Source organism: Enhydrobacter sp., assembly GCA_025808875.1.
Taxonomy (GTDB): domain Bacteria; phylum Pseudomonadota; class Alphaproteobacteria; order Reyranellales; family Reyranellaceae; genus Reyranella.
In genome coordinates this window covers 4,501,411-4,556,814 of the sequence record CP075528.1, presented here as the reverse complement: position 1 = coordinate 4,556,814, position 55,404 = coordinate 4,501,411, and the positions used below count along the sequence as shown (strand labels likewise).

Genomic DNA, 55,404 nt, shown 5'->3' with positions numbered 1-55,404 from the left:
TCGTGCGTCTGATAGATGCGGACGTTCGGATTGCGCACGTCGAGGCCGAGATCCTGCACGTGTCCCAGCACGTGGCCTTGGCCGTTCTGCGATCGGGCGCTGCCGAGATGACAGCCGAGCCCGAAGAAGGCGGTCGCCGCCTCGCGGATCGACCAGCGCTCGACCGGCAGGCCGCGGATCAACAGGAAGCCGCGGCCATTCAGCACGTCGTTCTCGACCCGCGCCTTCAGCCTCTCCCCGAAGGTCGGCAACGGAAAGTCGCGGGGCCCGATGGCGGCGATGTCTGCCTCGCGCGCCGCCAGTGCTTTCGTCGCATCCTCGATCTCTGCGATGTCGGCCGCGCCGAGCGCCATCACCCAGTCGCTGCGCCCCGCCATGTCCGGCCCGTACCACGCGGCGGCATTGGTCTGTGCCGGCGGCAGTTCATCGACCATGGCGCTCAGGTCTCCCACGGGAAGCGGGGCGCGAAAAGGGTCTCGTCCGCAAGCGACAGGCGGACGCTCTCCGTCGCGTTGACCAGGGCGGCGCGAATGCCCGGCTCGAGCGCGCTGTGTCCGGCATCGGGCACTACGACATATCGCGCTTCGGGCCAGGCGCGTGACAGCGCCTCGGCGGTGATCGGCGGGCAGACGACGTCGTAGCGCCCTTGAACGATGGTGCAGGGCAGCGCGCGGATGCGGTCGAGATCCGGCCACGGCCATCCCTCGTGAACGAACGTCCCGTTCGCGAAATAGTGGGCTTCGATGCGCGACAGTGCCAGCGCGAAGCCGCCGTGGTCGGATTCGAACGGCGCGCGGGCGGTCGGATAGAGCGTCGAGCAGGCGGCTTCGTAGCGGCTCCACGCGCGAGCCGCCGGGCGATGGATGTCGGGATCGCGATCGGTCAGCCGGCGATAGTAGTTGCCGAGCAGGTCGCCGCGCTCTTGTTCGGGCAGGTGTTCGGCGAAATCGCGCCATGCCTCGGGAAAGATCGTGCGCATGCCGTGAAGGAACCAGTCGATCTCAGGCCGGGCACCGAGGAAGATGCCGCGCAGCACGAAGCCCGTCGTGCGCTCTGGATGTTTCAGTCCGTAGGCGAGGGCGAGCGTGCTGCCCCACGATCCGCCGAACAGCATCCAACGCGGGATGCCGAGATGGACGCGGAGCTTTTCCATGTCGCCGACCAGATGATCGGTGGTGTTGTCGTGCAGATCGCCGAGCGGCATGGAACGGCCGCAGCCGCGCTGATCGAACACGACGATGCGATAGAACTGCGGGTCGAAGAACCGGCGATGGACGGGGGCCGAGCCTGCGCCGGGGCCGCCGTGCAGGAAGACCACGGGCACGCCTTCGGGATTGCCGCTCTGCTCCCAGTAGATCGTGTGGCGCCCGTCCACGGCGAGCATGCCGCTGGAATAGGGCGAGATCTCCGGGAACAGGTCCGAACGAAGGGGGGTCTCTGAACGCGGCATGCGGCTATCCGCCTGCATCACTGCCATAGCGGCGGCCTTCGTGCCAGAGCCGTCGCGATTGCGGTGGCACCTCGGCAATGGCTAAGGTCTTCCGGCGTCGAGGAGGATCAGTGTTCATTCGCCGCACCCTGGCGCTGCTCGCGCTGCTTACCGTCGCGGCCTGTACGATGGGCGCGCCGCCGCCGCAAACGGCGTCGACGGGGCACAGCCCGCCCCTGCCGCGCGAGATCGAGCGCGACGTCGGCGGCGCCTACCCCTCGCCCGCGCTTCAATCGCTGGTCGAACGGGTCGGCCAGAAGCTGGCGACGGGTTCGGGCCTCGGCGACAGGTTCCGCTTCTACGTGCTTGACCAGCCGCTGGCCAACGCGCACGCCCTGTCGTCGGGCTACATTTTCGTCACCCGCGGCCTGCTGGCGCTGCTCGACGACGAGGATGAGCTCGCCGCCGCGATGGGCCACGAGATGGGGCATGTCATGCAGCGCCACGCCGCGCAGCGCGAACAGGCCCGACGCAAGGTGATCGACGCCGCTGTCGATGCGGCGCTGGTCAGCGGCTCGGTAACGGTGGGCCGCTCGGTGGCGCGATCGGGCCTGCTCGCCCTTCGGCGCTACTCGCGCGAGCAGGAGCTCGAGGCCGACCGGCTTGGCGTCAGCTACCTGGTCAGAGCCGGCTATCGCAGCGACGCCATGACGACGTTGATCGAGAAGCTGCAACGCCAATCCGCGCTCGAGGAGCGGATCTGGGGCCAGCAGGATCCGTCGGACCCGGCCGATCAACGCAGCGCGCTGTCGACGCATCCCGGCCCCGAGGAGCGGCTGGCGGCGCTGCCGCGCGCCGTGTCGGCGCGCCGGCCGGGAGGCGCCGGCGATCGCGCCGGCTATCTCGAGCAGCTCGATGGAATGTCGGTCGACGATGCACCGCAGGAGGGCTTCGTGCGCGGCCCCGCTTTTCGGCACCCGATCCTGCGCCTGGCCTTCGATGCGCCGCCGGATTTCCGCCTGCTGAATGATCGCGATGGCATCCTCGGCGTTGGCCGGGACCGGTCGCTCCTCTATTTTTCCTGCGGCGCGGATCGCATCGAAGGACCGCTCGCGACCTGGATGCGCGATCAGATGAAGCCGACGCCGACGGACATTCAGGCCGTCACGATCGGCGGGGCCGAGGCGGCGATCGGCGCGCGGGCGCGAGGTGCCGACGCCGGGTTGGGACAGGTCCGCTATGTCGTGGTCCGCCACGGCGATGGCGTCTGCTACTTCAACTTGCTGGCGGATGGGCCGGACCGTGACAGGCGGATCGAACTCCTGGTGTCCTCGGCTCGCACCTTGCGGCCGCTGTCGGAGTCCGAGGCCGCGGCGCTGCGTCCTTATCGCCTGCGGATCGTGTCGGGCGGCCCCGCGCCGGCGCAGCTCGCCGCGCGCCTGCCGTATCCCGAACTGAAGATGGAGCGTCTGTTGACCCTGAACGGCGTGGCCAGTCCCGCCGAGCTGGCGCGCCTGCCTCAGGTCAAGATCGTCGAACCCTGAAACGCCGCTCGACGAAGCCCCGCAAAGAAAAAGGGCGGCATGACGTCATCGTCCGGCCGCCCCTCGATCTCGAACTGGTACAGAGCGCCTACGCGACCTTTTGCAGGACGCTGTTCAGCTTCTGGGTCGCCACGTCCTTGTCGATACGCTCGACCGCCGCCAGCTCGCGTGCCAGCCGGTCCAGAGCCGCTTCGTAGATTTGCCGTTCGCTGTAGGATTGATCGGGCTGACCCGCGTTGCGATGCAGGTCGCGCACGACCTCGGCGATCGACACGGGGTCGCCCGAGTTGATCTTGGCTTCGTATTCCTGGGCGCGGCGGTTCCACATCGCGCGGCTGATGCGGCTGCGGCCCTTGAGGGTGACCAGCGCGTTCTCCATGATCTTGCGGGAGCTGAGCTTGCGCAGGCCGGATATCTTGGCCTTGGCCACCGGCACGCGCAGCATCATCCGCTCCTGCTCGAACGAGATCACGAACAGGTCGAGCTTGTGGCCGGCGATCTCCTTGGCCTCGATGTCGATCACGCGCCCCACGCCGTGGGTCGGATAGACCACGAAATCGCCCTTCTCGAACGCAAATTCCTTCGCCTTGGCCGCGATCTTCTTCGGCTTGGCCATGTCCAGTCCCTTCACTCTGTGCCCCGCATTCAACGATACCGCGACGCGCCGCTCATGCTCCCCTGCACGATTGGCTCGGTGCCATATCGGTAAGTTTCTTTCGGATACCGACGTGGTGGCCGAGCCAGCGGCGAACCGAACCCGGATCGCTTCCAGCAGGAACTTCATAGCAGAAATTTACGAAAGAGTCGCGTCTGTTGTTGCATTTCGGCAACGGTCGCCCCATGCAACAATTGCATAGCTCGTTGCAAAGATGCGGAAAGAGACTTGGAAGGGATCGAATCTAACGCGCCGCGGGTTTGTCGCTGAAGTACTTGTTGAACTTGTCGGGCTCGTCCTTGTGCTCTTCGGCGTCGGCCGGGGCTTCGCCCTTGCGGGTGATGTTGGGCCATTGCGCCGAATAGGTCCTGTTGACCTCAAGCCACTGCTCCAGCCCCTTTTCAGTGTCCGGCAGAATCGCCTTGGGAGGACATTCGGGCTCGCAGACGCCGCAATCGATGCATTCGTCCGGATTGATGACGAGCATGTTCTCACCCTCGTAGAAGCAGTCCACGGGGCAGACTTCGACACAATCCATGTACTTGCACTTGATGCAAGCCTCGGTCACGACATACGTCATCAACGGCTCCAGGAACGAGCGGGCGCGTGCTTAACGTGCGGCGCGCATCGGCGCAAGGCTGCGCAATCACGCACCGTCGATTTCGTCATACAACGTTTGCGCTTCGGGAGCCGGCCCGCGACGCTCGCCGAGGGCGCGGATGCGCACGACGCGCACACGCGAGCCCAGCGCGAAGGTGAGGACCATGCCGGGCGCCACGGTAGCGTGCGGTTTGTCGGTCACGCGGCCGTCGAGCCGGAAACGGGATCTTTCGACGTGTCGCGCGGCCAGACCGCGGGTCTTGAAGAAGCGAGCATGCCAGAGCCACTTGTCGAGCCGCATCGCGCCGGCGCCGCGGGTCGCTACTTCTTTCCGCCGAGCTTGAGCTCGAGCAGCTTGGCAAACGGCGAATCGGCTGCTGCATCGCCTTTCTTCTCGGTCGTGGCGTAGAGGCGCAGCGCGGGGCCGCCCGCGTCGCGTCTCGGCAGACGCGAACCCCGCGGCCTGTCGCCATGCGGCCGATCCTCTCGCGCGCCTTCCGGCCGCGGACGGTCGCCTCGGTTCTCGCCACGCGGCCCGCTTCGTTGTTCGCCCTTGTGATCGGGACGCGGTGAATCGGCGAAGAATTGTCGTTCGTTGGGTCTCGCCGGGCGTTCGAGACGACGGCGCTCACGCTGCTCGCGCTGTTCCTGACGTTGACGCTCGCGCTGCTCCTCGCGCTCGCGCACGAAACGTGGCTTCACCGAAAAGGCATGCAGTGGGCCGCTCTCTTCGGTGGGCGGGTGAACGCGATAGCCAAGCCCGCGCAGGACGTCGGCCATCTCCGGCTCCGAACAGCCGACCAGCGACATCATCTGCGGCGTCGCCCGGAACCAGCCCGGCGGCAGAGGCCTGGGTTCGCTCCTCTTCGGCGCTTCCGTCTTCGGTGCCTCCGTCGGGGCTTGCTCGCTCTCCGGCGCGGCGGACGCCGTCTCTTCGGCCGACATGTCTTCGGCTGCGTCGGTCGTCGGGGCTGCCTCGATGTCGCCGGTGCTTTCCCGGGTCACGGTTGGTTCGTCGGCGGTCGGGGATTCCGACAACGCCGCCACCGTCTCGGCAGCGGGCTCGCTCTCGCCGAAGGCGGCCGCGACAATCGCCCATTCGCTGATCTCGTCGGTCGACGACGTTGCCCGCGCTTCACCCGTCGACTCGCGCGCGCGCTCGTCCGTCGATTCGCCGACAGGCTTCTTGGCCTGCTGGTCACGGCGGCGCGCGGCCTCGCGGCTGTCGCGCACGGCGTGCCGGGCCATCGCCGCCAGACGCTCCACCATGTCGGCGCGAATCGCGTGGCTGCCGAGCGGCAGGTAGCCGATCGCCGCGTAGAATTCGCGCTCGGCGTTCGGTGGCAGATCCATCGACGTCCGGCCCTCGATGGGCAGCGGGGGAATGGTCTCGCGATTCCTGGCCACCATCCAGAGGCCGGCCCGCAGCCTGATCGGCACCGGCTTCAGCATGCTCGGGAAGTAAAGCGAAAAGACGCCGACGCGCACGCCGAGTCGCGCCAGGGCCTTGCGGTCCTCCTCGCCGAGCTCGCCGAGCTGGTGTTCGATCGGGCGTCTCGGCAAGACTCCCAGCCCTTCGCAGAGCTGGAAGACGATGCCGCGGGCGCCAGCCGGCAATTCGGCCGTCGCCCGCGCGTCCATCAACTCGCTCAATCCCAATCGGATGCGCGTTTCGACCCAGGTCGCGGCGCGCTTGCGCACTTCCTCGCGCGACGGTCCGTCCAGCAGGTCGGACGGCAGGGCTTCGACCTTGGGAGCGAGGATGTCGCCGCTCGGCAGCAGCCGCGCGACGGGACCGCCGCCCCAGCAGACTCGGAGCTGCGAATCGAAGACGATCTCGCCATCGGCCGAGTTGACGAACGCCTGCAGGCGTGTCGGCAGATCCTGGCGCAACGCCTTCAGCGCGGCGCTGAGAACGGCCTTCTGGTCGGCGTGGTTCTCGGTCGTGTCGGGCACGAATCGAAAGCCCTCGATGCGTCCGAGGTGTTCGCCTTCGACCGTGACCTCGCCCGCGGTGGCGACCGACGTCGTCATTTCACCCTCATCGCGCAATCTTCTTACAAGCAGGGCCGCGCGTCTATCGACAAACCTTTGCGTGAGCCGTTGGTGCAACACGTCCGACAGTTTGTCCTCGATGGCGCGCGCGCGTTCCTGCCAGTGCATGGCGCGCTGGATCCAGTCGGCGCGATGCGAAATGTAGGTCCACGTCCGAACGTGCGCGATGCGTGCCATCAGCGTATCGATATCGCCATCGTAGCGATCGAGTCGCTTGACGTGACCCTCGATCCAGTCCTCCGGCAGGCGTTCGCCGCCCTGGGTCAGATGGGTGAAGAGCTGCCCCAGCAGTTGCGTGTGCTCTTCCGTCATCGTCTTGCGGAAATCGGGAACCTGGCAGACGTCCCACAGCAACCGCACGCGCGCCGGCGCGTGCAGCCGCGGCAGGAACTCGGATTGCTGCGACAGGGTCTGCAGGGCGAGCTGGTCGTCCTGCTCCCGCACGCGCTGCAGCGCGGCATGCGGCGGCGTGCGATTGAGCGACGCGACCAGCGCCGGCACCGAGCGGAAGTCGAGCTCGCCGTTGCGCCATTGAACCTCGCGCAGCGGATCGAAGCGATGGTTCTCGATCGCCTCCACCACCTCCGGATCGAGGCCGCCGACGTCCGTCGTCGTGCCGAAGGTGCCGTCGTTCATGTGGCGCCCGGCACGGCCGGCAATCTGCGCGAGCTCGACGGCGCGCAGCGGGCGCAGGGTGCGGCCGTCGTACTTGCGCAACGACGCGAACCACACGTGGTTCACGTCCATGTTGAGGCCCATGCCGATCGCGTCGGTCGCCACGAGATAGTCGACCTCGCCCGACTGGAACATGTCGACCTGGGCGTTGCGCGTGCGCGGGCTGAGCGCGCCCATCACGATCGCCGTGCCGCCGCGCTGGCGGCGGATCAGCTCGGCGATGGCATAGACCTCGTTGGCCGAGAAGCCGACCACCGCCGAGCGGGGCGGCAGGCGCGTCGCCTTCTTCGGTCCGACATAGGCGAGCTTGGAGAAGCGCGGCCGGGCGACGATGTCGATGTCGGGCAGCAGGCGGTTGAGCACCGGGCGCACGGTGTCGGCGCCGAGCAGCATGGTCTCGTTGGTGCCGCGCGCGTGAAGAAGCCGATCGGTGAAGAAGTGGCCGCGCTCGGGGTCGGCCGCCATCTGCACCTCGTCGACGGCGAGGAACGACACCGGGCGGTCGACCGGCATCGATTCGACGGTGCAGACGAAGTAGCGCGCGCCCGGCGGCGCGATCCGTTCCTCGCCGGTGATCAGCGCGACTTGCGAGGCACCCTTGAGCGCGACGACGCGATCGTAGTTCTCGCGCGCCAGCAGGCGCAGCGGGAACCCGATCATGCCGGATTCGTGCCCGAGCATGCGTTCGATCGCGAGATAGGTCTTGCCCGTGTTGGTCGGACCGAGGACGGCGGTCAGGCGGCCGGAGGCGCCGGAAAGCGACATTGGCGCACCTAAGCGCGCGGTCGTGGCCGAAGCAAGCCGCTAGCCTGTGATCATCGGTTCCAGCTTGTTGCAGCCCAGCATCGGCCCACACCCGCGCTCCTGCACCAGGACGGCCATTCCCTGGCCGGGCTGGAAGCGGTCGGGCGGCACGGTCCAGCTCGCCTCCGCGCCGTTCCAGCGCCCGATGTCCTCGATGAGGCGCACGACGTTGAAATTCTCCAGCATGCGACCGCTGTTCTCGCCGCGCGGCACCGGGGTGCTGTGGCGCCGATCGTAGACGGCGAGGGTGACGTCGGCGGCCGCCTCGAGCTTGTAGGAGGCGAGCGCGATGGTGAGCGAACCGTCGCGGCCGCGGCTCAGATCCGGCGTCGCGCGATGCGCGAGGCGGCGACGCGCCTTGGCGAGCAGGGCGTCGATGGGGCCGCGTTCGACGCCGGCGTTGTGGCCGATGCCGTCGACCACCATTTCCGGTGTGTACACATAGCGCTGCTTCAGGGCCCGCGCATATTCACGCTGCCGCGTCGTCGACTCGGGCGAGGCGAACGGGTCCTTCCAGCCGATATAGTCCCAGTAGGTCACGTGGAACGACAAGGCCACGATGTCGCTGCGCCGCGCCAGCTTGCCCAGCAGGGCATCGGCCGGCGGACAGGAGCTGCAACCTTGCGAGGTGAACAGTTCGACCGCCAGCGGACCCTCGGCGGGGGAACGCGCGGCGGCTGGCCGCGCGGCCGCGAAGGCGGCGGCGGCGAGCAACACGGATCGCCTGCGCGAGATCGACCGCTCGGACATGAGCCGAAAGTGACTGCCCGCCCGCCCGCCCGCCAATCAAGAAACGGTTAGCGCGAGGTAACGCGCCGATCTCGCGTTCGCTGGACAGGATCAATGCAACATTATAACAATGTTGCGTTCCGTCCCATGCATGACCCTGTCTCGCCCGGCACGCTGTTGCTCGCCATGAGTGCTTCCGCCCGCGTCGCGGCGGCGCTCGCCGTGTCGGCGCTGCTGTGGCTCGGGGTGTGGTGGGCGCTGTGAACTCCGCGCTGCGCCTGGTCGATCTCACCGTGAGCTACGACCGCCATCCGGCGGTGCATCACCTCACCGTCGACATTCCCGAGGCCGAGATGACGGCGATCGTCGGACCCAACGGCGCCGGCAAGAGCACGCTGCTGAAGGCCCTGCTCGGATTGGCGCCGCGGATCGAGGGCCGCATCGAATGTACGGCCCGCCGCATCGCCTACCTGCCGCAGCAGGCGGAGGTCGATCGCTCCTTCCCGATCTCGGTGTTCGACACCGTGCTGCTCGGCCGCTGGTCGCGCTTCGGCGGTTTCGGCGCGGCCGGCCGGGCCGACATCCACGACGCCCGGCACGCCATCGAGGCGGTCGGGCTCGCGGGCTTCGAACGCCGGCCGATCGACACGCTTTCGGTCGGCCAGTTCCAGCGCGTGCTGTTCGCGCGCCTGCTCCTGCAGGACGCCGACCTCGTGCTGCTCGACGAGCCGTTCGCCGCCATCGATTCCAAGACCGTCGCCGACCTGATGGCCGTGATCCAGCGCTGGCGCGAGGAGAAGCGCACGGTGATCTGCGTGCTGCACGACCTCGACCAGGTGCGGCGCGACTTCCCGCATGCGCTGCTGCTGGCGCGCGAACTCGTGGCCGCCGGTCCGACGGCGCGCGTGCTGTCGGCGGAGAACCTGCTGCGCGCCCGCGCCATGGCCGAGGCCTGGGACGAGCACGCCGACGCCTGCGAAGTGCCGGCCCGGCTGAGCGCCTGAGCGGGCAGGGCGGGCCGTGCTGCACGAGCTGCTGATCGCGCCGTTCGCCGATTTCGGCTTCATGCGCCGCGCGCTGGTCGCCTGCCTTGCCCTGTCGACCGGCGGCGCCATGATCGGCGTGTTCCTGATCCTGCGGCGCATGAGCCTGATGGGCGATGCGCTGGCCCATGCCCTGCTGCCGGGCGCCGCGCTCGGCTTCCTGCTGGGCGGGTTGTCGCTGCCGGCGATGAGCCTGGGCGGCTTTCTCGCCGGCATCACCACCGCGCTCGTCTCGGGCATCGTCGCGCGCTTCAGCTCGATGCGCGAGGATGCGAGCTTTGCCGCCGCCTATCTCACGGCGATGGCGGTCGGCGTGCTGATCGTCTCGCTCCGGGGCTCGGTGGTCGATCTCATGAACATCCTGTTCGGCGCCATCCTGGCGGTCGACGACACGGCGCTGGTCCTCATCGTGTCGACCACCACGCTGACGCTCGCCGGACTGGCCGCGATCTACCGGCCGCTGGTCGTCGAATGCTTCAATCCCGGCTTCCTCGCCTCGATGGGCGTGCGCGGCGCGCTCTACCACTATCTCTTCCTCGCGCTCGCCGTCCTCAACATGGTGGCGGCCTTCCAGGCGCTCGGCACCCTGATGGCGCTCGGCCTGATGCTGCTGCCGGCCGTGGCGGCGTCCTTCTGGGCGCGCGAGGTCTGGTCGATGACCCTGATCGCCGCCCCCATGGCCTTCCTGTCGGGCCTGATCGGGCTGCTGCTGTCGTTCCATGCCGGCCTGCCCTCGGGACCGACCATCGTGCTGATCGCCAGCCTGTTCTTCCTGGGCTCGCTGCTGTTGGGCACGCGGGCGTCGGTGCGTGCGCGGCTGTCGCATCCGGTACACCTTCGCGGGTAAACTCCCGGGATGTCCGACATTGCCTCGCCCACGCCGTCACCCGTCCCGGGCGTCGCGCTCAAGACCGTCACCGCCAACGGCATCCATATGCGCTATGCCGAGATCGGCAGCGGGCCGCTGGTGTTGTTCTGCCACGGCTGGCCTGAGAGCTGGTATTCGTGGCGCCATCAGCTCACGGCGGTGGCCAAGGCGGGTTTTCGCTGCGTGGCGCCCGACATGCGCGGCTATGGCGGCACCGAGGCGCCCGAGCCGATCGACCGGTACACGCTGCACCATCTGGTGGGCGACATGGCCGAGCTGGTGAAGTCCCTCGGCGACAAGAACGCGGGCGAGACGCGCGCCGTCATCGTCGGGCACGATTGGGGGGCACCGGTCGCCTGGCATGCCGCGCTGTGGCGCCCCGACCTCTTCCATGCGGTTTGCGGCATGAGCGTGCCCTACGCGCCGCCCGGCCATGTCGACATCCTGACCGCGCTCGAGAAGCTCGGCATCAACGACTTCTACCTGCAGTATTTCCAGAAACCCGGTGTCGCCGAGGCCGAGCTGCAGGCCGACATCCGCGCCGCGCTGCGCCGGCTCTATTTCACCGCCGGCGGCGACCTCGACGAGAAGGGCAAGGGCTTCGCCCGGCTCACCACGGGCACCTTGCTCGGCAATACCGTCGACCCATCGAAGCTGCCGGCCTGGCTCGCCGAAGCCGACCTCGACTACTACGTCCGGGAGTTCAGTCGCACCGGCTTTCGCGGCGGGCTCAACTGGTATCGCAACCTCAGGCGCAACTGGGAGCTGGGCGGCCCATGGCGCGGCCAGCCGATCCGCCAGCCCTCGCTGTTCATCGCCGGCAGCAAGGACGGCGTGCTGCGCTTTCCGGCGGCGCAATCGCAGCTCGACGCATTTCCCAGGAATCTCCCGGGGTTGCGCGGCAGCCACATCCTGGAGGGCGCCGGGCACTGGGTGCAGCAGGAACGTCCCGAAGATGTGAACCGCCTGCTGGTCGATTTCCTGAAGGGTCTGTGATCTACTGCGGCCAATCCAAGGAGGTTCGGATGATCCGACTTCTCAGCCTCGTCGTCGTCGCTCTCCTGTCACTGTCGGCACCCGCCCTGTCGCAGAGCTGCGACGACGCTCCGCCGCCACCGGCCCGGCCGACCACCTGACACGGTACGGCCGGATCACTTCTCCTCTTCGAACTTGAGCGCGGCGCCGTTCATGCAGTAGCGCGCGCCGGTCGGCTGCGGCCCGTCGGGAAAGACGTGGCCGAGATGGCCGCCGCACTTGGCGCAGTGCACCTCGGTGCGGGTCATGAAGAAGCTGCGGTCGGTCGAGGTGCCGACCGACTCGGGCAGCGGTTGCCAGAAGGACGGCCAGCCCGAGCCGCTCTCGTACTTGGTCGACGAATCGAACAATGGCGCGCCGCAGCCGGCGCAATGGAACCTGCCGGCGCGTTTCTCGAAGTTGAGCGGGCTGGTGCCGGCGCGCTCCGTGCCGTGCTTGCGCAGCACGTTGTACTGCTGCGGGTCGAGCTGGCGGCGCCACTCCTCGTCGCTCTTCTGCACGGGATAGGATTCGTTCTTGTCAGCCATCGTTCGCTCCTCAAACCAGGGTACGTAGCTCGCCGGTCGCCACCGACAGCATGGCGAGATCGAGCGTCCCCGCCGTCGCCAGTTCCTCGCGCAGCCGGTCGACGCGCGCAAGCGCGAGCCGGCGGCCGTCGCTCCAGCGCGCGAGCGCCGCATCCGGGTCGGCGATCTCGTCCGGTCGCGCCGCGCGCAGCGCGGAGCCGAGCAGGTCGGCGTGCAGCGCCGCGATGTCGTCGAGCGTCGACAGCGCGGCCTGCGACGCCCATTGCCCCTCGCGCGGCAGCCTGTGCGCGCCGTTGGCGAGCGTCGCCAGCGACAGCCGTTCGCCCAGCCGGAAGTAGAGGCGCGCCGCATCCTCGATGGCGCAGCCATTGGCGCGCGCGGCGAGCATGAGGTCGCCGGCCGCCGCCAGCGTGTCGAGCATGGCGGCTTCGTGCGCGATGCCGGTTGGCGCGCCGATCGCCTCGAGCGCGGCGGCACGCTCGCCGACGGCCTCGTTCTCGGCGCTGCCCATCGATTCTTCCGGCAGGTCGCGCAAGGCGGCGATGGCCGAGCCGAGCTCCGCCGTCGCGCCGACCGTGTCGAGCGGCTGCGGCAGCCGGCGCAGGATCCATTGCACGGTGCGCGTCAGGAAGCGCTGCGTCGCCGCCAGCATGCGGAGCTGGGCCTGCGCCTTGAGGGTCGAATCGAGGGCCTCGACGCGCTCCCAAAGCTCGCGCAGGCGCCAGGCATCGCGCGCAACGATGAAGGCGCGCGCGATCTCGGCCGCCGAGGCGCCGGTGCGCAGTCCGACGTCGCGCACGAACGTCGGGCCGCAGCGGTTGACGAGCGAGTTCACCACCTGCAGCGCGACGATCTCGCGGCGCAGCCGGTGGCCGCGCAGCGCCGGCTCGAACCTCTCCCGCATCGGCGCCGGGAAGTAGCGCAGCAGCTCGCCTTCGAGCAGCGGATCGTCCGGCAGATCCGAATCGAGAATCTCCTCGTTGAGGTCGATCTTGGCGTAGGCGAGCAGCACGCAGAGCTCGGGCCGGCTGAGCGCGAGGCGGCCCTCGCGCTTCATCGCCGCCGTGTCGGGCAGGAACTCGACGGCGCGATCGAGCCGGCCGCGCCGCTCCAGCATGCGCATCAGCCGCTCGTGACGGTCGTAGTCCTCGGCGGCGCCCGCCTCGGCGACGCTGATCGCCTGGCTCTGCTGGTAGTTGTGGCGCAGCACCAGGGCGGCGACCTCGTCGGTCATCGAGAACAGCAGCTCATCGCGCGCCGTCGCGGCGAGCAGGCCCCGCCGGATCGCCTCGCCGGTGGCGATCTTGATGTTGACCTCGTGGTCGGAGGTGTCGACACCGGCCGAATTGTCGAGGGCGTCGGTGTTGAGCCTGCGGCCGGCCAGCGCCGCCTCGACGCGGCCGCGCTGGGTGAGGGCGAGGTTGGCGCCCTCGCCGATCACGCGCGCGCGCAGGTCCGCGGCGTTGACCCGCAGCGGGTCGTTGGCGCGGTCGCCTGCGTCGGCGTGGCTCTCCGACGAGGCCTTCACGTAGGTGCCGATGCCGCCGAAATAGAGCAGGTCGGCCGGCGCCTTCAGGATGGCGTGGATCAGGTCGATCGGCGTCAGGGTCGAGGCCTCGACCCCCAGCACCTGGCGCGCCTCGGCGGACAGGACGATCGACTTGGCCGAACGCTTGTAGATTCCGCCGCCCGCCGACAGCTTCGCCGTATCGTAGTCCGACCATGCCGAGCGCGGCAGGTCGAACAAGCGCTTGCGTTCCTGCCAACTCGCCTCGGGGTCGGGCGAGGGATCGATGAAGATGTGGCGATGGTCGAAGGCGGCCAGCAATCGCGTCCGGCGCGACAGCAGCATGCCGTTGCCGAACACGTCACCCGACATGTCGCCGACGCCGACCGCGGTGAAGGGCGTCGTCTGGATGTCGATGCCGAGCTCGCGGAAGTGCCGCTTCACCGATTCCCAGGCGCCGCGCGCGGTGATGCCCATCTTCTTGTGGTCGTAGCCCGCCGAGCCGCCCGAGGCGAAGGCGTCGTCGAGCCAGAAGCCGTAGTCGCGCGCCAGCGCGTTGGCGATGTCGGAGAAGGTCGCGGTGCCCTTGTCCGCGGCGACCACGAGATAGGGGTCGTCGCCGTCGTGGCGCACCACATCGGCCGGCGGCACGACGGCGCCATCGACATAGTTGTCCGTCAGGTCGAGCAGGCCGCGGATCAGTGTCCGGTAGCAGGCGATGCCTTCGGCCTGGACCTCCTCGCGCGAGCCTCCCGCCGGCGGGCGCTTGACGTGGAAGCCGCCCTTCGAGCCGACCGGCACGATCACCGCGTTCTTCACCATCTGGGTCTTCATCAGGCCGAGGATCTCGGTGCGGAAATCCTCGCGCCGGTCGGACCAGCGGATGCCGCCGCGCGCCACGCGACCGCCGCGCAGGTGGATGCCCTCGGTGCGCGGGCTGTAGACGAAGATCTCGACCAGAGGCCGCGGCGCCGGCAGTTCGTCGATGGCGCGGCTGTCGATCTTGATCGCGATCCAGTCCCTGCCCCGCTGCCAGTAGTTGGTGCGCAAGGTGCAGCGCACGGCGTCGAGGAAGCGCCGCAGGATGCGGTCCTCGTCGAGCGTCGTGACCGCATCGAGCGCCTCCGCCATCGCCGCCTCGACCGCCGCGATGCGGCTCTTGCGTGCCGGCGAATCGTGATTGCCGAGCACGGGATCGAAGCGCGCTTCGAACAGCTCGACGATGCCGCGCGCGATGGCGGGATAGGCGATCAACGCGCCTTCCATGTAGCCCAGGCTGAAGGCGAGGCCGGCCTGCCGCAGGTACTTGGCGTAGCTGCGCACTGCCGCCACCTGCCGCCAGTCGAGGCCGGCGCGCAGCACCAGCCGGTTCAGCCCGTCGTTCTCCAGCTCCTGCGCCCACAGCCGGTCGAGCGCCGCGCCGAAGCGGCCGGCGACGGAATCGAGGTCGACCGGCGATCCGTCGGCGGTCTCGACGGTCAGCACCTGCAGCGCGATCGCGTCCGCCTCCCGGGCCTGGTCTGGCTCGGGGTCCGGCGCCTGCAGCAGGAAGGGCACCTCGCTCAAGACGCGCAGGCCGAGATTCTCGGCCCGCGGCAGGATGTCGGACAGCGCGATCGGCTGGCGCGGATGGAACAGGCGCAAGTCGAAGCGGTGTGCCGGCTGGCCGGCGGCCCGCGCCAGCCGGGTGGCGAAGTCCGCCCCTCCGAGCACGCGCTCGATCGACTCGATGTCGGCGATGGCCTGACCCGCATCGAAGGCGTCGCGGTAGGGCGACGGAAAGCGGTCGCGCCAGCGGCGCGCGGCGGCGCGACCCTCGGCCTCGCCCAGGCGCTGCTGCAGCAGGGCGCGCAACCGGTCGCTCCACGACGTCGCCGCCTCCGCCAGCGCCTGCTCGAGCCGGGCGAGGTCGGGCATCGCCGGCTCGCCGTCGCCGTCGAGCCGCAGCGTGTAGAGCGATTGCGCGAGCGCCGAATCGTTGCCGATGGTCGAGGCCGTCGCGGTCACCTTGCCGCGCCACGCCCGCTCGAGCAGCGCGCCGTAGCGCTCCGACAGGGCGGCGTCGAAGCGCTCGCGCGGCGTGAACACCAGGCAGCTGGCGAAGCGGCCGACGGCGTCGATGCGGGCGAACAGCGCGACCCGCCGGCGCTCCTGCAGCTCGAGGATGCCGAGCGCGTGGTCGTAGAGCGTCTCCTCCTCGATCTGAAAGAGTTCGTCGCGCGGATAGGAATCGAGGATCGCCATCAGCGCCTTGCCGTCGTGGCTCGAAACGTCGAGGCCGGAACGACGCAGGATGCCCTCCACCCGTCCGCGCAGCAGCGGCACGTCGCGCGCCGAGGCGTGGTAGGCGGTCGAGGTGAACAGGCCGGCGAAGCGGCGCTCGCCGGTGACGCGGCCGTCGGCGTCGTAGGTCTTGACGATCACGCAGTCCATCGGCCCGCTGCGATGGACCAGCGCTTGGCGGTCCGTCTTGACGATCATGATGTTGTGGCCGCCGCGGGCAAAGCGGGCCATCGCCTCGCCGCCGCCGAGGCCCGGCGCGAACAGGCGCACCTCGTCGGGCCGCAGGATGCCGAGCGCCGATCCGGGAACGAGGTCGTAGCGCAGGCCGCCCGGCTGTTCGGCGTCGTCGGCATAGCGGTAGCGGCGATGGCCGAGGAAGGTGAAGTGCTGCGCCTCGAGCCAGCGCAGGAAGTCGTCGTACTCGGCGAGGTTGGGCGAGCGGCCGGGAACCAGGTCGTCGATGGCGTCGAGGCAGGCCTGGCGCATCGGCCGCCAATCCTCGACCGCGACGCGCACCTCGGCGAGGATGCGCGTCAGCGCGGCGGCCAGATCGTCGAGCGCCAGCGGGTCGACCAGGCGGTCGATCTCGATGTGCATCATCGATTCGGGCCGCGCCCGTTCGCCCGCCTCGACCGCGAAGCCCTGCCGGTCGCCGTCGAGGTCGCGGCGCACGGCGAGCACGGGATGGGCCAGCAGATGGACGCCGATCTCGCGGCGATTGAACTCGTTGGCGATCGAATCGACCAGGAACGGCATGTCGTCGTTGACGACCTGCACGACCGTGTGCCGGCTGTCGAAGCCGTGGTCGGGCTCGGTCGGGTTGAAGACGCGGACCTTGGCGACCCCCGGCAGGCGGCGGCGCGCGAACGACAGCAGCGCCACGGCGGCGCCCGCGCGCTGCTCGGCCGGCGCGGCGGCGAGGTCGCGCTCGGCCACGCGCTCGAACAGGCGCCGCGCGAATTGCCGGGCCTCCTCGCCGCCGGCGAGGCGTTGCGCGATCGCGCTGATGGCGTCCAGTCCGTATGCCCTTGGCGCCAACGCGTTGGCCATGCGCTCGTCCTCGTCGATGGGGGCGGTGATGGTAGCCAGTGATGTGACAATCTGACGACGAACTTGGCGAGGCCAAAAACGGCTATCGCATCGATGCTTTCGGCCCCCTGCCCGACGCCGGAGCGCCCTTTGGTTGGCGTTTCTGTTTCAGGCCCCGGATTTCCGCGGCAAAGCGCGTTTTGTTCTCAATTTTTGCTGCAACTGCGAAGGTTCGCACCCACTCCGGATCGGGAATTCTTCGGAACTATTTTTTCATTATTTATCTGATAGTTAAGTCGCCATTCTTCAGATTCACAAGCCATGGACAAGAATCGAAATGACAGCCTGAGAGGCTGAGTTATCATCAATGGATAGTGGAGGTAGCCAAAACCCTCCCAAGATGTAGGTGTCTCTCCACAGAGTGTTCCATCCACAGCTGTGGACAAAATGAAAATGGGGGCCGTAAGTGTTTGATGTCGTTCAAGTTCGAAGCGGTGCGCGCGTTGTGACCGACTCCGGGCGGGACGCCCGCCTGACGGCCTTCGGCAAAGCCACCCTGTCCGACCGCTATCTCCTGCCGGGCGAGTCCTACCAGGACATGTTCGCCAGGGTCGCCTCGGCCTATGCCGACGACGACGCGCATGCCCAGCGGCTCTACGACTACATCTCGAACCTCTGGTTCATGCCCGCCACGCCCGTTCTCTCCAATGGGGGGACCAGCCGCGGCCTGCCGATCTCCTGCTTCCTGAACGAGGCGAACGACAGCCTCGAAGGGATCGTCGGGCTGTGGAACGAGAACGTGTGGCTGGCGGCGCGCGGCGGCGGCATCGGCTCCTACTGGGGCAACCTGCGCTCGATCGGCGAGAAGGTCGGTATGAACGGCAAGACCTCCGGCGTCGTGCCCTTCATCCGCGTCATGGATTCGCTGACGCTGGCCATCAGTCAGGGCTCGCTGCGCCGCGGCTCGGCGGCCGTCTACCTGCCGGTCAGCCATCCCGAGATCGAGGAGTTCGTCGAGATCCGCCGGCCGACCGGCGGCGACCCCAATCGCAAGGCGCTCAACCTGCATCACGGCCTCCTGGTCTCCGACGCCTTCATGCGCGCCGTCGAGGCCGACGAGGAATGGGCGCTGACCTCGCCGAAGGACGGCGCGGTGCTGCGCAAGATCTCGGCCCGGCATCTGTGGATCCGCATCCTGACGGCGCGCATCGAGACCGGCGAGCCCTACCTCGTCTTCGTCGACCACGTGAACCGGGCGATGCCCGAGCACCACAAGCTCGCCGGCCTCGAGGTCAAGACCTCGAACCTGTGCAGCGAGATCACGCTGCCGACCGGCGTCGACCACCACGGCAAGCAGCGCACCGCGGTGTGCTGCCTCTCCTCGCTCAACGTCGAGAGCTATCTCGAGTGGCACGAGCATCCGACCTTCATCGAGGACGTGATGCGTTTCCTCGACAACGTGCTGCAGGGCTTCATCGACAACGCCGGCTCCGACTTCGCCCGTGCCACCTACGCCGCCATGCGCGAGCGCTCGGTCGGGCTCGGCATCATGGGCTTCCACTCCTTCCTGCAGCAGAACAACATCCCGCTCGAATCGGTGATGGCCAAGGTGTGGAACAAGAAGATGTTCAAGCACATCCGCGGCCAGTGCGACGAGGCCTCGCGCACGCTCGCCGCCGAGCGCGGCGCCTGCCCGGACGCCGCCGATTTCGGCGTCCAGGAGCGCTTCTCCAACAAGCTCGCGATCGCGCCCACCGCCTCGATCTCGATCATCTGCGGCGGCGCCTCGCCCGGCATCGAGCCGTCGGCGGCCAACGTCTACAACCACAAGACCCTGTCGGGCTCCTTCGTGGTGCGCAACCCGTACCTCGAGAAGGTGCTGGCCCAGAAGGGCCGGAACGACGAGGACACCTGGACCTCGATCACGACCAGCCAGGGCTCGGTCCAGCATCTCGACTGCCTCGACGACCACGAGAAGGCGGTGTTCAAGACCGCCTTCGAGATCGACCAGCGCTGGCTGGTCGAGCACGCCGCCGACCGCGCGCCCTTCATCTGCCAGAGCCAGTCGCTCAACATTTTCCTGCCGGCCGACGTGCACAAGCGCGACCTGCACCAGATCCACATGATGGCCTGGAAGCGCGGCGTGAAGAGCCTCTACTACTGCCGCTCGCTCTCGATCCAGCGCGCCGACATCGTCTCCAACGACGCCCTCGTCTCGCCGATCGGCGATCAGGCCCTTGCGGTTCCCGGAAGCGACGCTCCCTCGCCTCCGCCGGTCGGCGTCCCGCCGGCCGGCGAGGCCACCAACAACTACGAGGAATGCCTGAGCTGCCAGTAACCGCCTCACCCTGAGGAGGCCCGAAGGGCCGTCTCGAAGGGTGGACCGCAAACAAGGTGCTAGTGCCCACCCTTCGAGACGCGGTCCTTCGGACCGCTCCTCAGGGTGAGGATTTCTCTAAAGCCATTTGGTCAGATCCGATGTCCCTGCTCGACGCCAAGCCGATCTACAAGCCGTTCCACTATCCCTGGGCCTACGACGCCTGGCTGACGCAGCAGCGCATCCACTGGCTGCCCGAGGAGGTGCCGCTGGCCGACGACGTCAAGGACTGGCGCAACAAGCTCACCGAGAGCGAGCGCCACCTGCTGACGCAGATCTTCCGCTTCTTCACCCAGGCCGACGTCGAGGTGAACAACTGCTACATGAAGCACTATTCGCGGGTCTTCAAACCCACGGAAGTGCAGATGATGCTGTCGGCCTTCTCGGCCATGGAGACGGTGCACATCGCCGCCTACAGCCATCTGCTCGACACGATCGGCATGCCCGAGGCCGAGTACTCCGCCTTTCTCCGCGTCAAGGAGATGAAGGACAAGTACGACTACATGCAGGAGTTCAACGTCGACTCGAAGGCCGACATCGCCAAGACGCTGGCGGTGTTCGGCGCCTTCACCGAGGGCCTGCAGCTCTTCGCCTCCTTCGCCATGCTGATGAACTTCCCGCGCTTCAACAAGATGAAGGGCATGGGCCAGATCGTGTCGTGGTCGGTGCGCGACGAGACCCTGCACTGCAACTCGATCGTCAAGCTGTTCCGCACCTTCATCCAGGAGAACCCCGAGGTGTGGACCGAGGCGCTGCAGCGCGAGATCTATCTCGCCTGCTCGACCATCGTCGACCACGAGGACGCCTTCATCGACCTCGCCTTCGAGCTCGACGGCATCGAGGGCATGACGGCCAACGACGTGAAGCGCTACATCCGCTTCATCGCCGACCGCCGCCTCATCCAGCTCGGCCTGCAGCCGATCTACCGCAGCGACGCCAAGAACCCGCTGCCGTGGATGGACCAGATGCTCAACGCCATCGAGCACACCAACTTCTTCGAGAACCGCGCGACGGAGTATTCGAAGGCGTCGACCAAGGGCTCGTGGGACGAGGCGTTCAGTTAGGCGCGGCCGTCCAGTTCCGGCCGCCATAGTACACGCGCAGGATCAGAACTTCGTCGTCCGAAACCGTGAACGCGATTGCCACGCGTCGCTCGAAGCCGATGATACGAAGCCCAGGCCGTAGATCTTCGCGGAGTCGGCCTCGCTCTCCGGAATAGGCCAAGTCGTCGCAATAGGCTTCGATGCGCTCGATGTAATGCGAAGCAACGTCGACGCCGGCGCGCTCGGCGATCCAGTCGCCCAGTCGTCGAAGATCGTCCAATGCGGCCGGAGAGAATGAAACCGTCCGGCGCTTCAACGCCTGGCCTTGCGCCGATGGCGATAGCGTGAGCGCAACTCCGCAAAGACCGCCTTCGCTGGAAGCTTCCGTTCCGGGTGTGCCTTCATTTCGTCGTAGACCGGCACGACCTCATCTCTCAGCCAACGTTCAACGGCGGCGTCTCGCTCTTGCAACGCGCGCAGCCCGGCGCGGATCACCTCGGAGCCCGAGGCATAAGCACCTGACTCGACTTTGGCATCGATGTAGTCCGCCTGCTCCGGGGGGAGGCTGAAAGTGCGTTTGGAAACCTTGCTCATCATCCGCTCGTCGGTATGACTTGATCATACCGTGCTGTTGCCATTTCGAGAAAGGGGAGTTCGCCCCCCCGGGTTGACGACGTCCGCGTCGGCCGTCTTCGCTGTCATGCATGAGCGCCTTGCGTTGCCTCCAGATCGACGACGATCCGCGCACGATCGTCCGCCGTCACCTGGCCGGCCCGTCCAGCGGTTGGAGCGTCGGCGGCTACGGCGCGATCGGCGAGTTCCAGTATGACGCGGGCGAGGCGGGGCTGGCGCTCGATCTCGACTCGCTGTCGGTGCGGACGGCGCGCGGGGCGCTCGCCGTCCTCGATCTCGCGGGCGTGCAGGCCTTCGCGCTGGTCGATGACGCAGGCCGGCGGCGCGAGATCGCCTTCTGCACGACGCGCCGCGGCGCCGGGCGCGCCGTCGTCACCGCGCTCGACGAGCTGACCTTCGATCTCGGCGTCGGGCTGCCCCATGTCGACATGCTGGTGCGCCTGCGGCGGGGCGATACAGGGACGGCCGCCGCTCTGCGGGGCGCGGTCGGCCGGCCGCTGCTCGCGGCCGACAGCCCCGCCGCCGGCGTCCTCGCGCGCGCCAGCCCGACCCGCATCCTCGTCTCGGCGATCGCGCGACTCGAGGTGCACCAGCCCATCCCTGTCGCGGATGGCCGCTCGCCGGAGGGGCCGCACACCCATTTGCTGCCGCACCTGCTCGCCGAGCGCCGGGCCCATCCACCGGGATCGCCGCTGCCGGCCGGCCTCTTCTGCGGCCTCAGCCTCCATCTCTAAGTGCCTGACGTGCCGCATAGCGAAAATACCCTAATAGATTCCCGTTATTTGACGGCGGGGCCGCCCATCGCCCCGCCCCAGGATGAGTGGACACCGAGGCTTCGAGTGGACGGCGTGGATTCGTGGACGAATCGGGTCGGATGTCGATGCCATCGGTATCGGAGCTGTCCACGGTAGGGTGGACGCGCCGAGCACACCGGGCGACGGCGGCTTCGGTCGGGGCGGATTTCTACGCCCAGCCGCCGGCGTGCGGCAGGACGTGGCCGGTGATGAAGCCCGCCCCGTCGGAGCAGAGGAAGCAGATGGCGGCGCCCAGTTCTTCGGACTTGCCGAGCCTGCCCAGGGGGATCTGGGCCGTCATCTTGGCCATCGCTTCCTTGTTGGCCAGCAGGGCGGGCGGAAAGTAGTCGGGGTTCTCGACGTAGTTCGAGCCGACGGCATTCACCGTGATGCCGTCCCGTCCGAGTTCCTTGGCGAGCGACGAGACGAGGCCGTTGGCGGCGGCGCGCGCGGAGACGTAGGGCGCGTAGTTGGCGATGCCGCGCAACGGCGCTGCCGACGACACGAACACGATGCGCCCGTGCCTGCGCTTGCGCATCGACGGTGCCACGAGCTGGGTCAGGTGGAAGGGCGCGACCGCCATCGTCTCGAGCGCGTCGCGGAAGTCCTGGAGCCGTGCCTCGCCGAGCGGCGCGCGCAGGGCGGGAAAGGCGTCGTTGTTGACCAGCGCGTCGATGCGGCCATGCCGCCTCAGCGCCAGCTCGACCAGGGTGGCGGGCTCGGTGGCGGCGAGCGCGTGCGCGCCGGGGAACTGGGCCTCGTACTTGCGCCGCGCGCTGGGCGCCTCGAACGACGGGTCGTGGGCGACGATCGTCGCTCCCTGGCCGATGGCGACCTGGGTCGTGCCGTGGCCGGCGAACTTCTCGACATTCGTGATCAGTATCACCCGGTCTTTCAGCAGCATGGCGATTCCTCTAGGTTGGCGGCCCCATGGAACCCGCCCCGTCCGACCCGGCCGATCCTAGCGCAAACCGGGCCTCCTTCGGCTATCGCGACGTTCCGGCCGTCGAGAAGGCGGGACTGGTGCGTCGCGTCTTCGAGTCGGTCGCGCCGCGCTACGACCTGATGAACGACCTGATGTCCGGTGGGGTCCATCGGCTCTGGAAGAACGCCCTGGTCGACGTCGCCCATCCCCGGCCCGGCGAGCGGCTGCTCGATGTCGCGGGTGGTACCGGCGACATCGCCTTGCGGCTCCTGGCGCGGCAGGGCGACCGGCCCGACGTGACGGTTTGCGACATCAATGCCGCCATGCTGAAGGTCGGGCGCGATCGTGCCATCGATCGCGGCGTGCTCAACGGCTTGACCTGGGCGACCGGCAACGCCGAAAACCTGCCGTTTCCGGACCGGTCGTTCGACGGCTACACGATCGCCTTCGGCCTGCGCAACGTCACCGACATCGACAAGGCGCTAGCGGAGGCCTGGCGGGTGCTGAGGCCCGGGGGGCGGTTCTTCTGCCTCGAGTTCAGCAAGGTGACGTCGGCGCCGATCGGCCGACTCTATGACGCCTACTCGGAACGCGCCTTGCCGCTGCTGGGGCGTCTGGTCGCGCGCGATGCCGACTCCTACCGCTATCTTCATGAAAGCATCCGTCGCTTTCCGTCCCAGCGTCAGCTGGCCGATCGCATGCGTCGTGCCGGCTTCGTCAACGTACGCTGGCGCAACATGACCCTGGGCGTCGTCGCGCTGCACAGCGGCTGGCGTGTCTAGATGTTCAGAGCCCTCCGCAACAGCTGGCGCCTCCTGCGGGTGGCGCGAAGCTTTGCCCGCCACGACGCGCTGTTTCCCCTCGAGACGCTGGGCATTGCGCCGGCTCTGATCGCATGGGCGCGGCTGTTCCGCGCGCGGCGCGACCGGCGGCGCCCAGGAGAGCGGCTCGCGGCCGCGCTGCAGGAGATGGGGCCGAGTTTCATCAAGCTCGGCCAGGCTCTCTCGACGCGCGCCGATCTTCTGAGCGAGGCCGTCGCCGCCGATCTCGCGCGGCTGCAGGATCACCTTCCGGCGTTCCCGGGTGCAGCCGCGCGCCACACCATCGAGAGCGAGCTTGGCCGTCCGATCGATGTGCTGTTTGCACGTTTCGAGGACGAGCCGGTGGCGGCCGCCTCGATCGCCCAGGTGCATTTCGCGACCACGACCGACGGCCGTGAGGTCGCGGTCAAGGTACTTCGGCCTGGCATCGAACGGGCCTTCGAGCGCGACCTCGATCTCTTCTACTGGGTGGCCGAGTTGGTCGAGCGCACGCAGCCGCGGTTTCGCCGGCTGAAGCCGGTGGAGGCGGTGCGTGCTTTCGCCGACATCGTGCGCATCGAGATGGATTTGCGCATGGAGGCCGCAGCGGCCGAGGAGCTCGGCGAAAACTTCGCCGACGACCCGGGCTATCGTGCGCCTGCCATCGATTGGGATCGCACGGCCGAACGCGTCATGACGCTCGAGCGCGTGGAGGGCATCCCGATCGGCGACCGCGACGCCATCGTGTCCGCCGGGCACGACCCCGACGCCATCATGAAAAAGTGCGCCGAAGCGTTCTTCTATCAGGTATTCCGGGATGGCTTCTTCCACGCCGACATGCATGGCGGCAACGCGTTCGTCGATCGCAACGGCAGCATCGTGCCGGTCGATTTCGGCATCATGGGCCGGGTCGACGAAGCCACGCGCGGCTATCTTGCCGAACTCCTCGTCGCCTTCCTGAGCCGCGACTATCGTGCCGTCGCCGAGGTGCAATTCCGCGCCGGCTATGTGCCGGCCGGCCAGTCGCTCGAGGTCTTCGCCCAGGCCTGCCGCTCGATCGGCGAGCCGATCTTCGGCAAGCCGAGCCACGAGATTTCGATCGCCCGCCTGCTGGCCCACCTGCTGCGTGTCACCGAACAGTTCGAGATGCCGGTGCAGCCTCAGCTCCTGTTGCTGCAGAAGACCATGCTGATGGCCGAAGGAATGGGCACGCGGCTCAATCCCGGCGTCAACATCTGGGAACTCGCGCGGCCGCTGATCGAGGAATGGATGCAGAGCCACTTCGGGCCGCGCGCGACCGCCGCGCGCGCTGCAGGCGAGCTCGCCGAGGCACTGCGCCGCCTGCCGCGCGCGCTCGACAATCTGGAGAGGGTGCTCGAGGCCGAGCGCCGTCGCGTCGATCGGCAGGCCGCCGAGCTGCCGCCCTCGATATCCCGTTACCGGTCGCGCATCGGCCTTGCTGAGGTCGTGGCTGTGGCCGCGCTGGCGGTCGCGGCGATCGCCCTGCTGGACTGATCGACTGTGCCGACCGGCGACATCGTCTTCGGCCTCGCGGTGTTCTTGCTGGCGGGCACGGTCAAGGGGCTGGTTGGGCTTGGCCTGCCGACCATCGTCATCGCGCTGACGACGCTCGTGCTGCCGCTCACCGAGGCGGTGGCGCTGATCGCGCTGCCGACCATCATCACCAATGTCTGGCAGGCCGCGGTCGGCGGGAACTTCACGCGGATCCTGCGTCGGCAGTGGCCACTCATCCTGTCACTCGCGCTGTCGCTCTATGCCACGATGTGGCTGGTCGGGCAGCGCGGACCGAATTGGGCGTTCCTGGTGCTGGCCATCGTGCTGATCGTCTATGGCGGCTTGGGTTTGCTGCGTATCCGCCTGCATATCCATGCCGATCTCGAAAAGCCCTTGGCCCCCGTGATCGGAACGGTGTCCGGCTTTGTTGCAGGACTCGTCGGCGTGCCCATCATTCCGCTCATGCCCTACCTGCAGGGTCTCGACGTCAAGCCGAGCGAGCTGGTTCAGACCCTGGGCGTGGTGCTGTGCGCGACTTCGCTCACCCTCACTGTGTCGCTGTTGACCTTTGGTTTGCTGGATGGTGCGCGCGCGATCGTTTCGGCCGGCGCCGTCGTTCCGGCTCTTGCCGGCATGTGGCTCGGCCAGTGGGTACGCCTCAGGCTCTCGGTCGAACAGTTCCGGCAGGCCGTGTTCTGGGCCCTGTTGCTGACCGGCGTCTACACTTTCGCCAGCCGGGTCTTGTGATACTCTAAACGTCATGTTGCACGGCAAGCGCATCCTGCTGGTCGTCGCGGGCGGCATCGCGGCTTTCAAGTCGCTCGAGCTGATCCGGCGGCTGCGTGAGCGCGGCGCGTCGGTCCGCTGCGTGCTCACCGAGGCGGGTGCTCGATTTGTGACGCCGCTGTCGCTACAGGCGCTCAGCGAGGACAGGGTGTACAGCGACATGTTCTCGCTCACCGACGAGAGCGAGATGGGCCACATCCAGTTGTCGCGCGATGCCGATCTGCTGGTCGTGGCGCCGGCGACCGCCAACATCCTCGCCCGCATGGCGGGGGGATTGGCCGACGACCTTGCTGCGACCGTCCTGCTTGCCACCGACAAGCCGGTGCTGGCGGCACCTGCTATGAACGTGCGCATGTGGACCCATGCGGCGACCGCCGCCAACGTCGAGACCCTCAGGAAGCGCGGCGTGCATTTCGTCGGACCCAACGACGGCGCAATGGCCTGCAACGAACACGGTCCAGGCCGCATGTCTGAGCCGCAAGAGATCGTTGCCGCCGCTGAAGCCATCCTCACGGCCGGGCGGCCGCTGGCCGGCCGTCGCGCCGTCGTCACTTCGGGTCCGACCCGCGAGGCGATCGATCCGGTGCGCTACATCTCCAACCATTCCTCCGGCAAGCAGGGGCATGCGATCGCGGCGGCGCTCGCTCGACTGGGCGCCGAAGTGACGTTGGTGAGCGGGCCGGTCGCGCTCGTCGATCCCGTCGGCATGACGACCGTTCATGTCGACTCGGCCGACCAGATGCTGTCGGCATGTCAGGCCGTGGGGACGATCGACATCGCCGTCTGCGCCGCCGCCGTGGCCGACTGGAAGGTGGCGCAGCCTGCGATGGGCAAGATCAAGAAGAAGCCGGGCGCCTCCCCACCCATGGTCACGTTGGCGCCCAACCCCGACATCCTGGCGACGTTGGCGAGGCCCGGCGTCGGTCGTCCGACGCTGGTCGTGGGCTTCGCGGCGGAGACGGAGAACCTGATCGCGAACGCCGTCGACAAGCGTAAGCGCAAGGGCTGCGACTGGATCATCGCCAACGACGTGTCGCCCATGACCGGTACGTTCGGCGGCGAGCGCAACACCGTGCATCTGATCTCCGCGCAAGGCGTGGAGGATTGGCCGACCTTGACCAAGGACGAGGTCGCGGCACGACTTGCAGAGCGCATTGCGCGGTACCTCTCCCGGCCCCGGCCGGCTCAGGCGGCGGAGTAGGGAATGAAGGGTGTCGTGAGCATAGAGATCGAGATCGTCCGCCTGCCGCACGCGCGAGACCTGGCGCTGCCCGACTACGCCACCCTTGCGGCGGCGGGTGCCGACCTCTTGGCGGCTATCGACCAGGATATCGAACTCAAGCCGCTGGAGCGACGCATCGTGCCGACGGGCATTTCGATCGCCCTGCCAGTGGGGTTTGAGGCGCAAGTCCGGCCGCGCTCGGGCCTCGCTGCCAAGCACGGCGTGACCGTCGCCAATGCGCCTGGCACCATCGACGCCGACTACCGAGGCGAGGTTGGCGCTATATTGATCAACCTGGGGCAGGAATCCTTCAGGATCAGTCGCGGCATGCGAATTGCACAGTTGGTGGTCGCACCGCATGCCCGGGCGGTCTGGCGCGAGGTCAGCCAACTGGACCAAACGGCGCGTGGCGCCGGTGGCTTCGGTTCGACAGGGGTCGCCGCCGGAGTGGTGCGGGGGGGCTAAGAGGGACCAGGGGATGCCTCGGCTCAGCAAGAAGACTATGTTCGCCATCGAGGCTGTCCTCGACGTGGCGTGTCATGTCGGCGAGCATCCAGTCCGCAGCGGCGACATCACCGAGCGCCAACGTATTCCCAAGCGATATCTCGAGCAGGTCCTGCAACACTTGGTCCGCGCCGGCATCCTGAGCGGCAAGCGCGGGCCGCGCGGCGGCTATCGCCTGGGCCGCGAACGTCGCCAGATCACGCTCGGCGAGGTGGTGCGAGTCGTGCGGACATTGGAGGCCGAATCGGAACCCAATGATCCATCGGTCGGTTCGCCGCTCGCTCACTTGGTCGTGTGGCCGATGTGGGAGAAGTTGCGTGACGACATGATGATGCAGCTCGACACCATAACCATCGAAGATCTCTGCCAGCAGGCTCAGGCCAAGGGCCTAGGCGCGGCCGCCGCTTCTGGTGCGGCCAAGGCAGCGGCGGGGCAGGCTGTCGCGTGATTGCCCGCGCCTGATTTTTCGCCAAATCGGCCTGCGCTATGCTCCGCCGCTTTCGCAACGGAGGAGCAGCACATGGCCAAGGCAACACCCAAGCCGCGCAACCAGGAACTCTATGACACCGGTATGAAGGTTCGCAAAGCCGTCCTCGGCTCGGACTATGTCGACAACTCGCTGGCCAATGCCGATGAGTTCATGATGGCATTCCAGGATGTCACCACGGAATATTGCTGGGGTTACGTTTGGACACGGCCCGGCCTGCCCAACAAGACGCGTTCGATGCTCAACCTTGCCATGCTGGCAGCACTCAATCGCGGTCCCGAGTTGAAGTTGCATGTCAACGGTGCGCTCAACAACGGCCTGACCAAGGACGAGATCAAGGAGGTATTCCTCCAGGTTGCGATCTATTGCGGCATTCCGGCGGGCCTCGACGCCTTCAAGACGGCGCGCGAAGTGTTCAAGGAGCGCGGACTCTGAACCATGCGCACTGTGCGTCCGACGATGGCGGGTGAGGCATTGGCCCTCACCGCACTCTGTACCAGGCCGAAGGCCCAAGCCGATCCCCGCACCGCCGCGTTCCATGGGCCTATGGGTGCGCGCTTCCTGCGGAATACCCCGTCGGATGCGATTCCCGACTGCACGTCGCCGCTCTATGAATACGACCTCACCTCGGGAGACCGCCGATGACGGCACTCGCACCCGGCAGCACCATCGCTTTCCTCGGCCTCGGCATGATGGGTCGACCGATGGCGGCGAATCTTGCACAAGCGGGCTTCAAGATCCGCGTTTTCGACTTGTCGCAGAAGGCGGTGTCGGATTTCGTCGGCGCTCATCCCTCGGTGCTGGCGACGGCCTCGGCCAAGGCTGCGGCGCAGGGAGCGTCGGCACTGATCACCATGCTGCCCGACGGCGAGGTGGTCCGGCAGGCCGTGATCGAGGGCAAGGACGCGGCGCGCGAGGGTCTGGATGCGGGGGCGCTGGTGATCGATATGAGCTCGTCCAATCCCGTCGATACTCAGAGGCTCGCGCGCGATCTTGCGGCATCAGGCGTGGCGTTGCTCGATGCGCCTGTATCCGGCGGTGTCAGGCGTGCGGTCGACGGCTCGCTTTCCATCATGGTGGGGGGCGCTGCGGCGGATCTCGACCGGGCGCGGCCGCTCCTGGCCGCCATGGGCAAGACCATCACGCTCTGCGGACCGACCGGGGCGGGTCACGCCATGAAGGCGCTCAACAACTATCTCTCCGCCGCAGGCCTGGTGGCGATGTGCGAGGCGCTGGTCGTCGGCGAGGCATTCGGCCTCGATCCAGGTACCATGGTCGATGTGTTCAACAGCTCGACCGGCAAGAGTAACGCTACCGAAGTGAAGGGCCGGCAGTTCGTCGTCTCGCGCACTTTCGCCGCCGGATTCACGACGGCCCTGATGGCGAAGGACCTACGCACCGCGGGCGACGTGGCCGAGCACCTGAAGCTCAACATGCCGATGCTCAGGGACGCTGTGACCTATTGGGCGGCCGCGCACGCGAAGCTCGGCTCCGCCGCCGACCATACCGAGATCTACCGCTACGCCGAGATGCTGGCGGAGCAGGAAGGTTGAGGGTTCCCGAACCAGCTTCGGAGCAGGCGCGAAGCCAACAAGACCAGCCTTTGACAGAAACCGGGCGGGCCCCTATATAGGCGTCGCCTCAGGGCCCTTGGCGCTGCCGCCCGGCGGTGATCGACGGGGTCCATCCAGTACGACACAGCGCTGTATTTTGATGGTTTGGCCGCCCCGGCCGCCGAGCGCGTGCGTCACTTCCCAACGACTGAAGCCACATGAATCTCGAAGATCTCAAGAAGAAGAAGCCGCCCGAACTCCTCGCGTTCGCTGAGGAGCAAGGCGTGGAAGGCGCCGCCCAGATGCGCCGCCAGGAGCTGATGTTTGCCATCCTCCAGAAGCTCGCCGCCAACGACCAGGCGATCTTCGGAAGTGGCACCATCGAAGTGCTACCCGACGGCTTCGGATACCTCCGCTCGATGGAAGCCAACTATCTGCCCGGAGCCGACGACATCTATGTCAGCCCTACCCAAGTCCGCCGCTTCGGCCTGCGCACCGGTGACACGGTCGAGGGCGAGATCCGCGCTCCCAAGGATGGCGAGCGCTACTTCGCCCTCGTGCAGATCAACAAGATCAACTTCGACGATCCCGAAGCGTTGCGTCACCGCATCGGCTTCGATTCGCTGACGCCGCTCTATCCCGACGAGAAGCTGAAGCTAGAAATGGAGGGTGCGGGCGTGATGGCGCCGACCATCTCCGAGGAGCAAAGCTCCGCGCGCGCCACCTCATCGGGCCGCGTCTCGACCGGCCGACGCACCACCGGTACCCTGACCAAGAAGGCCACCAGCACGCCGCAGCAGCAGCTCGACATCTCGACCCGCGTGATCGACCTGATTGCGCCGATCGGAAAGGGCCAGCGCGCGCTCATCGTCTCGCCGCCGCGCACGGGCAAGACCGTGCTGATGCAGAACATCGCGCATGCCATCACCGCCAATAATCCAGAGGTGTTCCTCATGGTGCTGCTCGTCGATGAGCGACCGGAGGAAGTCACCGACATGCAGCGGACGGTCAAGGGCGAGGTCGTGAGTTCGACCTTCGACGAGCCGGCGAGCCGTCACGTCGCCGTTGCCGAAATGGTGATCGAGAAGGCCAAGCGGCTGGTCGAGCACAAGCGCGACGTCGTGATCCTGCTCGATTCGATCACCCGCCTCGGCCGTGCCTACAACACCGTGGTGCCGAGTTCGGGAAAGGTGCTGACCGGCGGCGTCGATGCCAACGCGCTGCAGAGGCCCAAGCGCTTCTTCGGCGCAGCGCGCAACATCGAGGAGGGCGGCTCGCTCACCATCATCGCAACCGCGCTGATCGACACCGGCAGCCGCATGGACGAGGTGATCTTCGAGGAGTTCAAGGGCACCGGTAACTCCGAAATCATCCTCGACCGCAAGGTCGCCGACAAGCGCACCTTCCCGGCGATCGACATCACCAAGTCGGGCACCCGCAAGGAGGAGTTGCTGGTCGACCGCGCGACCTTGTCGAAGATGTGGGTGCTGCGCCGCATCCTCATGCCGATGGGTGCCGTCGATGCCATCGAGTTCCTGCTCGACAAGCTACGCACGGCGAAGACCAATCAGGACTTCTTCGGCTCTATGAACCAGTAGCGGCGGGGCGATCGCCGCTGCGGGCGAAGACGGCGGACGCGTGCACGATGCGTTCGCCATTGCACACCAGGTAGCAGTTGGCGAAGGCCAGTCGGCCGCCGACCTTGTGCACGTCGACATGGGCCTCCACCCAGTCGCCGACCTTGGCGCCGCCGGCGAAGTCGGTGGTGACGCTCGCCGTGGTTAGCATCGGAGAGGGTGTCTGACTCCTCGTCGTACGGTAGCCTAAAGCGATGTCGCACATCGTCATCAGCAGTCCGCCGTGCGCGCCGCCGCGGGCATTGGCGTGCTCGGGCCTGATGCGCAGTCCGATGACGAACGCGCCGTCGGCGTTGTCACGATAGAAGAACGGGCCGTTGTGGTCGAGGAACGGGCTAGTCCGGAACAGCGGTTTGAAGCCGTCCGGCGGATTGCCTGCCGTCATGCCGCCAAGACCTCCGCGCGCTGCTCGGCGCTGACGGTCACCTTCTGGCCGAACCAGGCTTCGAAGCCCATGCGGCCTTGGTGCAGCAGCATGCCGAGACCATCGACGGAGCGATGGTGGCGCGCGCGGGCGGCGGCGAGAAGCGGCGTCTCGAGTGGCACGGAGACGATGTCGTCCACCACAGCGCTCTGCGGCAGGCGCGCCAGGTCGATTTCGAGGGGCGGCTGGCCCGTCATGCCGAGGGAGGTCGTGTTGACGAGCAGCGTGGCGCCATCCAGCACCGCGCTGCGTTCGTCCCAGCGCTCGATGGCGATGCGCCGGCCGTCCTTGGGCGCGAAGGTGACGCCGAGATCGATGGCGGTCTGCTGCGTGCGGTTGACCAGCCGCAGCTCAGGCACCCCCGCCGCGACGAGGCCCGCCACCACGGCACGCGCCGCACCGCCGGCGCCCAGCACGACGGCCGGACCGGCCGTCGCGTTCCAGTCGGGCGCGCCTTCGGCAAGCGCCTGCAGGAAGCCGAAGCCGTCGGAATTACGACCTTCGAGACTGCCGTCGGCCCGCTTGATCACCGTATTGACGGCGCCGATATGAGTCGCCGTCGCGTGCAGATGGTCGAGCAGCGGCATGATCTGGATCTTGTGCGGCAGGGTGAGGTTGCAGCCGCGCGCATTGGGCGTGCGCTTGAGGAAGGCGACCAGCTCCTCGAGCGCCTCGCGCCTGGGCTCGACGGCGAGACGGCCGTAGTGGCCGTCGATGGCGTGCTTGCGCAGCCAATAGCCGTGCAGGGCGGGGGAACGCGAATGCTCGATCGGCCAGCCGACGACGCAGGCGAAGGGCCGGCCGCGCGCGTCGGCGAGCAGCTTGTCGTAGGAGCTCATGCCGCCTGCTCCAGGCCGATGCCGTGGCCCTGCAGGAACGACAGCAGCGGGAGCAGCGGCAGGCCGAGGATGGTGAAATAGTCGCCGTCGACCCGGCTGAACAGGTGCGCGCCCAGTCCCTCGAGCTGGTAGGCGCCGACTGAGTACAGGACCTGCTCGCCGGTGCGCGCGAGATAGGCGTTCAGAAAGGGTTCGGAGAAGGGGCGCATCGTGAGTCTCGCACGTTCATTCCAGTGCCACAGACGTGTGCCGCCGCGGGCGACGACGACCGATGAAAAAAGTTCATGCGTCAGGCCGCGCAACGCGAGGAGCTGCTTGCGCGCCGCGTCCAAGCCAAGAGGCTTGTCGAACATGCGCCCACCGCAAGCGAGAGTCGAATCGCCGCCTACCACCATGGCTTCGGGATGACGGCTGGAGACCCGCAGCGCCTTCATCTCGGCGAGCTCCTCCGCGATCTCCTGCGGCGAGGCGCGCTCGGCCAGAAGGCTGCGTTTCACCTCGTCCTCGTCTACACCCGACGGCTCGACCTCGAACTCGAGTCCGGCATTAGCGAGGAGCTGACGGCGCGAGGGACTGGCGGAAGCAAGGATGAGACGTGGGCCGGTCATTTCTTCAGACTTACGCGGGTTCGATGCGGTACAATCCGCTGTCTCCGCTCTGCGTGACAAGATACAGGAGTCCATCGGGCCCTTGGCGTACGTCGCGGATATACGGAAGTCGTTCGACGAGCAACCGTTCCTCGCTGACATAGCGCTCGCCGTCGAACTCGATGCGGAACAACGCGTCGTTCGACAGGGCGCCGGTGAACATCGATCCCTTCCACTCAGGGAAGGGATCGCCAGTGTAGAAGCAGAGGCCGCACGGCGAGATCGACGGCACCCAGGCGCGCACGGGATCCTCCATGCCGGGCAGGCTCTTGTTGGGGCTGATGATGGCGCCACTGTAGTCGACTCCATGTGTGGCTAGAGGCCAGCCGTAGTTGGCGCCCGGCTTCAGGATATTGATTTCATCGCCGCCCCTCGGCCCGTGTTCGCAAATCCAGATGCGGCCCGTGGCAGGATGGACGGCGATGCCCTGCGGATTGCGATGTCCATAGGTAAAAATCTCAGGTCGCATGCCGGCGCGCCCGACGAACGGATTGTCGTGGGGAATAGAGCCGTCGTCCCGCAGGCGCACTACCTTGCCGGCCAGGTCGTTGAGATCTTGCGCCCGTTTCATCTGGTAACGCTCGCCGGTGGTGACGTACATCAGGCCGGCACGGTCGAAGGCGATGCGTGAACCGAAGTGCAGGCTTCCCGAAGCGCGTGGCAGAGCCTCGAAAAGCGGCGTCAGGCTGCGCAGGCCGTCGCCACGGAACTCCGCGCGCGCCACGCGGGTCGCGGCGCCGCCCTCATCCTGTGCCGAGTAGGTCAGATAGAGCACGCCGTTGCGGGAAAAGTCGGGGTGCAGGCAAACGTCGAGCAGCCCGCCCTGGCCGGAAGCATAGACCTTGGGCGCGTTCAGTACAGGTCGAGGATCGAGCTTGCCGTTGGCGAACAGTCTCAGTCGTCCCGGCCGCTCCGTGATCAATATCCCGTCTCCGGGCAAGAAGGCCATGCTCCATGGTTGGACAAAGCCGGTTGCTAACGTCACCAGCCGATAGGAGGCTTTGGCGCTCCTTTGGACGGTCTGTCCGCGGACGATTCCCGGCGCAGTCAAGGCGACGGCAGTGGCGAAGAGCAGACGGCGGCGGCGCATCAAGTCCCTCCTGGAATCGGGGTTTGTCTCAGGCTGGCGGACGAGCAGGCCGCCATTATACTTGCTACTCTGGCAGGTGCCGAGCAGAGGGGGAGAAGAGATGTCGAAGTCGATCCTGATTCACGAAAATGGCGGACCTGAGAAGATGCAGCTCGCCGACGTCAACGTCGGCTCGCCCGGCCCAGGCCAGGTGAAGATCAGGCACACCGCAATCGGGCTCAATTTCATCGACGTCTACACACGCTCCGGCCTCTATCAAACGCCTCTGCCGAACGCCGTAGGCCGCGAGGCCGCAGGCGTCATCGTTGAGGTGGGCCCCAAGGTCCGCGGCTTCAAGAAGGGCGACCGGGTGGCCTATTGCGGTGTGCTCGGCGCGTACTGCCAGGAGCGCTTGATGGGCGTCGACCAGCTGGTTCATGTGCCCAAGGGCGTGAGCGACGAACAGGCCGCCGCGATCATGCTCAAGGGCATGACGACCGAGTATCTGGTCGATCACACGCCCAAGGCCTGGCTGAAGAAGGGCGATATCATCCTGTTCCACGCCGCTGCCGGCGGTGTCGGCCTGCTGTTCGGCCAGTGGGCCAAGGCGCGCGGTTACAAAGTGATCGGCACGACCTCGTCGCCCGAGAAAGCCGCCCTCGCCAGGAAGAACGGCTACAAGTGGGTGATCGACTACACCAAGGAGGACATCGTCGCCGAAGTGAAGAAGATCACCAAGGGCAAAGGCGTGCCGGTCGTCGTCGACGGTGTCGGCAAGGACACCTGGAATGCCTCGCTCGATTGCCTGCAGCCGCGCGGCCTGATGGTCTCCTTCGGCAACGCGTCGGGCGCGGTGCCGCCGGTCGCGCTCGGCATCCTCAACACCAAAGGCTCGCTCTACGTCACGCGGCCGAGTCTCGGCGCCTACACCGCCACGCGCAAGTCGCTGGAAGCCGCTGCCAAGGCCGTGTTCAAGATGGTCAAGAGCGGCAAGGTGAAGATCGCCATCGACCAGCGCTATCCGTTGGCCGAGGCTGCGCAGGCCCACATCGACCTTGAGAGCCGCAAGACAACCGGCCAGACGGTTCTGCTTCCGTAGTTCGAGTTCCTTCTCTCGGCGCCTGCCCTTGCCGGCCTCCGGGAAGGGGGAATTGTGCAATGGTTATCGTCGGCCTTACTGGCTCCATCGGCATGGGCAAGTCCACTGCGGCGAGGATGCTGCGGCAGATGGGCGTGCCCGTGTACGACGCCGACGCCAATGTCCACGCCCTTCAGGCTCCCGGGGGTACGGCATTGCCGGCTATCGAGGCTGCATTCCCAGGCGTGGTAAAAGGGGGTGTGCTCGACCGCCAGGCGCTCGGCACGCGTGTATTCGGCAACAAGGAGGCACTGCGGCGACTGGAAGCCATCGTTCATCCATTGGTAGGCCAGCGTCAGAAGGGGTTCCTCAAGCGCGCCGCCCAGCGTCGCGTGCCGCTCGTCGTGCTCGACATCCCCCTGCTGTTCGAGGGCCTGGGAGAGCGACGGGTCGACGCCACGCTGGTGGTTAGTGCACCGGCTTTCCTGCAACGCCGGCGGGTCATGGCGCGGCTTGGCATGACGACCGACCGGTTCGATGGCATCCTGCGTCAGCAGGTTCCCGATCCGGTGAAGCGGCGCAAGGCGACGATCGTCATACCCACCGGGTTGGGACTGGCTCCGACTCGCGCCGCGCTCAAGCAGGCAGTGGCGCGCCTCAAGCGGCGGCGAGGCTGCTGCTGGCCGCTCGATCCCTGGAAGGAGAAATTCACAGCCCGTCTGGCGCGCGCCCAACGAAAGTAGGCTAGAAGGTCGGGCGATGCGCGAAGTCGTCCTCGACACGGAAACCACCGGGCTCGATCCGCTCGCCGGGCACCGCGTCGTCGAGGTAGGCTGTATCGAGTTGATGAACATGGTCGCCACGGGGCGCACCTTCCAGCTCTATTTCAATCCTGAAATGCCGATGCCGAGCGCCGCCCAGGATGTGCATGGCATCACTGACGAATTCCTCGCTGACAAGCCGCTGTTCGCCGACAAGGTGGATCAGCTGTTGGGCTTCATCGGCGATTCGCGGCTGGTCATTCACAATGCCCAGTTCGATCTCGGGTTTCTCAACGCAGAGCTGGGGCGTTGCGGCCGCGCCAGTCTGGCCAACCCCTACGTCGATACCGTGTCGATGGCGCGCAGGAAGTATCCCGGCCAGCGCGCCAGCCTCGATGCGCTGTGCGTGCGGTTCGGGGTCGACAACTCGAATCGCACCAAACACGGCGCGTTGCTCGATGCAGAGCTATTGGCCGAGGTCTATCTTGAACTGAGCGGCGGCCGCCAGCGCGACCTCGGTCTTGCGTCGGCGATCTCGGCAGCGGTGAGCGTCGGCCTCATGACCGGACCGGTGCGCCCATCCCGGCTGCATGCAGCAAGCGAGGCAGAGCTCGCGGCCCATGCCGAGTTCCTGAAGCAGATCAGCGATCCCATCTGGCTGAAGACAGAATAGCGCCGTCAGATGCCAGCTAGGCGTGGCCGACCGGACCGCTGGGCACCGTGGAAATCTGCCCGCCACTCGCCTCGAGTTGCTGGCGGTAGAGCGCGACGAAATCCACAGGCGCGATGTTGAGAGGCGGAAAGCCGGCCTCGCGCGTGGCGTTGGCCACGATGGCGCGGGCGAAGGGGAAGAGCAGCCGTGGCGTCTCGATGAAGAGCAGCGGACCGACCGCTTCCTGCGGCACTTCGCCGAGCGACACCGTGCCGGCGTAGATCAGCTCGAGCATGAAGAGCGGTTCTTTCTCGGGCGTCTGTGCGCTCGCTTCGATGGTGAGCGCCACCTCGAAGGTGCGAGGATCGAACTGCTTGGTGTTGACCGTCACGTTCAGGCTGAGCTGAGGTTGCTTCTGCTCGATCAGGCTCTGCGGCGCGCGCGGATTCTCGAAGCTCAGGTCCTTGATGTACTGGCCGTGCATGGTGAGAGGCGCCGGAGGCGCCTGCGGCGGGGTCGGGCTGGAGGATGGCGGATTGGCGTTCGACATCGGCATGCTTTCGCTGGCTGGCTTGTTGGCGGCGGGCGGTACCACGCAAGCCAGCACTGCACAAGATGCGGGCGGGCCCGCCGGGGCGGCAATTGCCAAGAAACCGCGCTTTGGCGATGATAGCGTTCATGAGACGACGTTTATTGCGGCCTCTGGTAGGTATCACCGCCTGCCTGAAGGAGAATGGCCGCGGCGGCTGGCAGCACACCGTCAACGAAAAGTACGTCCAGGCGACGCTGGGCTCCATTGGCGCGCTGCCGGTCTTGATCCCGGCTATCGGACGCGAACTCGCCGAAGGCGGGACAATGACCGATGCGCTCGACCACCTGCTCGATTCGCTGGATGGCGTGGTCCTGACGGGCAGCCCGTCCAATGTCGAGCCGCGCCATTATGGCGGTGCGCCAAGCCGGGATGGCACCGTGCACGATGCAGCGCGCGACGCCATGACCTTGCCGCTGATTCGGCATGCCATCGATCGGGCGGTGCCACTGTTTGCGATATGCCGCGGCTTGCAGGAAGTCAACGTGGCGCTTGGGGGCACGCTGCACCAGTTCGTACACGAGGTCGACGGCCGGCGCGATCACCGCTCGCCCAGGACCACCGACGCCGATGTGAACTACGCGCCGGTGCACGATGTCGAGATTGTCGAAGGCGGCCTGTTGCACCGGCTGTTGGGCGAGCGGCGGGTGCGCGTGAACTCGCTGCATGCCCAAGGCGTCGACCGGCTGGCGCCGCGCGCGCGGCTCGAGGCGCTGGCGGACGATGGCCAGGTCGAGGCCTTCAGCGTGTCCGATGGACCGGGCTTCTGCCTGGCGGTGCAGTGGCACCCCGAGCACCGGGCACTCGAGAATCCCGTTTCGACGGTGCTGTTCGATGCCTTTGCCGAAGCATGCCGCGCGCGGGCGATGGCGCGCCTCGACTCATCCCTCAAGATCGCGGCGGAGTAGCAGGTGATGGCGGGCGGCGCCGTCCGCGGCAACACGCGGCGCGACTTCTACGAGCGCATTGGCGGGTTATCGATGGCTCCGCTCTGGGAGTCGCTGCACCAACTCGTGCCGCCGACTCCCCTGCCGAAGTACCAGCCAGCTCATTGGGACTACGAGAAAGTGAGGCCGTTCCTGATGGAAGCTGGTGCGCTCATCACTGCCCAGGAGGCGGTGCGACGCGTGCTGATTCTTGAGAATCCGGCGATGCGGGGCAGTACCTGCGTGACGCCGACACTCTATGCCGGCCTGCAGCTCATCTTGCCGGGCGAGATTGCGCCAGCCCATCGGCACACTCAGTCGGCGCTGCGCTTCATCGTGGAGGGCGAAGGCGCCTACACCACGGTCGACGGTGAGCGCACGATCATGCGTGAGGGCGATTTCGTCATCACGCCGAGCTGGACCTGGCACGATCACGGCAACGATTCATCGCAGCCCATGGTCTGGCTCGACGGACTCGACATACCGATGGTGGCGATCTTCAACGCGGGCTTCGCCGAAAACCTCGACACCGACGAGCAGCCAGTCACGGCGCCAACCGGCACGTCGGACGCCAGGTTCGCGTCGGGGCTGCTGCCGGTCGACTGGAAGCCGAGCAGGCAAACCTCGCCGATCTTCAACTATCCCTATGCGCGCACCCGAGAGGCGTTGGCGGGCCTCGCCAAGGCGGGTCCGGCCGACGCCTGCCACGGCTACAAGCTGCGCTATGTCAACCCGGCCAGCGGCGGCGCGCCGATGGCGACCATGGGCACCTTCATGCAGCTCCTCCCGGCGGGCTTCGTCACGGCGCCCTACCGCAGCACCGACGGCACAGTCTTCTCCGTTGTCGAAGGCGAAGGCGAGAGTCGGATCGGCGACCGGATCTTCCGCTGGAGGAAGCGCGACCAGTTCGTCGTACCGAGCTGGACGACGGTCGTACACGAGGCGGCAAGCGAGGCGGTGTTGTTCTCTTTCTCCGACAGGCCGGTGCAGGAGAAGCTCGATTTCTGGCGAGAGGACAGATCGGACACGCCTGGCTAGGCTAGGCGCTTCTTCTGCGTAGCCACCGACCCCGCGCATTGATCGACCGATGGGAGGGGCCGTAGCTGCGGGTCGTACGCTTCGGCGAAGGAAGCTCGCCACTCCGAGTTGCCACTACGGTATAGCGACACGAAGAGCGTGCAGGCATCGGACTGGAAGCGCAGGACGCGAGCCGGTTCATCCTTGCGGTCGAGCAAAGGCGCGCCGAAGGTCGCAATCACCTCGCGCTCGTCCATGCCTTTGATGCGGTCGAGGGGGATAGGTCGGCCGGCATTTGCCGACCTGAAGACGCCGACTTCACCGCCGGTCAACACATAGTCCGGGGCACCGGTGACGCATCCCCCGAGGCATACGGCCACGGCCAGCGTCGAGGGGGCGATCTTCATGGGAGCGATACTAGCGCCGCTCAACCGGTGGATTAAAGGGCCGACCGGTCCCGTTGGATGTACCGGCCGGCGATCTGAGCGTTCGGGCCACATGCACCATTGCCGCCATCCCTATGACCGGCACGATCAGGTTGAGCACCGGGATGGTGCCCAGGAAGGCGATGACGATGCCGGTCAGCCACAGTTGGCCGACATTGGCCTTTCGCCAAGCCTTGACCTCGGTGCGTTCGAGCCGGCGGAGTGCCACCTGCTCGTAGTACTCCCGGCCGGTCAGCCAACCGTTGATACCGTAGAACAGCACGACACCCAAGCCGGCAATGAACAGCGCCAAGAGGTAGAAAGGCAGCATGACGAGATTCAGGACGATCAGCGTGACCAGGAATACCAGGCCCGACCAGATTCCCGCCCAGAGCGGAATGCCGTGAGCCGGTCCGAGTTCGGGATAGTGCTCGCTTTCGACGATGTCGGCGATCCTCTCCATGAAGATCGAGACGATGATGCCGAAGCTCGCGGGGAACAGCAGCAACGCCACGAACACGACGGCACCGCCGCCCAACCAGCGGATCAGGTCGTTGACCCAGCTCCATTGGAACGTGGCGAACGACTGCAACGCCCACCACGCCAGCGCAGCGATCGCCGCTTGCAACACCAGCGACAGCAACAGCGATTGCCAGAGCACGCTCCGCAGTCGAGGGTCGCCGAGTTGGCGAACCGCCAATTCGAAGGCGCGTATCATGCGCTCATTACTGCGCGCCGACGATTCCCGCGGTCTTGAGCTCGGCGATCTCCTTAGCCGAGAAGCCCTTCTCGCCCAACACCTCGTCGGTGTGCTGACCTCGCTTCGCGGCCGGCCCGCGCACGCTTTCCCTGGTGCGCGAGAAGCGCGGCGCGGCGGCGGGCTGCGGGAAGCCCGAAACATCGACGTAGGCGCCGCGCGCCTTGGCGTGCGGATGGAGCGGTGCCTCCTTCATCGTCAGTACCGGCGCAAAGCAGATGTCGCTTCCTTCCATGATCGCGCACCATTCATCGCGGGTCTTCGTCTTGAAGATGGCGGTGAGGCGGCTCTTGAGCTGGGCCCAGGCCTTGCGGTCCATCTGTGGCGGCAGCGACTCCCCTTTCAGCCCCGTCTTGTCGAGCAGAAGCTCGTAGAATTGCGGTTCGATCGAACCGACGGACACGAACTTGCCGTCCCTGGTTTCGTAGGTTCCGTAAAAATGGGCGCCGCCATCGAGCAGATTGGCGCCGCGTTCCTGATCGTTCCAAAGACCGGCCCCGGTCATGCCGTAGAGCGCACCCAGCAGCAGGGCCGTACCATCTACCATGGCAGCATCGACGACCTGACCTTTGCCGGACCTCTGGGCTTCGAGAAGGCCGCACACCATGCCGAAAGCCAGCAACATGCCACCGCCACCGAAATCGCCCACCAGGTTGAGCGGCGGCGTCGGCTTGTCCTGCGGCCCGATCGCGTGCAGCGCGCCGGTCAGAGCGATGTAGTTGATGTCGTGACCGGCCGCCTTGGCCAGCGGTCCTTCCTGGCCCCAGCCGGTCATCCGTCCGTAGACCAGCTTGGGATTGCGTGCGAGACATACATCAGGGCCGACACCGAGGCGCTCGGCGACGCCGGGTCTGAACGGCTCGGTGACGCCGTCGGCCTTGTCGATGAGGCGCAGCACCACCTCGACGCCTTCCTTTTTCTGCAGGTCGACCGATACCGAACGACGACTGCGGTTGTGCACAGCGAACTTCGGATCGGCAAGACGGTCCATGACATGTGCCTTGGTGCGATCGATGCGGATCACGTCGGCACCCATGTCGCCCAGCATCATCGAGCACATGGGACCGGGGCCGATGCCCGCCAGTTCCACGATCGTCAGCCCCGAAAGCGGACCGGCCATGACTTCCTCCTGCGAAAGTGTCGTTTTTGCGATACCTGCCGATGGTAGCCGAAGGGTTCGGCGTTACAAAACCCATAGCCCGGTCTAAAGTCCGCGCCGCGAGAAAAGGGGTTGGAGGGAAGTTCGGATGGGTGTGCGCCGTCTCTTTGTGTCGGCAGTGTTCGCGCTCGCGATGGCCGGTGGCGCGTCCGGCCAGCAGGCCGCAACGACCTCGCCGCCCGCGGAGTATCGCCAGCAGATCCTGGTACCCGGCTCATGGTTTCACGGCATTCATGGCCTTGCCTTCAACAAGGACGACCAGCTCTTCGCTGGGTCCGTTATCGGTCAGACACTCTATCGTGTCCAAGTCGATTCGGGTGAAGTCGACCCTCTCGTCAATCCGCCGACCGGCATGGCCGACGACATTGCCTTCGCCGAAGACGGCACGATGGCGTGGACTGCATTTCTCCTCGGCAAGGTCTACGTCCGGCGCCCCAACGGGAAGACGGTCGAAGTCGCGCACGGTATGGCAGGACCGAACTCGCTCGCCTTTGCCAAGGATGGGCGGCTGTTCGTTTCCGAGGTGTTCATCGGCGATGCGCTGTACGAGATCGACCTCAGGAACGTCGACAAGCCCGAGTTCAAGTCGTTGCCGCGCACCGAACTGCGAAAGGTCGCGGATAAGCTCGGCGGCCTGAACGGCTTCGAAATTCATCGCGACAACGGCTTTCTCTACGGCCCACTCTGGTTCAAGGGTCAGGTGGTCAAGGTGAATCTCGCCAACGGCGCCATCGAGACTGTCGCGGAAGGTTTCACGACGCCGGCCGCGGTCAACTTCGATCCGCAGAATCAGGACAATCTCTACGTCATCGACACGGCTAATGGCTCGGTATGGAGCGTGAGCCTGACCAGCAAGGCCAAGAAACTGGTGGCGACGCTGAGGTCGGGCCTCGACAACCTGGCGTTCGACTCACGGGGGCGGCTGTTCGTGACGTCGATGACCGACAATGGGATTTATCTCGTCGACAAGGTGACCGGTGCGGCCAAGACCATCATTGAAGGACGGCTGGCCATTCCGACGGATCTCGCGGTGGTGAGCGACGGCACCAGGGAGACGCTGCACGTCGCCGATGTCTTCAGCTATCGCACAGTCGATGGGCAAAGCGGCGCCGTGCACGACGTGTTGCGCGTGCATGGCGATACCCATGCCTATCCGCTCGGCATTTCCGTCGGCCCCAAGCATGTGGTGCTGACCAGCTGGTTCTCCAACACGGTCGAGAAGGTCGATCGCAAGACCGGCAAGCTCGTGGTGAGCCTGGGCGACTTCGCGGCGCCGGTCGATGCGCTGGAGATGGCAGATGGCACGCTTTACGTCGCGGAGCTGGCCACCGGCAATCTCGTCAAGGTGAGTGCAGACGGCAAGTCGCGCACGATCGTCGCCCGGGATCTGCGGGGGCCGGTGTCGATGGCGCAAGGAACCGGCAGCTCGATCTACGTCACCGAGATCGCGGCGGGCGCGGTCACCCGCCTCGATCTCGCGTCCGGCGCCCGCACCGTCCTCGCAGATGGGTTGGCGGCGCCGGAAGGGATCGATGTCGGGCCGGATGGCCGCATTTATGTCGCGGAGGTCGGACAGCAGCGCATCGTCGCTATCGATCCGGCAACGGGCGCGAGGACGATAGTCGCCTCCAACCTCGACATCGGTCTCGCGCCGTTCCCCGGTGGGCCGCCCGGCCTGGTCCCCACGGGGGTCGCCGTGGGTAGGTCGGGCGCCGTCTATGTCAGTTCGGATCGTCGCAACGCCATCTACAAGCTCGTGCCGCCGGCGCGCTGAGGAGACCCATGCCTGGCATTCCTTTCATCAAGGACTTCAAGTTCGACTATGCCACGGCGATGGAGGTGACGCCCCTCGTCCGGCGTATCGTCGCCAGGAACCCCAGCCCGTTCACCTTCAAAGGCACCGGCACCTACGTCATCGGCCACGGCAAGGTGGCGATCGTCGACCCTGGCCCCGATCAGCAGGATCACATCGACGCCGTCCTGAACGCGGTGCGGGGCGAGACCGTGACGCACGTCTTCGTCACCCATACCCATATCGATCACGTGCCGGCGACGCCGGCGATCGCCAAGGCGACCGGCGCCAAGGTCTATAGCTACGGGCCGCATCCCCGGCCGCCGGCCGGCGAGAAGCCGGAGGAGGCGGGCGATCTTGCCTTCGCGCCCGACGTCAAGCTCGCCGACAGTGACGTGGTTCAGGGAGACGGCTGGAACGTCGAGGCGGTCTACACGCCCGGCCATATCTCCAACCATCTCTGCTTCGCGGTGAAGGAGGACAAGGCCCTGCTGTCTGGCGATCATGTCATGGGCTGGTCGACCGCGGTGATCTCGCCGCCCGACGGCAACATGGCCGACTATTTCGCCAGTCTGCGCAAGCTTCTTCCGCGCGAGGAGACGCTCTACATCCCGACGCACGGCGCCGAGATCCGCAACCCGCATCCTTTCGTGCAGGCGTATATTGAGCATCGGCTGGGGCGTGAGGCCCAGATCATGGCGCGTCTCAAGGAAGGGCCGCAAACCATCCCCCGGATGGTGGCCAAGAACTATGCCGACACGCCGGCGCACCTGCATGCGGCAGCTGGCCGCTCGATGCTGGCGCATCTGATCCAGATGGTGAAGGACGGTCGCGTGAAGACCGACGACGGCCGCGCCGCGGTCGACAGCGTCTACAGGCTCTAGGGGGACCCGGCGGATGGATCTCAAACTCACCGGCAAGACGGTTCTCATCAGCGGCGGCAGCCGTGGCATCGGTCTGGCATGCGCCATGGGATTCGCCGCGGAGGGATGCGCGGTCCACATCGCTTCGCGTTCGAAGGAGTCGCTCGAGGCGGCGCAGGACAAGATCCGCTCGCGCCACAATGTGCCGGTCGAGATCCATGTCGCCGACTTCTCGAAGGGCGATACCGTGCGGTCGGTGGTCGACGCGGTGGGTCATGCCGATATCCTGGTCAACAACGCCGGCGCCATCCCGCGCGGCGACGTCCTCGGCATGACCGAACCGAAATGGCGCGAGGCCTGGGATCTGAAGGTGTTCGGCTACGTCAACGCCACGCGCGCCATGCTGGACAAGATGTACGCCCGCAGGAAGGGCGTGATCGTGAACATCATCGGTCTCGCCGGCGAAGCCTATAACTACGACTATGTCGCCGGCACGATGGGCAATGCCGGCTTGATGGCTTTCACGCGCGCCGTGGGCTCGCGCAGCGTCGACCAGGGCGTGCGCGTGGTGGCGATCAATCCGCCCGCGACGCGCACCGACCGCATGCTCACCCTGCTGCGCGGCCAGGCCGAGCAAAAATGGGGCGACCCCGAACGGTGGCCCGAACTTACCAGTCACATGCCATTCGGCCGAGCCGCCGAGCCTGACGAGGTCGCCGACCTCGCGGTCTTCCTCGCCTCCGATCGGGCGAGCTACATCAGCGGCGTGGTGATGACCCTCGATGGCGGTCAAGCGGCGCGCCATTAGCCAGGGTCGTGCCGGCCGAGACACCAGCACTTCGCCGTCCTTGCGGCGTCCTCGACAGCGAGGACCGCTGCAACGCTGATGACATCGGCATCCAGGCCGATTCGTCCTCGAGTCCTCACAGTCCCCTGCAATCCTCGGAGTCCACTCATCCACAGGGTCCGTGTCGTCTCGTGGATGTCTCGTCCCGTGAGACACCGCAAGTCATTGATCCGAATGGACACCAGACCGAATGTTCCGCTGAGACCCGCGTCAGGAGTCCTAAGGCGGGGAAACCTGCGGACTGCCGGCCCGAAGGGCGGCGTAGCGGACCTCGTCGGCGCCGATCCGGATCGATGGATTGCCCGATATCCTGTCGCCGGTGCGCGCCCTGTCGCCGACAGCCGCGACCGTGACGGCGACCATCAGCAGGGCTGCCGCTACGCTCGGCCCATGGCCCCACTGCGCACTATGGCGCCAGCAGGGGTAGGCGGCGATTGCCGTCGAAGCCAGGATCACAGCCATGCAGAACGCGAGCATCGCACTCCCCCAATCGTCCGGGTGGACGGTTGGAGAGGGAACGACCGGGAGAGTGCCAAGGTTCCGCCACGATCCGTCGCGCTAGAATTTGTAGTTGACGCCGACGCGCACGAGGTTGCCGATCGAACGGTCGTTGATCGAGGTGGTTGCCGGCGACGACAGCGGCGTGTCGGGCGTGCCGATCCACAGATACTCGAGCTTCGCCGACCAGTGGTCGGTGAAGTGGCCTTCCACGCCGGCGCCGAACGTGTAGGTCCAGAAGTTGTTGGCGACGTTGAAGTAGCCGTTGGGCGTGTCTGTGCCCTCGAGCTTCTGGCGGCCCCACACGGCGCCGCCCGTCACGTAGGGCATCACCGAGCCCACCGGGTAGCCGATGCGGGCGCGCATTGTGCTGAACCACGGCATGGTGTGATTGGCGGTGTAGCCCGAGCTGCCCATCGTGGTGCTCGTCAGGGTCGATTGATAGGTCGAGCCCTGGAAGTCGAGCTCGGCGCCGAGCAGCACGGGGCCGACGAGATAGTTGTAGCCGACCTGGGCGCCGCCCGCGAAGCCCGAGCCGACTCCGTAGCGGCCGCCGGCATCGTTGCCGAGAGTGAGCGAGCTCGATGTCGTGCCCCACAGGCCGCCGGCATTGAGGCCGCCGTAGAATCCTTCCCAGTAGGGGTTCGCCGGCTGCGCGGCGAGCGGTGCCGCGACGAGCGTGGCAGCCGCCGCCACTGCGAGGCCGATCGACTTCTTCACGGTCATGACAAACTTCAAACGCTGATCGAGGGTTGAGATTGCTCTTGTGAGCGCGTCGGAGTGAGCCGGGAGAAAGCGGCCACGAAAGGGCGCGAGTTTGAACCTGAGAAGGCGATCTGGGCGTGTTGCAGCGCTGCATCACTTTCGCGAACCAATGGCGAATGATGTGCGGCGAAAACACGTCGCGCGTTCATCCACAGTGCGCGATTCATGCGTCGTCGCTAGTGTTGCGACAAGGCAATGTCCGCTTCGCTTTCGACTGCACGCACCCTGCTTCATTCCGTGTTCGGCTTCAGCGCGTTCCGCCCGGGCCAGGAGGAGATCGTGCGCGCCGTGCTCGAGGGCGAGAACGTGCTCGCCGTCATGCCGACCGGCAGCGGCAAGTCGCTGTGCTATCAGCTGCCCGCGATCGCGCGCCCGGGACTGACGCTCGTGGTGTCGCCGCTGATCGCCCTGATGCGCGATCAGGTGCGCGCGCTCGGCGCGGCCGGCGTTGCGGCGGGCAGCCTCAACTCGAGCAACGATCCGGCCGAGAACGCGCGCGTGCTCGATCTCCTGCGCCGCCGCGAGCTTCGTCTGCTCTATGTCGCGCCCGAAAGGCTGGCCCGCCCCGACACGATCGAGCTGCTCGCCGAGACCAACGTGGCGCTGATGGCGATCGACGAGGCGCACTGCGTCTCGCAGTGGGGCCACGACTTCCGGCCCGAGTATCTCGCGCTCGGCAGCCTGGCGCGCCAGATCGGCGGCCGACTGCAGACCATGGCGCTCACCGCGACGGCCGATGCGCCGACGCGCAGCGACATCGTCGACAAGCTGTTCACCGCTCCGCCGCGCACCTTCGTGCGCAGCTTCGATCGGCCGAACCTGCGGCTCGCCTTCAAGCCCAAGGACCGATCCTCGCGCCAGGTGCTGGCCTTCGTGCGGGAGCACGCGGGCGAAAGCGGCATCGTCTACTGCGCCTCGCGCCGCAAGGTCGAGGAGCTGGCCGGGACCCTCGTCGCCGCCGGCGTGCGCGCGCTGCCCTACCATGCCGGCCTCGACAAGGCGGTGCGCGACGCCAACCAGGATGCCTTCCAGCAGCAGGACGGCGTGGTGATGACGGCCACGGTGGCGTTCGGCATGGGCATCGACAAGCCCGACGTGCGTTTCGTCTGCCACGCCGACCTGCCCGCCAACGTCGAGGCCTACTACCAGGAGATCGGTCGCGCCGGACGCGACGGCCTGCCGGCCGACACGCTGACGCTCTACGGCATGGGCGACATGCAGCTGCGCCGGCTGCAGATCGAGCAGGGCGATTCGCCGGACGAGCGCAAGCGCATCGATCGCCAGCGCCTCGGCGCGCTGCTGGCGCTGGCCGAGGCGCCGCGCTGCCGGCGTCAGACGCTGCTCGCCTATTTCGGCGAACATTCGGAACCGTGCGGTAACTGCGACCTCTGCCTCGAGGGCGTCGACCGGTTCGACGGCACGATCGAGGCGCAGAAGGCGATGTCGGCGATCGTGCGCACCGGCGAGCGCTTCGGCATGGAGCACCTGATCGCCATCGTACGCGGCGACCGCACCGACAACGTGCAGAGGTTCGAGCACGACAAGCTGCCGACTTTCGGCGTCGGCGCCGAGCGCAAGGCGGCCGAGTGGCGCTCGATCTTCCGCCAGCTCTCGGCCATCGGACTGATCGCCCAGGATCTGGTCGAGCACGGCCGCTGGTGGGTCACCGACGAGGGCTGGCGCGTGCTGAGGGGCGAACAGAAGATCGAGCTGCGCAAGGATCTCGCGCGTCCGACCGCCGGCCGGTCGCGCGACAAGCGGGCGGCCGCGCTGGTCGGAGAGGCGGACGCGACGCTGCTCACGGCGCTCAAGGGCCTGCGCACCAGGCTCGCCCAGGCGCAGAAGGTGCCGGCCTATGTGGTCTTCTCGGATCGCACTCTCGCCGAGCTCGCCACGCACCGGCCCGGCACGATGGCGGCGATGCGCGAAATCCACGGCATCGGCGACGCCAAGCTCGAGCGCTACGGCGCCGCGTTCCTCGAGGCGATCCGCGGCACCGCCTGATCCGGACTACGCGGCCTTCGGCGTCGTGGCGATGGACCACAGCACGCCGAACGGATCGCGCAACTGGCCGTAGCGGTCGCCCCAGAACATGAGCTGGACCGGCAACACGGTCTCGGCGCCTGCATTTTGGGCGCGCTCGAACCAGGCGTCGACGTCGTCGACCTGGAGATGGAGCATGAACGACGCCGGCGGCTGCAGCGGATGGCCGTGGTCGGGGAAGGCATCGGCCAGCATCACCGAGCCGCCGTTGATGACGAGATGGATGTGCAGATAGCGCCCCTTGTCGTCGGGCGGCAGACGCCGGGCTTCGGTGGCGCCGAAAGCCTTGACGTAGAAGTCGGCCGCCTTGCCGGCATTGCTGACGGTCAGATAGGGCGCGACCCCGCCGAGGACCGGCGGATTCTCGTTGCTCATGTCGAACTCCAGGTTGGGATCATGTCCCAAGGACGAACGAGCCCGGTCGATTCCGACGTGCCCCGCGAGCTTTTTTGTCAGCCTCGTGCCAGATGATCGATGTGCTGGCGGATGTGGGCGGCCTCGGCGGGCGTGTTGGCGAGCGCAACGGCGCGGTCGAAGGCGGCGCGGGCCTCCTCGCGTCGGTCGAGCTGCTGCAACAGGGCGCCGCGCACGCCGTGGAAGTAGAAGTAGTTGGAGAGCCGGTCGCCGAGCGGCTCGACCAGCTCGAGCGCGGCTGCAGGCCCCTGCACCTTGCTGAGCGCCACCGCGCGGTTGAGGGTGACCACGGGCGAGGGCTGCAACCGCTCGAGGTTGGCGTAGAGCAAGTCGATCTGCGCCCAGTCGGTGTCCTCGGCCTTCCTGGCGCGGGCATGCAGGGCGGCGATGGCGGCCTGGATCTGATAGGGGCCGGGTCGGCGATGGCGCATCGCCTTGTCGATCAGCGCCAGCCCTTCGGCGATGCGCTTGTCGTCCCACAGCCGGCGATCCTGGTCCTCGAGCAGCACGATGGCGCCGTCGGCATCGAAGCGGGCGCTGGCGCGCGCCTGCTGCAGCAGCATCAGCGCCATCAGCCCCATCACTTCGGGTTCGGTCGGAAAGACGCGTAGCAGCAGGCGGCCGAGCCGGATCGCCTCCTCGGCAAGCGGCGTGCGTGCCTCGGCTTCGGTCGGCCCCGCCGAATAGCCCTCGTTGAAGGTCAGGTAGATCATGGCGGCGACGACGGCCAGCCGTTCGGATCGTTCCGCGGGGCCGGGGGTCTCGAACGGCACCTGCGACCGGGCGATGCGCGCCTTGGCTCGGGTGAGGCGCTGTTCCATCGCCGCTTCGCCGACCAGGAAGGCGCGGGCGATCTGCCTGACCGAGAGTCCGCATACCACGCGCAGCGCCAGCGCGATCTGCTGCGTCGCCGGCAGCTCGGGATGGCAGCACACGAACAGCAGCCGGAGGATGTCGTCGCGATAATGCTCGTCGTCCAGGCGCTCGACGAGAGGCGTTTCGACGTCGTCGAGATCGGAGATCTGGTCTTCCTCGGGCAAGGGTGCCTGGCGGGCGCGCCGGCGCACGTCGTCCATCGCGGCGTTGCGGCCGACCATGATCAGCCAGGCCGCGGCATCGCGCGGCGGGCCGTTCTGCGGCCAGTTCCTGAGCGCGCGCAGGCAGGCCTCCTGGAAGGCCTCCTCGGCGGTGTCGAGATCGCGGAAATAGCGCAGCAGGGCGCCCATCGCCTGCGGGCGGGCCGACGTCAGGAGCGCGTCGATCCAGCCGAGGTCGTTCATGCCGCCGGCTTCTTCGCAAGGCCGAGGCGATGGCCATTGAACTCGGCGACGGGCCGGATCTCGTAGCTGCCGGTGCCGGGATTGGCCTCGGCCAGATCCCTGGCGATGTCGATGGCGCCGTCGAGCGAGGCGCAGTCGACGATGTAGAAGCCGAGCAGCTGCTCCTTGGTCTCGGCGAACGGCCCGTCGATCACCAGCTCCTCGCGGCCCTTGCGCAAGGTGGTGGCGGCGGTGGTGGGCAGCAGGCGCGCGACCGGCCCGAGCCGGCCCTGCCTGTCGAGCTTGTCGCCGACCGCGCGCAGGCGGGTCATGGTGGCGTCGTGGTACTCCTTCGACCATGAGCCGACTGCGTCTTCGGAGTTGTAGCAGAGGATGGCGTACAGCATGGGGCTCCTCACCTGAACCTAGGACGGGTGAGGATGGCCGACGCCGACAGCCGGTCGAAGGATTTTTTCTAGCGCCGGCCCCTATCGGAACCTAGCGCGCGTCGTTGGAACGGATGAAGTCGCGCACGCGCGGCATGATCTGCTCGCGCCATTTGCGGCCGTTGAAGATGCCGTAGTGGCCGACCCTCGGCTGTTCCCAGTGGACGTGCCGGGCGCCCGGGATGTTGGGCGTCAGCGCGTGCGCCGCCCGGGTCTGGCCGATGCCGGAAATGTCGTCGAGCTCGCCCTCGACCGTCATCAGCGCCGTCTCGATGGCGTGCGGCTCGATCTTGCGGCCCCGGCTCTGCCACAGACCGCGCGGCAGCAGGTGCTCCTTGAACACGACCTCGACGGTCTGCAGATAGAACTCGGCCGTGAGATCCATCACCGCGAGATACTCGTCGTAGAACGTGCGGTGCGCCTCGGCGTTGTCGTCGTCGCCCTTGATGAGGTGCTCGAACTGGCGCATGTGGGCGTTCACGTGCCGGTCGAGATTCATGGTGATGAAGCTCGTCAGCTGCAGGAAGCCCGGATAGACCCGCCGCATCGCCCCCGGATAGGTGAAGGGCACGGTCGAGATCACGTTCTGGCGGAACCACATCATCGAATTGCGCATCGCCAGATCGTTGGGAACGGTCGGGCTCATGCGCGTGTCGATCGGGCCGCCCATCAGCGTGAGCGACCGGGGCTGGCGCGGATCGCCGGCCTGGGCCATCAGCGACGCGGCGGCCAGCACCGGCACCGACGGCTGGCAGACCGCGATGACGTGCAGGTCGGGCCCGAGATAGCGGCAGAACTCGATGACGTAGTCGATGTAGTCGTCGAGGTCGAAGTTGCCCTGGCTCAACGGGACGTCGCGGGCATCGAGCCAGTCGGTGATATGGACGTCGTGCTCGGGCAACAGCGCCTCGACGGTGCCGCGCAGCAGGGTGGCGAAGTGGCCGCTCATCGGCGCCACCACCAGCACCTTGGGGTCGCGCCTCGGCGTGTCGCGCTTGAAGCGCACGAGGTGGCAGAACGGCTTGCGCAGCAGGATCTCTTCGTTGACCGCGATCATCTCGTCCGCGATGCGGGTGGTGGCCAGGCCGAAGGCCGGCTTGCCGTAATTCTGCGTGAGCCGCGCCACGATCTCGGCGCTCGCCGCCACCGACTTGCCGAACCAGGTGTCGGCCAGCGGGTTGTAGGGACTCGAATAGGCCTGCTCCAGCGCATTGGCCCAGACGCGCACGGGCCGGGTGAGCTGACGATGGAGTTCGTAGGCGTGATAGAGCATCGGGGGCGCGGAGTTTACGCTACAGAGGGGGCTTGTCACTCCCTTTTCGCAATGCACAATTCATTGTTGTTCAAAGGCTTAGAGCAGCCGACCGACGGCAGCCGAGATCGCCTCGGCCTTGGCCTCGTGGGTGAAGTGGGTGACGAAGCGCCCGTTGCGATCGAGCAGATAGACGATCGAGGAATGGTCCATCAGGTAGGGACCTCCGTCCTTGCCGGGCACTTTCTGGAAATAGACGCGGAACGAACGGGCGGCCGCAGCCACCTGTTCCGGCGTGCCGGTGAGGCCAATGAATGTCGGCCCGAAATTGGTCACGTAGCCCTTCAGCAGCGCCGGCGTATCGCGCTCGGGATCGATGGTGATGAAAACGAGATTCACCTTCCCGGCGGCATCGGGCCCGAGCTTCTCGACCGCCGTCTCCATCAGGAGCAGCGAGGTCGGGCAGACGTCGGGACAGTAGGTGAAGCCGAAGTAGATCAGCGTCGGCTTGCCCTTGAACGACTCCTGGGTCACCGGCCGTCCTTCCTGGTCGACCAGCGAGAAGGCGCCCCCGATCGTCGTCTGTCCGCCGCGCAAGGCGTCCCACGCGATCCACCCCGCGGCGCCGATCAGGACGGCGATCCAGATGCCCAGCAGGGCCTTCATGGCTCGAGACATGGCGGCAACATGGTCCGGGACGGGTGCCTCGACAAGTCGGGCGCCGGGTCGCACAAGGGGAGCGATGAACCGGGACCTCGTCCAGCTCGCCCGCGCCGCCGACTTCGCGGCGCGCCGGCACGTCGCCCAGAAGCGCAAGGGCGAGAGCGCCGAGCCCTACGTCAACCATCTGACCGAGGTGGCGGCGCTGCTCGCCGAGGCGACGGGCGGCGGCGACGTCGTGCTTCTGTTGGGCGGGCTGCTGCACGACACGCTGGAGGACACCGACACCACCCGGGACGAGCTGGCCGAGCGCTTCGGTGCCGAGGTCGCCGCGCTGGTGGCCGAGGTGACCGACGACAAGTCGCTGCCCAGGCAGGAGCGCAAGCGCCTGCAGATCGAGAAGACGCCGGGCAAGTCGCGGCGCGCCAAGCTGCTCAAGCTCGCCGACAAGACCTCCAACCTGCGCAGCCTGGTCGACAATCCGCCGGCGGGATGGACCGGCGAACGGCTCGGCGACTACGTGCAATGGGCGGCCGACGTGGTGCGCTCCTGCCGCGGGCTCAACGCGGCGCTGGAGGCGGCATTCGACGAGGCGCACGCAAGGGCCAAGCGCCGCTACGGCTGACGGAGGCCGCCGCCTCTCCAGCCGGCCGCGTCTCGCACCGCGAGGCCGTCCCGCCGCGAGCCGCTCCCCCGTCGCGGAAACCGCAGAAACCGCAGAAACTGTACAAATGGTCCTTTCATGGAGCCAAACCCGGCTGCAGAAACTGCAGGAACTGCCGTAACCCCGCCGGCCGGCCGGCCGATCGTATGTGGACATACGGAAGGGGCGCGGCGGAAAGGCCGGGAAGTCCCCGGCCGACGCAGGCGGCGCCGCGGCTTGCGCCGGGCCCGCTGGATCAGATTCGCAGCGTGAACGAGGGAGTGCACGAACTCATTGGTGGCATTGTACGATCAGTGTACAGTCCTGTCCATGAGTAATTTCGCGTCCCCCGTGTGGACGACGCGGTGAGTCGTCCCGGTTGCACAACGACAATCTCGATAGCAGATACGATCCAGGGCCTTGAGAGGGAGAGTCGATGTTCTACGACGCACTGAAGCGCGATCACGGGCTGGCGCAGGATCCGTTGAAATCGCTGATCGTGCCGCGCCCGATCGGGTGGATTTCCACCGTTGACGCGCAGGGCCGCGTCAATCTCGCGCCCTACAGCTTCTACAACGCCGTCGGGGAGTTCCCGCCGATCGTGTATTTCGCCATCACCGGCACCTACGGCGACACGCCGACCAAGCACAGCCGCATGAACGCCGAGGCGACCGGAGAATTCGTTGTCAACATGGTGAGCGCCGCACTGTCGGAGCAGATGAACGTCACCACGTCGATGGTGGCCTTCGGCGTTGACGAGATGAAGCTGGCGGGCCTCACGCCCGCGCCGTGCAGGTTCGTCAAGCCGCCGCGGGTCGAGGAATCGCCGGTCGCGCTCGAGTGCAGGTACTGGCGGACGCTCGAGTTGCCCGTCGAGGAGGGCAACGAGGGAAAGCGCGGCTCGATCGTGTTCGGCCAGGTCGTCGGTATCCACATCGACGACGCCATCATCAAGGACGGCCGCGTCGACACCCTCGCCTTCAAGCCGGTCGCGCGGCTCGGCTACAGCGAATACACCACCACCGAGAACGTGTGGCGCATGCGCCGCCCCGACGATCCGCGCTATCAGTGATCAGTTTTTCTTCCTCCTCTCCCCCGCTAGGGGGAGAGGGCGGGTGAGGGGGAATCGAAAGCTCGTCCAACCCCCCCTCTCCTAACCTCTCCCCCTATCGGGGGAGAGGAACATGAGGCTACTGAGCCCTCACCACCGGCGCCACCGAGCGCGCCATCGCCAGCAGGCGCTTGTCGGCCATCGCCTCGCCCATCAGCATGAAGCCGACCGGCAGCTCGCCGGGGGCGTGGCAGGGCAGGCTGATGGCACAGCGGTCGAGGAAGTTGCCGACCGCGGTATTGCGCAGCAGCAGCAGGTTCTTCCGGGCAAAGACGTCGCTCGCCTCAACCTCGGCGATGGTCGGCGCCACGATGGCGCAGGTCGGCATGATCACGGCGTCGTAGTTCTGCGTCACGGCCGACACACGCTTCTGCAGGCTGGCGCGGTTGGCCAGCAGGGCGATGTAGTCGTGCGCCGTCATCCGGGCGGCGGCCTGGATGCGCGGCGCGACATTGGGGTCGTATTCGTTGCCGCGGCGGGCGATCAGATCCTTGTGCCAGGCATAGGCCTCGGCGGCCGCGAACGTGCCGCGCGCGTTGATCGTCGGCAGCTCGGTGAGCTGCGGCAGGTCGACAGGCTCGATCCGGGCACCCTTGGCGGCGAGCGCCGTGCAGGCGCGCTCGAAGGCCTTGCCCACCGTCGCGTCGACATCGTCGAGCACGTAGTGCCTGGGGATCGCGAGGCGCAGGCCGGCGAGCAGTGCCGCCTCGGGGATCGCGATGGGTTCGGCCGCGAACACCGCATCGACGATGGCGCAGCACTCGACCGAGTTGGCGAGCGGACCGATCGAATCGAGCGAGGTCGAGAGCGGAACGACGTTGTCGATCGGCACGCGCCGTGCCGTCGGCTTGAAGCCCACGATGCCGCAGAGGGCCGCCGGGATGCGCACCGAGCCGCCGGTATCCGTGCCCAGCGCGGCCACGGCCATGCGATCTCCGACCGACACCGCGGCGCCGGACGATGAGCCGCCCGGCACGCGCGCGCGATCCGCCGGATTGCCTGGCGTGCCGTAATGCGGGTTGGCGCCGACGCCGGTGAAGGCGAACTCGCTCATGTTAGTCGAGCCGACGATCACCGCGCCCGCCGCGCGCAGCCGTGCCACGACGGGGGCGTCTTCCCTGGCCGGCGGCGCATCGTCGAGCGCCCTCGAGCCCGAGAGCGTGGTCTCCCCCGCGACGTCGCAGAGATTCTTGATCGAGACGGGCAGGCCGGCGAGCGGGCCGGGCACGATGCCGGCCCTGCGCAGCGCGTCGCTCGCCTCGGCGGCGGCGAGCGCCTGTGTGCGGTAGACCTTGATGAACGCGCGTCCACCCTCGCCTTTGGGGTCCTCGATGCGGGCGAGGGCTTGCTCCGTCAGGGTACGCGAGGTGGTGCGGCCGGCCGCGAGGTCCGCCGCGAGCTTCAGGATG

The 55,404-nt window shown here is 67.2% G+C and carries 55 protein-coding genes (2 of these 55 cut by a window edge); 27 read left to right on the top strand and 28 right to left on the bottom strand.

The features are described from left to right. Together KIT25_22610 and pip are read right to left on the bottom strand one after the other, a co-directional pair. Positions 1 to 434 carry the start of a TauD/TfdA family dioxygenase gene (locus KIT25_22610; protein ID UYN94781.1) on the bottom strand. Its footprint begins 625 nt before the window's first position, so only the first 434 of its 1,059 coding nucleotides appear in the window; it begins with the start codon at positions 432 to 434; the stop codon falls past the left edge of the window. Positions 435 to 439: 5 nt separating this feature from the next. Further along, positions 440 to 1,450, bottom strand: coding sequence for a prolyl aminopeptidase (pip, locus tag KIT25_22605; protein UYN94780.1), 1,011 nt, complete (start codon positions 1,448 to 1,450; stop codon positions 440 to 442). Positions 1,451 to 1,560: 110 nt separating this feature from the next. Here pip and KIT25_22600 point away from each other — a divergent pair, with 110 nt between their 5' ends. After that, on the top strand, positions 1,561 to 2,973 hold the full coding sequence (locus tag KIT25_22600) for a M48 family metalloprotease (GenBank protein UYN94779.1): 1,413 nt from the start codon (positions 1,561 to 1,563) through the stop codon (positions 2,971 to 2,973). 88 nt (positions 2,974 to 3,061) lie between these two features. Here KIT25_22600 and KIT25_22595 read toward each other — a convergent pair whose 3' ends face one another. From KIT25_22595 to KIT25_22575, 5 genes are all read right to left on the bottom strand, one after another. Beyond that, positions 3,062 to 3,589 (bottom strand): CarD family transcriptional regulator, encoded by a 528-nt coding sequence (locus KIT25_22595; protein ID UYN94778.1) that lies wholly within the window; start codon positions 3,587 to 3,589, stop codon positions 3,062 to 3,064. Between the two features lie 283 nt (positions 3,590 to 3,872). Then, positions 3,873 to 4,208, bottom strand: a complete 336-nt coding sequence (locus KIT25_22590; protein ID UYN94777.1) for a ferredoxin family protein — start codon at positions 4,206 to 4,208, stop codon at positions 3,873 to 3,875. A gap of 66 nt (positions 4,209 to 4,274) precedes the next feature. Beyond that, positions 4,275 to 4,529 (bottom strand): RNA-binding S4 domain-containing protein, encoded by a 255-nt coding sequence (locus KIT25_22585; protein ID UYN94776.1) that lies wholly within the window; start codon positions 4,527 to 4,529, stop codon positions 4,275 to 4,277. A 20-nt stretch (positions 4,530 to 4,549) separates the two neighbouring features. Continuing rightward, positions 4,550 to 7,723: a hypothetical protein gene (locus KIT25_22580; GenBank protein UYN94775.1), complete on the bottom strand. Its 3,174-nt coding sequence runs from the start codon at positions 7,721 to 7,723 to the stop codon at positions 4,550 to 4,552. Positions 7,724 to 7,762: 39 nt separating this feature from the next. Then, a complete protein-coding gene (locus KIT25_22575) occupies positions 7,763 to 8,512 on the bottom strand; it encodes a DUF1223 domain-containing protein (GenBank protein UYN94774.1) in 750 nt (249 codons plus the stop codon). Between the two features lie 239 nt (positions 8,513 to 8,751). Between KIT25_22575 and KIT25_22570 the strand changes: the two genes are divergently transcribed. The 3 genes from KIT25_22570 (at position 8,752) to KIT25_22560 (ending at position 11,398) form a co-directional block, all read left to right on the top strand. Continuing rightward, entirely contained in the window at positions 8,752 to 9,495 is a 744-nt protein-coding gene (locus tag KIT25_22570) for a metal ABC transporter ATP-binding protein (GenBank protein UYN94773.1), read from the top strand. Positions 9,496 to 9,556: 61 nt separating this feature from the next. Further along, positions 9,557 to 10,381: a metal ABC transporter permease gene (locus tag KIT25_22565; GenBank protein ID UYN98028.1), complete on the top strand. Its 825-nt coding sequence runs from the start codon at positions 9,557 to 9,559 to the stop codon at positions 10,379 to 10,381. 9 nt (positions 10,382 to 10,390) lie between these two features. After that, a complete protein-coding gene (locus tag KIT25_22560; protein ID UYN94772.1) occupies positions 10,391 to 11,398 on the top strand; it encodes an alpha/beta hydrolase in 1,008 nt (335 codons plus the stop codon). Positions 11,399 to 11,553: 155 nt separating this feature from the next. Here KIT25_22560 and msrB read toward each other — a convergent pair whose 3' ends face one another. Further along, positions 11,554 to 11,964, bottom strand: a complete 411-nt coding sequence (msrB, locus tag KIT25_22555; GenBank protein UYN94771.1) for a peptide-methionine (R)-S-oxide reductase MsrB — start codon at positions 11,962 to 11,964, stop codon at positions 11,554 to 11,556. A gap of 10 nt (positions 11,965 to 11,974) precedes the next feature. After that, entirely contained in the window at positions 11,975 to 16,804 is a 4,830-nt protein-coding gene (locus KIT25_22550) for an NAD-glutamate dehydrogenase (GenBank protein UYN94770.1), read from the bottom strand. Positions 16,805 to 17,249: 445 nt separating this feature from the next. Between KIT25_22550 and KIT25_22545 the strand changes: the two genes are divergently transcribed. Together KIT25_22545 and KIT25_22540 are read left to right on the top strand one after the other, a co-directional pair. Continuing rightward, positions 17,250 to 19,121 (top strand): ribonucleoside-diphosphate reductase subunit alpha, encoded by a 1,872-nt coding sequence (locus KIT25_22545; GenBank protein ID UYN94769.1) that lies wholly within the window; start codon positions 17,250 to 17,252, stop codon positions 19,119 to 19,121. Positions 19,122 to 19,261: 140 nt separating this feature from the next. After that, positions 19,262 to 20,224, top strand: coding sequence for a ribonucleotide-diphosphate reductase subunit beta (locus KIT25_22540; protein UYN94768.1), 963 nt, complete (start codon positions 19,262 to 19,264; stop codon positions 20,222 to 20,224). Here the strand turns inward: KIT25_22540 and KIT25_22535 are convergent. Both KIT25_22535 and KIT25_22530 read right to left on the bottom strand, forming a co-directional pair. Next, a complete protein-coding gene (locus KIT25_22535) occupies positions 20,217 to 20,519 on the bottom strand; it encodes a type II toxin-antitoxin system RelE/ParE family toxin (protein UYN94767.1) in 303 nt (100 codons plus the stop codon). The genes KIT25_22540 and KIT25_22535 overlap by 8 nt on opposite strands. Then, positions 20,516 to 20,797, bottom strand: a complete 282-nt coding sequence (locus KIT25_22530) for a type II toxin-antitoxin system ParD family antitoxin (protein ID UYN94766.1) — start codon at positions 20,795 to 20,797, stop codon at positions 20,516 to 20,518. The genes KIT25_22535 and KIT25_22530 overlap by 4 nt, the downstream gene beginning before the upstream one ends. A gap of 110 nt (positions 20,798 to 20,907) precedes the next feature. On the opposite strand from KIT25_22530, the gene KIT25_22525 reads away from it, so the two are divergent. Next, the gene (locus KIT25_22525; protein UYN94765.1) at positions 20,908 to 21,570 is read left to right on the top strand and encodes a hypothetical protein; all 663 of its coding nucleotides are present in this window, start codon (positions 20,908 to 20,910) and stop codon (positions 21,568 to 21,570) included. Positions 21,571 to 21,799: 229 nt separating this feature from the next. On the opposite strand, the gene KIT25_22520 is transcribed toward KIT25_22525, so the two are convergent. Continuing rightward, complete coding sequence (locus KIT25_22520) at positions 21,800 to 22,534, bottom strand: SDR family oxidoreductase (GenBank protein ID UYN94764.1); 735 nt, start codon at positions 22,532 to 22,534, stop codon at positions 21,800 to 21,802. Between the two features lie 26 nt (positions 22,535 to 22,560). Here KIT25_22520 and ubiE point away from each other — a divergent pair, with 26 nt between their 5' ends. The 9 genes from ubiE (at position 22,561) to rho (ending at position 31,020) form a co-directional block, all read left to right on the top strand. After that, positions 22,561 to 23,337, top strand: a complete 777-nt coding sequence (ubiE, locus tag KIT25_22515; protein ID UYN94763.1) for a bifunctional demethylmenaquinone methyltransferase/2-methoxy-6-polyprenyl-1,4-benzoquinol methylase UbiE — start codon at positions 22,561 to 22,563, stop codon at positions 23,335 to 23,337. Then, the gene (ubiB, locus tag KIT25_22510; GenBank protein UYN94762.1) at positions 23,338 to 24,870 is read left to right on the top strand and encodes a 2-polyprenylphenol 6-hydroxylase; all 1,533 of its coding nucleotides are present in this window, start codon (positions 23,338 to 23,340) and stop codon (positions 24,868 to 24,870) included. A 6-nt stretch (positions 24,871 to 24,876) separates the two neighbouring features. After that, positions 24,877 to 25,617 (top strand): sulfite exporter TauE/SafE family protein, encoded by a 741-nt coding sequence (locus tag KIT25_22505; protein UYN94761.1) that lies wholly within the window; start codon positions 24,877 to 24,879, stop codon positions 25,615 to 25,617. A gap of 13 nt (positions 25,618 to 25,630) precedes the next feature. Next, entirely contained in the window at positions 25,631 to 26,857 is a 1,227-nt protein-coding gene (coaBC, locus tag KIT25_22500) for a bifunctional phosphopantothenoylcysteine decarboxylase/phosphopantothenate--cysteine ligase CoaBC (GenBank protein UYN94760.1), read from the top strand. 3 nt (positions 26,858 to 26,860) lie between these two features. Next, a complete protein-coding gene (dut, locus tag KIT25_22495; GenBank protein UYN94759.1) occupies positions 26,861 to 27,343 on the top strand; it encodes a dUTP diphosphatase in 483 nt (160 codons plus the stop codon). A 13-nt stretch (positions 27,344 to 27,356) separates the two neighbouring features. Next, the gene (locus KIT25_22490) at positions 27,357 to 27,830 is read left to right on the top strand and encodes an Rrf2 family transcriptional regulator (GenBank protein ID UYN94758.1); all 474 of its coding nucleotides are present in this window, start codon (positions 27,357 to 27,359) and stop codon (positions 27,828 to 27,830) included. A gap of 72 nt (positions 27,831 to 27,902) precedes the next feature. Continuing rightward, the gene (locus KIT25_22485) at positions 27,903 to 28,304 is read left to right on the top strand and encodes a carboxymuconolactone decarboxylase family protein (protein UYN94757.1); all 402 of its coding nucleotides are present in this window, start codon (positions 27,903 to 27,905) and stop codon (positions 28,302 to 28,304) included. A gap of 206 nt (positions 28,305 to 28,510) precedes the next feature. Continuing rightward, complete coding sequence (locus KIT25_22480; GenBank protein ID UYN94756.1) at positions 28,511 to 29,422, top strand: NAD(P)-dependent oxidoreductase; 912 nt, start codon at positions 28,511 to 28,513, stop codon at positions 29,420 to 29,422. A gap of 218 nt (positions 29,423 to 29,640) precedes the next feature. Further along, a complete protein-coding gene (gene rho, locus KIT25_22475) occupies positions 29,641 to 31,020 on the top strand; it encodes a transcription termination factor Rho (protein ID UYN94755.1) in 1,380 nt (459 codons plus the stop codon). Here the strand turns inward: rho and KIT25_22470 are convergent. The 4 genes from KIT25_22470 to KIT25_22455 are packed head-to-tail and all read right to left on the bottom strand — an operon-like array spanning position 31,007 to position 34,059. Next, a complete protein-coding gene (locus tag KIT25_22470) occupies positions 31,007 to 31,444 on the bottom strand; it encodes a PaaI family thioesterase (protein UYN94754.1) in 438 nt (145 codons plus the stop codon). The genes rho and KIT25_22470 overlap by 14 nt on opposite strands. Beyond that, positions 31,441 to 32,322: a shikimate dehydrogenase gene (locus tag KIT25_22465; GenBank protein UYN94753.1), complete on the bottom strand. Its 882-nt coding sequence runs from the start codon at positions 32,320 to 32,322 to the stop codon at positions 31,441 to 31,443. The genes KIT25_22470 and KIT25_22465 overlap by 4 nt, the downstream gene beginning before the upstream one ends. Further along, entirely contained in the window at positions 32,319 to 32,930 is a 612-nt protein-coding gene (locus tag KIT25_22460) for a Maf family protein (protein ID UYN94752.1), read from the bottom strand. Before KIT25_22460 ends, KIT25_22465 begins: the two co-directional genes overlap by 4 nt. A gap of 10 nt (positions 32,931 to 32,940) precedes the next feature. After that, the gene (locus KIT25_22455; GenBank protein ID UYN94751.1) at positions 32,941 to 34,059 is read right to left on the bottom strand and encodes a PQQ-dependent sugar dehydrogenase; all 1,119 of its coding nucleotides are present in this window, start codon (positions 34,057 to 34,059) and stop codon (positions 32,941 to 32,943) included. A gap of 100 nt (positions 34,060 to 34,159) precedes the next feature. Between KIT25_22455 and KIT25_22450 the strand changes: the two genes are divergently transcribed. The 3 genes from KIT25_22450 to dnaQ are packed head-to-tail and all read left to right on the top strand — an operon-like array spanning position 34,160 to position 36,550. Then, positions 34,160 to 35,137, top strand: a complete 978-nt coding sequence (locus KIT25_22450) for a quinone oxidoreductase (protein ID UYN94750.1) — start codon at positions 34,160 to 34,162, stop codon at positions 35,135 to 35,137. 59 nt (positions 35,138 to 35,196) lie between these two features. Further along, positions 35,197 to 35,859 (top strand): dephospho-CoA kinase, encoded by a 663-nt coding sequence (coaE, locus tag KIT25_22445; protein ID UYN94749.1) that lies wholly within the window; start codon positions 35,197 to 35,199, stop codon positions 35,857 to 35,859. A 16-nt stretch (positions 35,860 to 35,875) separates the two neighbouring features. Beyond that, positions 35,876 to 36,550 carry a DNA polymerase III subunit epsilon gene (dnaQ, locus tag KIT25_22440; GenBank protein ID UYN94748.1) on the top strand — a complete coding sequence of 225 codons (675 nt, stop codon included), beginning with the start codon at positions 35,876 to 35,878 and terminating at the stop codon, positions 36,548 to 36,550. A gap of 16 nt (positions 36,551 to 36,566) precedes the next feature. On the opposite strand, the gene secB is transcribed toward dnaQ, so the two are convergent. Then, complete coding sequence (gene secB / locus KIT25_22435) at positions 36,567 to 37,079, bottom strand: protein-export chaperone SecB (GenBank protein ID UYN94747.1); 513 nt, start codon at positions 37,077 to 37,079, stop codon at positions 36,567 to 36,569. Between the two features lie 128 nt (positions 37,080 to 37,207). On the opposite strand from secB, the gene KIT25_22430 reads away from it, so the two are divergent. Together KIT25_22430 and gtdA are read left to right on the top strand one after the other, a co-directional pair. Beyond that, complete coding sequence (locus KIT25_22430) at positions 37,208 to 38,026, top strand: gamma-glutamyl-gamma-aminobutyrate hydrolase family protein (protein ID UYN98027.1); 819 nt, start codon at positions 37,208 to 37,210, stop codon at positions 38,024 to 38,026. A 6-nt stretch (positions 38,027 to 38,032) separates the two neighbouring features. Continuing rightward, entirely contained in the window at positions 38,033 to 39,082 is a 1,050-nt protein-coding gene (gtdA, locus tag KIT25_22425) for a gentisate 1,2-dioxygenase (protein UYN94746.1), read from the top strand. On the opposite strand, the gene KIT25_22420 is transcribed toward gtdA, so the two are convergent. Genes KIT25_22420 through KIT25_22410 form a run of 3 tightly spaced genes read right to left on the bottom strand, consistent with a single transcriptional unit; the run spans position 39,079 to position 41,363 of the window. After that, positions 39,079 to 39,468, bottom strand: a complete 390-nt coding sequence (locus KIT25_22420; protein UYN94745.1) for a hypothetical protein — start codon at positions 39,466 to 39,468, stop codon at positions 39,079 to 39,081. The genes gtdA and KIT25_22420 overlap by 4 nt on opposite strands. Positions 39,469 to 39,478: 10 nt before the next feature. Then, entirely contained in the window at positions 39,479 to 40,204 is a 726-nt protein-coding gene (locus tag KIT25_22415) for an EI24 domain-containing protein (GenBank protein ID UYN94744.1), read from the bottom strand. Positions 40,205 to 40,211: 7 nt separating this feature from the next. Continuing rightward, positions 40,212 to 41,363 carry a CoA transferase gene (locus KIT25_22410; GenBank protein UYN94743.1) on the bottom strand — a complete coding sequence of 384 codons (1,152 nt, stop codon included), beginning with the start codon at positions 41,361 to 41,363 and terminating at the stop codon, positions 40,212 to 40,214. Positions 41,364 to 41,490: 127 nt separating this feature from the next. On the opposite strand from KIT25_22410, the gene KIT25_22405 reads away from it, so the two are divergent. The 3 genes from KIT25_22405 to KIT25_22395 are packed head-to-tail and all read left to right on the top strand — an operon-like array spanning position 41,491 to position 44,865. Next, the gene (locus KIT25_22405) at positions 41,491 to 43,176 is read left to right on the top strand and encodes an SMP-30/gluconolactonase/LRE family protein (protein ID UYN94742.1); all 1,686 of its coding nucleotides are present in this window, start codon (positions 41,491 to 41,493) and stop codon (positions 43,174 to 43,176) included. 8 nt (positions 43,177 to 43,184) lie between these two features. Then, complete coding sequence (locus KIT25_22400) at positions 43,185 to 44,078, top strand: MBL fold metallo-hydrolase (GenBank protein ID UYN94741.1); 894 nt, start codon at positions 43,185 to 43,187, stop codon at positions 44,076 to 44,078. Between the two features lie 13 nt (positions 44,079 to 44,091). Beyond that, entirely contained in the window at positions 44,092 to 44,865 is a 774-nt protein-coding gene (locus tag KIT25_22395; protein ID UYN94740.1) for an SDR family oxidoreductase, read from the top strand. Between the two features lie 258 nt (positions 44,866 to 45,123). Here KIT25_22395 and KIT25_22390 read toward each other — a convergent pair whose 3' ends face one another. Continuing rightward, the gene (locus KIT25_22390; protein UYN94739.1) at positions 45,124 to 45,366 is read right to left on the bottom strand and encodes a DUF3309 domain-containing protein; all 243 of its coding nucleotides are present in this window, start codon (positions 45,364 to 45,366) and stop codon (positions 45,124 to 45,126) included. Positions 45,367 to 45,462: 96 nt separating this feature from the next. After that, complete coding sequence (locus KIT25_22385) at positions 45,463 to 46,128, bottom strand: porin family protein (protein UYN94738.1); 666 nt, start codon at positions 46,126 to 46,128, stop codon at positions 45,463 to 45,465. Positions 46,129 to 46,362: 234 nt separating this feature from the next. Here KIT25_22385 and recQ point away from each other — a divergent pair, with 234 nt between their 5' ends. Next, on the top strand, positions 46,363 to 48,171 hold the full coding sequence (recQ, locus tag KIT25_22380; protein UYN94737.1) for a DNA helicase RecQ: 1,809 nt from the start codon (positions 46,363 to 46,365) through the stop codon (positions 48,169 to 48,171). Between the two features lie 6 nt (positions 48,172 to 48,177). On the opposite strand, the gene KIT25_22375 is transcribed toward recQ, so the two are convergent. The 5 genes from KIT25_22375 to KIT25_22355 all read right to left on the bottom strand — a co-directional run bounded on the left by KIT25_22375 (position 48,178) and on the right by KIT25_22355 (position 52,247). Continuing rightward, the gene (locus KIT25_22375) at positions 48,178 to 48,585 is read right to left on the bottom strand and encodes a VOC family protein (protein UYN94736.1); all 408 of its coding nucleotides are present in this window, start codon (positions 48,583 to 48,585) and stop codon (positions 48,178 to 48,180) included. Positions 48,586 to 48,662: 77 nt separating this feature from the next. Further along, entirely contained in the window at positions 48,663 to 49,904 is a 1,242-nt protein-coding gene (locus KIT25_22370) for an RNA polymerase sigma factor (GenBank protein ID UYN94735.1), read from the bottom strand. Further along, positions 49,901 to 50,290 carry a YciI family protein gene (locus KIT25_22365; GenBank protein ID UYN94734.1) on the bottom strand — a complete coding sequence of 130 codons (390 nt, stop codon included), beginning with the start codon at positions 50,288 to 50,290 and terminating at the stop codon, positions 49,901 to 49,903. The genes KIT25_22370 and KIT25_22365 overlap by 4 nt, the downstream gene beginning before the upstream one ends. Before the next feature lie 91 nt (positions 50,291 to 50,381). Beyond that, positions 50,382 to 51,602: a polyhydroxyalkanoate depolymerase gene (locus KIT25_22360; GenBank protein UYN94733.1), complete on the bottom strand. Its 1,221-nt coding sequence runs from the start codon at positions 51,600 to 51,602 to the stop codon at positions 50,382 to 50,384. A gap of 78 nt (positions 51,603 to 51,680) precedes the next feature. Next, positions 51,681 to 52,247 (bottom strand): SCO family protein, encoded by a 567-nt coding sequence (locus KIT25_22355; GenBank protein ID UYN94732.1) that lies wholly within the window; start codon positions 52,245 to 52,247, stop codon positions 51,681 to 51,683. A 76-nt stretch (positions 52,248 to 52,323) separates the two neighbouring features. Between KIT25_22355 and KIT25_22350 the strand changes: the two genes are divergently transcribed. Continuing rightward, on the top strand, positions 52,324 to 52,866 hold the full coding sequence (locus tag KIT25_22350; GenBank protein UYN94731.1) for a bifunctional (p)ppGpp synthetase/guanosine-3',5'-bis(diphosphate) 3'-pyrophosphohydrolase: 543 nt from the start codon (positions 52,324 to 52,326) through the stop codon (positions 52,864 to 52,866). Positions 52,867 to 53,320: 454 nt separating this feature from the next. Next, positions 53,321 to 53,956 carry a flavin reductase family protein gene (locus KIT25_22345; protein UYN94730.1) on the top strand — a complete coding sequence of 212 codons (636 nt, stop codon included), beginning with the start codon at positions 53,321 to 53,323 and terminating at the stop codon, positions 53,954 to 53,956. Positions 53,957 to 54,074: 118 nt separating this feature from the next. Here the strand turns inward: KIT25_22345 and KIT25_22340 are convergent, their stop codons facing one another. Then, positions 54,075 to 55,404, bottom strand: the 3' portion of a protein-coding gene (locus KIT25_22340) for an amidase (protein UYN94729.1). Its footprint extends 11 nt past the window's final position; the window shows 1,330 of its 1,341 coding nt (coding positions 12–1,341); the start codon falls outside the window, past its right edge; its stop codon occupies positions 54,075 to 54,077.

Excerpts from the sequence above, each read along its gene's own strand:
- pip (UYN94780.1), bottom strand. The coding sequence starts at position 1,450 with ATGCCGCGTTCAGAGACCCCCCTTCGTTCGGACCTGTTCCCGGAGATC.
- KIT25_22595 (UYN94778.1), bottom strand. The coding sequence starts at position 3,589 with ATGGCCAAGCCGAAGAAGATCGCGGCCAAGGCGAAGGAATTTGCGTTC.
- KIT25_22590 (UYN94777.1), bottom strand. The coding sequence starts at position 4,208 with ATGACGTATGTCGTGACCGAGGCTTGCATCAAGTGCAAGTACATGGAT.
- KIT25_22585 (UYN94776.1), bottom strand. The coding sequence starts at position 4,529 with ATGCGGCTCGACAAGTGGCTCTGGCATGCTCGCTTCTTCAAGACCCGC.
- KIT25_22580 (UYN94775.1), bottom strand. The coding sequence starts at position 7,723 with ATGTCGCTTTCCGGCGCCTCCGGCCGCCTGACCGCCGTCCTCGGTCCG.
- KIT25_22575 (UYN94774.1), bottom strand. The coding sequence starts at position 8,512 with ATGTCCGAGCGGTCGATCTCGCGCAGGCGATCCGTGTTGCTCGCCGCC.
- KIT25_22565 (UYN98028.1), top strand. The coding sequence starts at position 9,557 with ATGCGCCGCGCGCTGGTCGCCTGCCTTGCCCTGTCGACCGGCGGCGCC.
- KIT25_22560 (UYN94772.1), top strand. The coding sequence starts at position 10,391 with ATGTCCGACATTGCCTCGCCCACGCCGTCACCCGTCCCGGGCGTCGCG.
- msrB (UYN94771.1), bottom strand. The coding sequence starts at position 11,964 with ATGGCTGACAAGAACGAATCCTATCCCGTGCAGAAGAGCGACGAGGAG.
- KIT25_22550 (UYN94770.1), bottom strand. The coding sequence starts at position 16,804 with ATGGCCAACGCGTTGGCGCCAAGGGCATACGGACTGGACGCCATCAGC.
- KIT25_22540 (UYN94768.1), top strand. The coding sequence starts at position 19,262 with ATGTCCCTGCTCGACGCCAAGCCGATCTACAAGCCGTTCCACTATCCC.
- KIT25_22530 (UYN94766.1), bottom strand. The coding sequence starts at position 20,797 with ATGAGCAAGGTTTCCAAACGCACTTTCAGCCTCCCCCCGGAGCAGGCG.
- KIT25_22525 (UYN94765.1), top strand. The coding sequence starts at position 20,908 with ATGAGCGCCTTGCGTTGCCTCCAGATCGACGACGATCCGCGCACGATC.
- KIT25_22520 (UYN94764.1), bottom strand. The coding sequence starts at position 22,534 with ATGCTGCTGAAAGACCGGGTGATACTGATCACGAATGTCGAGAAGTTC.
- ubiE (UYN94763.1), top strand. The coding sequence starts at position 22,561 with ATGGAACCCGCCCCGTCCGACCCGGCCGATCCTAGCGCAAACCGGGCC.
- ubiB (UYN94762.1), top strand. The coding sequence starts at position 23,338 with ATGTTCAGAGCCCTCCGCAACAGCTGGCGCCTCCTGCGGGTGGCGCGA.
- coaBC (UYN94760.1), top strand. The coding sequence starts at position 25,631 with ATGTTGCACGGCAAGCGCATCCTGCTGGTCGTCGCGGGCGGCATCGCG.
- dut (UYN94759.1), top strand. The coding sequence starts at position 26,861 with ATGAAGGGTGTCGTGAGCATAGAGATCGAGATCGTCCGCCTGCCGCAC.
- KIT25_22490 (UYN94758.1), top strand. The coding sequence starts at position 27,357 with ATGCCTCGGCTCAGCAAGAAGACTATGTTCGCCATCGAGGCTGTCCTC.
- KIT25_22485 (UYN94757.1), top strand. The coding sequence starts at position 27,903 with ATGGCCAAGGCAACACCCAAGCCGCGCAACCAGGAACTCTATGACACC.
- KIT25_22480 (UYN94756.1), top strand. The coding sequence starts at position 28,511 with ATGACGGCACTCGCACCCGGCAGCACCATCGCTTTCCTCGGCCTCGGC.
- rho (UYN94755.1), top strand. The coding sequence starts at position 29,641 with ATGAATCTCGAAGATCTCAAGAAGAAGAAGCCGCCCGAACTCCTCGCG.
- KIT25_22470 (UYN94754.1), bottom strand. The coding sequence starts at position 31,444 with ATGACGGCAGGCAATCCGCCGGACGGCTTCAAACCGCTGTTCCGGACT.
- KIT25_22465 (UYN94753.1), bottom strand. The coding sequence starts at position 32,322 with ATGAGCTCCTACGACAAGCTGCTCGCCGACGCGCGCGGCCGGCCCTTC.
- KIT25_22460 (UYN94752.1), bottom strand. The coding sequence starts at position 32,930 with ATGACCGGCCCACGTCTCATCCTTGCTTCCGCCAGTCCCTCGCGCCGT.
- KIT25_22455 (UYN94751.1), bottom strand. The coding sequence starts at position 34,059 with ATGCGCCGCCGCCGTCTGCTCTTCGCCACTGCCGTCGCCTTGACTGCG.
- KIT25_22450 (UYN94750.1), top strand. The coding sequence starts at position 34,160 with ATGTCGAAGTCGATCCTGATTCACGAAAATGGCGGACCTGAGAAGATG.
- coaE (UYN94749.1), top strand. The coding sequence starts at position 35,197 with ATGGTTATCGTCGGCCTTACTGGCTCCATCGGCATGGGCAAGTCCACT.
- dnaQ (UYN94748.1), top strand. The coding sequence starts at position 35,876 with ATGCGCGAAGTCGTCCTCGACACGGAAACCACCGGGCTCGATCCGCTC.
- secB (UYN94747.1), bottom strand. The coding sequence starts at position 37,079 with ATGTCGAACGCCAATCCGCCATCCTCCAGCCCGACCCCGCCGCAGGCG.
- KIT25_22430 (UYN98027.1), top strand. The coding sequence starts at position 37,208 with ATGAGACGACGTTTATTGCGGCCTCTGGTAGGTATCACCGCCTGCCTG.
- gtdA (UYN94746.1), top strand. The coding sequence starts at position 38,033 with ATGGCGGGCGGCGCCGTCCGCGGCAACACGCGGCGCGACTTCTACGAG.
- KIT25_22420 (UYN94745.1), bottom strand. The coding sequence starts at position 39,468 with ATGAAGATCGCCCCCTCGACGCTGGCCGTGGCCGTATGCCTCGGGGGA.
- KIT25_22415 (UYN94744.1), bottom strand. The coding sequence starts at position 40,204 with ATGATACGCGCCTTCGAATTGGCGGTTCGCCAACTCGGCGACCCTCGA.
- KIT25_22410 (UYN94743.1), bottom strand. The coding sequence starts at position 41,363 with ATGGCCGGTCCGCTTTCGGGGCTGACGATCGTGGAACTGGCGGGCATC.
- KIT25_22405 (UYN94742.1), top strand. The coding sequence starts at position 41,491 with ATGGGTGTGCGCCGTCTCTTTGTGTCGGCAGTGTTCGCGCTCGCGATG.
- KIT25_22400 (UYN94741.1), top strand. The coding sequence starts at position 43,185 with ATGCCTGGCATTCCTTTCATCAAGGACTTCAAGTTCGACTATGCCACG.
- KIT25_22395 (UYN94740.1), top strand. The coding sequence starts at position 44,092 with ATGGATCTCAAACTCACCGGCAAGACGGTTCTCATCAGCGGCGGCAGC.
- KIT25_22390 (UYN94739.1), bottom strand. The coding sequence starts at position 45,366 with ATGGCTGTGATCCTGGCTTCGACGGCAATCGCCGCCTACCCCTGCTGG.
- KIT25_22385 (UYN94738.1), bottom strand. The coding sequence starts at position 46,128 with ATGACCGTGAAGAAGTCGATCGGCCTCGCAGTGGCGGCGGCTGCCACG.
- recQ (UYN94737.1), top strand. The coding sequence starts at position 46,363 with ATGTCCGCTTCGCTTTCGACTGCACGCACCCTGCTTCATTCCGTGTTC.
- KIT25_22375 (UYN94736.1), bottom strand. The coding sequence starts at position 48,585 with ATGAGCAACGAGAATCCGCCGGTCCTCGGCGGGGTCGCGCCCTATCTG.
- KIT25_22370 (UYN94735.1), bottom strand. The coding sequence starts at position 49,904 with ATGAACGACCTCGGCTGGATCGACGCGCTCCTGACGTCGGCCCGCCCG.
- KIT25_22365 (UYN94734.1), bottom strand. The coding sequence starts at position 50,290 with ATGCTGTACGCCATCCTCTGCTACAACTCCGAAGACGCAGTCGGCTCA.
- KIT25_22360 (UYN94733.1), bottom strand. The coding sequence starts at position 51,602 with ATGCTCTATCACGCCTACGAACTCCATCGTCAGCTCACCCGGCCCGTG.
- KIT25_22355 (UYN94732.1), bottom strand. The coding sequence starts at position 52,247 with ATGAAGGCCCTGCTGGGCATCTGGATCGCCGTCCTGATCGGCGCCGCG.
- KIT25_22350 (UYN94731.1), top strand. The coding sequence starts at position 52,324 with ATGAACCGGGACCTCGTCCAGCTCGCCCGCGCCGCCGACTTCGCGGCG.
- KIT25_22345 (UYN94730.1), top strand. The coding sequence starts at position 53,321 with ATGTTCTACGACGCACTGAAGCGCGATCACGGGCTGGCGCAGGATCCG.